We start from the raw sequence: 56,937 nt of genomic DNA, 5'->3' as shown, positions 1-56,937 counted from the left end.
TGAAGTCGGTGCATACCGGCAGCATCTGGATCTGCGGGAACTGCTGCGCCAGCCGCGCGGTGCTCTCAAGCAAGGCAGTGCGCGAGATTTCCAGCGGCGTGTAGGCCACCACATCGCGCAGGCCCTGCAGCAGCAATTCGGTCTTGCGCCCGCTGCCGCTGCCGTATTCGACCACGTGCACGCCAGCGCCGATCGCCTGCGCGATCGAGGCCATGCTGGCCTCTAGCAAGGCCAGTTCGGTGCCGGTGAGGTAGTACTCCGGCTGCCGGGTGATCGCCTCGAACAGCTGCGAGCCGTGCGCATCGTAGAAATACTTCGACGGCAGCGTCTTGGGCGTTTGCTGCAGCCCGGCCAGCGCGTCGGCGGTGATGTCGTCCGGTTGCGGGCGCAGGTCGGTCAGCGCGGCGTGCGCGCGTTGCATGGCATGGGCGGCGGCGTTCAAGGCAGATCCTTGGCAAGGCGCACGCCGGCAAACTGCCAACGCGCATCGGAGGGAAAAAAGTTGCGGTAACTGGCGCGGACGTGGCTGGCCGGCGTGGCACAGCTGCCACCGCGCAGCACCCATTGCGCATTCATGAATTTGCCGTTGTATTCGCCTAGCGACCCGGGCCACGGCGCAAAGCCGGGATACGGCAGGTAGGCGCTGCCGGTCCATTCCCAGACATCGCCGAACAACTGCTGCAGGCCGGTATCCACCGCGTCGGCGCCGCGCGGATGCAAGGCGTCGCTATCGACGAAATTGCCCTGCACCGGCACACCGGTGGCGGCCTGTTCCCACTCGGCTTCGGTGGGCAGGCGCGCGCCGGCCCAGCGCGCGAACGCATCGGCTTCGAACAGGCTCAGGTGGCATACCGGCGCGTGCGCGTCGCGTGGGCGCCAGCCATCCAGGGTGAATTCGCGTCCGTCCGCGTCCCAATACAGCGGGTGCTGCCAGCCTTGCGCCTGCACCATCGCCCAGCCATCGCTGAGCCAGGCACCGGCGCTGCGGTAGCCACCGGCGTCGATGAACTGCTGGAACTCGGCGTTGCTGACCACCCGATGCGCCAACGCATGCGCACCGACCAGCACGCGATGACGCGGCGACTCGTTGTCGTAGGCGAAGGCATCGGCCTGCGGCCATGCCGCTGCGCCGATCTCCACGATCTGTTCGTCGCGTGCCTGCCAGCGCAGCGTGCTGGCGGCTGCGGCAGGCGATGCCGGGGAATCGCGATAGGCCGGCTGCAGCGGATTGCTCCACAGCGCGTGCTTGATGTCGGTCAACAGCAATTCCTGGTGCTGCTGCTCGTGCTGGATGCCGAGCTGCACGATGGTGCAAGCCTGCGCATCCAACACCCCATCACGCAGGCGCTGCTGCATCTGCGTATCGACCGCGGCCCGGTAGTCGCGCACCTGCTGCAACGACGGTCGCGACAACACCCCGCGACGCGCGCGCGCGTGCATCGGGCCCACGCTCTGGTAGTAGCTGTTGAACAGGAAATCCCAGGCCGGGTCGAACACACGGTAGGCCGGATCGGCCTGCAGCACGAAGCGTTCGAAAAACCAGGTGGTGTGCGCCAGATGCCATTTGCTGGGGCTGGCGTCGGGCATGCTCTGCACCATTGCGTCTTCAGCGCTCAGGGGTGCGGCGAGGCGATCGCTCAGCGCGCGGGTCTGCGCGTAGCGTTCCAGCAGCGTCAGCTGCTGTTGCTGGTGGTGGCCCAGCAGAGATGAGAGTGCAGACATCGCCATATGCTTGAGGAGCGCCTGTGAACGCGCCGTGTCGGCAGCGTGGCAGCCAGCGGTAAGCTGTCGCCATGCCTTCTTTTTCTCTGTCCAGCCTGCTCCCCGCGCCCGTCGAATGGGAACACCGCCAGCAGGCATTTGCGTTACCTGCCGACATCACTTATCTGGATGCCGCCTCGCGCGGCCCGCTGCTGCGCGCGGTGCAAGCGGTCGCGCATCAGGCGGTGGATGCGCTCGCCACCCCGTGGCAGCTGCCGTTCGATGCCTGGCTGCAGGACATCGAGCGTTTGCGCATGCTCGCTGCAGGCCTGTTCGACGCCGATGCCGACGGCGTGGCGATGCTGCCCTCGGCCGCGCACGGCCTGGCGACTGCCGCACGCAACCTGCCGCTGCAACGCGGCGAGGCGGTGCTGCTGCTGGAAGGCCAGTTCCCCTCGAACCTGCTGATCTGGCAACGCCGCTGTGCCGAGGTGGGTGCGCACATCGTGGCGGTGTCCACGGCCGGTGGCGATGCCTTGACCGCAGCGGTGCTGCAGGCCATTGCCCAGACATCGGCATTGCGCATCGTCACCTTGCCGCATGCGTACTGGCTGGATGGACGACAGCTCGATCTGGACCGCATCAGCGCCGCGGTGCACGCACGCGGTGCGGCGCTGGTGCTGGATCTGAGCCAGAGCCTGGGCGTGCTGCCGACCGACCTGCCGCGCTGGCGGCCGGACTTCGTGGTCAGCGTCGGCCACAAATGGCTGCTGGGCCCGATGGGGCTGGCCTGGCTGTGGGTGGCCCCGCAATGGCGGGTGCACGGCGTGCCGATCGAAGAACACTGGATCGGCCGCGATGCCGGCAGCAGCTGGGAATTTCCGGTCGCCCAGGCGCCGTCCTATCGCAGCGGTGCGCGCCGGTTCGATGCCGGCGGCGTTGCCGATCCATTGCGGATTGCGATGGCGACGGTGGCCTTGCAGCAGGTCGCTGCCTGGCAACCGGCGCGCATCGCGCAGGCGCTGGGCGCGCTCACCGCGCGTTGGGATGCGGCGCTGCAGGCACGCGGTCTGGGCAACTGGTGCATGCCCGCCCACGCGGCGCATCTGACCGCGTTGCAGCCGCCAGCAAACCGGCTGGATGCGGTGGCGACGGCGTTCGTCGCGCGCGGGGCGATCTGCACACGCCGACACGGACGTTTGCGTATCGCACCGCACCTCAATGTCACCGAAGATGCGCTCTCAGCCCTGATCGCAGCGCTGCCAACCGCCTAACCGTAGGAGCGGACCAGGCCGCGATTGGGCTTACCCGATAGCGCCCCGTCGCGGCCGGGTCCGCTCCTACGGGCTCAGCCGCGCTGGCGGATGCGCAGCCCACGCGGCGTGACCCAGCGCTCCAGGCCTTCGAACACCGCCTGCACAATCAGCGCAAGCACCGCCGCAGGAATCGCGCCTTCCAGGATCAGGCCGATGTCGTCCAGGCGGATGCCGGTGAGGATCGGTTGGCCGTAGCCGCCTGCGCCGATCAAGGCGCCCAGCGTGGCGGTGCCCACGTTGATCACGGCCGCGGTCTGGATGCCGGCCACGATGGTGCGACGCGCCAGCGGCAGTTCCACCCGCCACAGGCGCGTCCATGCCGGCAGCCCGATCGCCTCGGCGGTCTGGCGCAACTCGCGCGGGATCGAGGTCAGCCCGGCATGCGTGTTGCGCACGATTGGCAGCAGGCTGTAGAGAAACAACGCGGCAATCGCCGGTTTGGCGCCGATGCCGAACAACGGAATCATGAAGACGAACACTGCCAGCGACGGCAAGGTCTGCAGCACGCCGGTCAACGACAGCACCACCTGCCCGAGCCGCGGCCGCCGGGCCGCCAGCACGCCCAGCGGCAACGCGATCAGCAAGGCAAAGCCCAGCGAGATGCCGACCAGGGCCAGATGCTCGCGCGTATGCCGCAGCAGACGCGCCACACGCGAGTCGGCTGCCGATGCCGGCGCAACGCCCAGCCACTGCGCAGCCACCGCCGCCTCGGACTGACGCTCCAGCTTCACCTGTGCGTTGAGCCGCTGCATGGTCGCCTCGTCGATGCGCCCCTGCAGCCCCTGCAATGCCTTGAGCATCGCCGGTGAGCGCTGCGCCAGGTCCTTGCGATACAGGAATACCGCCTGGTAATCGGGAAAGTAATGGCGGTCGTCGCGCAGCACCTGCAGCCGGTAATACGGAATTTCCGCATCGGTGCTGTACAGATCGGTGACCTCGATCGCTCCGCTCTGCAGCGCGCGGTAGGCCAGATCGTGATCCAGTCCGGTCGCGGTCTGCGGCAGTGCATAGGCGGCGCGCACGCCCGGCCAGCCATCGGCGCGCTGCATGAATTCGTTGCTCAGCCCGATCTTGAGCGATGGATGCCGTGCCAGATCCGACATCGATGCGATGCCAAGCGCCTGCGCGCGCTCGACGCGCATGCCGAAGGCATAGGTGTTCTGGAAGCCGAGCGAGTCGGTCATCGCCAGCCCACGCGCGTCCAGTGCGGCGCGCAGTTCGGCCTGGCTGGCCTTGGGCAGCTGCAGCAGTTCCTGCGCCAGCGTGCCGGTGTATTCGGCGTACGCATCGATCTGCCCGGTCTCCAGCGCGCGCCACAGGATGCGCGTGCCACCGAGCTGCGCGCGGTGTTGCACGTCCACGCCGTCGCGCTGCCCGGCGGCGGTGGCGATCTCGCCCAGCAGCACGGCCTCGGTGAAGTTCTTCGAGCCGACCGTCACCTGCGCGGCCTGCGCACCGACGCTTGCGATCAGCAGGGCAACGGCGAGCAGCACGCGCGCGATCATGCGGCGTCGCCGATGCTGCGCTGCGCAGTGAGAAAGCGCTGCACGAACGGATCGGCCGGCTGTTCCAGCAAACTGCGCGCACTGCCCTGCTGCACCACCTGGCCGGCCCGCATCAGCACCAGGGTGTCGGCCAGATAGGCGGCTTCGGCAACGTCGTGGGTCACCAGCACCACGGTCTTGCCGAGCTGGGCGAACAGCGCGCGCATCTGCGCCTGCAGGTCGTAACGCACGATCGGGTCGAGCGCGCCCAGCGGCTCGTCCAGCAGCAGGGCCGGTGGATCCAGCATCAGCGCACGGATCAAGCCCACGCGCTGGCGTTGACCGCCAGACAGCTCGGCCGGATAACGCGCCAGCAGCTCCGGCGGCAGCTGGCAGAGCGCGCACAGGGTCTGCAGGCGTTGATCGATGCGCTGGCGCGTCCAGCCCAGCGTCTGCGCCAGCAACACCACGTTGCTGCGTGCATCCAGATGCGGAAACAGCCCCCCCTCTTGAATCACATAGCCGATGCGCTGGCGCTGCGCCTGCAAGCCGGCGCGTTGCAGCGGCGCACCATCGAAGGCGACCGTGCCGCTGTCCGGCCACTCCAGCCCCACCAGCATCCGCAGCACGGTGGACTTGCCGGCGCCGCTGGGGCCGATCAAGGCGGTGGTGATGCCGCTGGCGAACTGCAGGGAGACGGTGTCGAGGGCAATGGCCTGGCCGTAGCGCCGGCTGACCTGGTCGAGAGTGAACATGCGCTCGAGCTTGCCGAACGCAGCGTCAGACGCGCGCGAAGGTACGCATCAGCGCGGCGGCGCCAGCAACTCGCGCGCGCTCAGGTAGCCGTCGCCGTTGGCATCCTGCCGCGCGAAGCGCTCGATCAGCGTGGCACGATGCGCGGCACGGGTGATCGGCTTGCCGCGTCGGCCAGGCAGCTCATCGCCCTGCAGCACGCCGTCATGGTCCAGGTCGCGCTGCTCGAAGGCATAGCTCATCCAGGCCAGATATTCATCGCGGCTGACCCGGCCATCGCCATCGGTATCCATGCGTTGCAGATACTGCTGGCTGTCCTGCACCTGGGCGTGCGCCTGCGCAAGAAAAGCCGGAGCGCATACGGCACCCGCCAGCAGCAGGCCGCGCGCGATCAAGCCATGCGATCCGCGCACACACACAGCAGCACGCGTGCCCCGACGATTACGACCCACTCAGCGCATAACCCTTCAGCCGCGCCGCATAGGCCTGCAGGGCGGCATTGCCGCTGGCTTCGGCCTCGTGACACCACTGCTGCAGGTGCTTGAGCCGTTCGGACGCATCGTGGCTGCGCGCCTCCAGCACCGCAGTCAGGCGTGCGCGGTACTCGACCAGCGTGCGCATGCGCGGGCGCTCGGCCACCCAGTGCTGCAGTTGCGCGCGCGCATCGGGCTTAAGCCAACGCCCGTCATCGACCAGGCCCTTGCGCAGCCGCCGCGGCAACAGCTGCCGCAACTTGGCGCCGGTGGCTGCAGCCTCTTCGCGCAGCGCCGGGGTGAACACATTGCGCTGGTAATCGGTCATCGCCTGGAAGCGATGCGAGAGCAGGGCCTTGAGCGTGTCGGCATCGGGCACGGCGATGTTGGGGCGGATGTCCAGCGACGGCGCCACCCGCAGCACCTTGGCCAGGCCGATCGCCTGCAGCCCGCGGATGGCGACCCAGCCGATATCCAGCTCCCAGCGCCGCATCGAAAACCGCGCCGAGCTCGGGAACGCATGATGGTTGTTGTGCAGTTCTTCGCCACCGATCCACAGCGCCCACGGCGTCAGGTTGGTGGAGGTGTCGGCCGACTCGAAATTGCGATAGCCCCACCAGTGGCCCAGGCCGTTGACCACGCCGGCGGCCCAGAACGGAATCCACGCCATCTGGATCGCCCACAGCGCGATGCCGGGCAAACCGAACAGCACCGCGTTGATCACCAGCAACGCGATCGGGCCGGCATTGGCATGCGGGGTGTACAGATGCCGCTCGATCCAGTCGGTGGGCGCGCCCTTGCCGTATTGCTCGATGTCGGCACGCTGCGCGCGTGCTTCGCGGTACAGCTCCACGCCACGCCAGAACACCTGGCTGATGCCCTTGGTCTGCGGGCTGTGCGGGTCTTCCTCGGTCTCGACCTTGGCGTGATGCTTGCGATGGATCGCCACCCATTCGCGGGTGATCATCGAGGTGGTCAGCCAGGTCCAGAAGCGGAAGAAGTGCGCCACCACCGGATGGAAGTCCACACCGCGATGGGCCTGGCTGCGATGCAGGTACAAGGTCACCGCGAAGATGGTGAGCTGGGTGAACACAAGCAGCACCGCCAGCATGCCCCACACGCCCAGCCCGGCCACGCCGGAAGTCAGAAGGTCGATGATCGGGTCGGACAACATCGGCATCTCCACAGCGGCGCCATCGGGTTGGGTCGATGGAGACATGATGGGGGCGATGGCGGCAAACTTCACCCTTCGGATGCGTAGGGTGCGCCCTACATTTCTAAAGCGGTTCACACGCTTCCCCTCCCCACTGCGCCTGATGTCACCCGTATGACGGTTACTGCCGAAATGTCCACCGATCCTGCTGCTGTTGCCAACGCCATCCCGTTGATCGAGCTCGACCAGGCCAGCGTGATGCGCGGCCAGGTGCGCGTGCTGCATGCGCTCAGCCTGCGCATCGCGCTGGGGCAGCACACCGCCATCCTCGGCCCCAATGGCTGCGGCAAATCCTCCTTCATCAAACTGATCACCCGCGAGCTGTATCCGCTGGTGCGCGCCGACGGCCAGGCGGCGGTGAAAGTGCTCGGGCAGGTGCGTTGGCAGGTGGACCGCCTGCGCTCGCAGCTGGGCATCGTCACCGGCGACCTCAGCGTCAACCTGGCCGACATGCCGGGGCTGGATGTGGAAAGCGCGGTGCTGTCCGGTTTCTTCGCCAGCTATGTGGTGCCACCGCATCGCGAGATCAGCGACGACATGCGCGCGCGGGCACGGGAGGCCTTGGCCCTGGCGCGCGCGCTGCCGTTGCTGGACCGGCAATTTGCCGAACTGTCGGCCGGCGAAACCCGCCGCGTGCTGATCGCGCGCGCACTGGTCAACCGCCCGCAGGCGCTGCTGCTGGACGAGCCGTCCACCGGCCTGGACCTGGTGGCGCGACAGCACCTGCTCGACACCATGCGTCACCTGGCCCGGCAAGGCATCACGCTGATCCTGGTGACCCATCACATCGAGGAAATCGTGCCGGAGATCGCGCGGGTGATCCTGCTGCGTGCCGGCACCGTCGTGGCCGATGGTCCGCGCGATGCGCTGCTCACCGACGCCAGCCTGTCGGACGTGTTCGGCGGCCCGGTGCGGGTGCAGCGCGACGGCGAGCGCTATTGGGCAACGGTGGGCGAGTAAGCGCCACCCGCCCGGCCGCGCGCGCAGCCCGGGGACCTTGCGCAAGCTGCGCGACGACAGCCGGCAGCGACGCGTTCCGGACAGGCCACAACCGCGCCCAACCGCACCTTCCGGGCATGACCTTGGACACGGGACGCCGTCACCGCGGCTGCGCTTAGACTCGGCGCACGCACAGACAGGAGTCGTCCCGATGGCCCAGTGGTATTTCCATGTTCCCGGACAGGCCGATCGCATCGGCCCGCTCGACGATGCCAGCGCCCGCGCGCATGCCCAGCGCCAGCCCGACGCGCTGGCCTGGCGCGACGGACTCGATGGCTGGACGCCGGCCCGCCAGCTGGCCGAGCTGCAGGGCGGCAGCGGCCTGCCGCCGCCGCTGACCGGCGCGGCCGGGCGCGCCGACGAGATCGACTACCGCATCGTCGGCAACGACATGCAGTTCGTCGAGGTCGAGCTGGACCCGGGCGAAAGCGCCATCGCCGAGGCCGGCGCGCTGATGTACAAGGACGCCGCGGTGCAGATGGACACCGTGTTCGGCGACGGCTCGCATGCCGGCCAGAGCGGCGGCGGCGGGCTGATGGGCAAGCTGCTGTCGGCCGGCAAACGCGTGGTCACCGGCGAGAGCATGTTCACCACCGTGTTCACCCATGCCGGCAGCGGCAAGGCCAGGGTCGCATTCGCCGCGCCCTATCCGGGCACGGTGCTGGCGCTGCGCCTGTCCGAGCATGGCGGGCAACTGATCTGCCAGAAGGACAGCTTCCTGGCCGGCGCGCGCGGCGTGTCGCTGGGGATCGCGTTTCAACGCAAGATCCTCACCGGCCTGTTCGGCGGCGAGGGCTTCATCATGCAGAAGCTCGAAGGCGACGGCTGGGTCTTCGTGCATGCCGGCGGCACCGTGGTGGAACGCGAGCTCGGCCCTGGCGAACGCATCGATGTGGACACCGGCTGCGTGGTCGCCTACCACGCCGGCGTGGACATGGACGTGCGCCGCGTCGCCGGGCTGAAGAGCATGTTCTTCGGCGGCGAAGGCGTCTTCCTGGCAACCCTCACCGGCCCCGGCAAGGTGTGGCTGCAATCGCTGCCGTTCTCGCGCATGGCCGGCCGCATGCTGCAGGCCGCCCCGCAGGCCGGTGGACAGCAACGCGGCGAAGGCTCGGTGCTGGGCGGCCTGGGAAGATTGCTGGATGGCGACAACCGGTTTTGATGGGGTGACGCGGCAGGCGGGTGTGCCGGCACCCTTCTCCTGCCGGGAGAAGGTGGCGCGTCGCGCCGGATGAGGGGACCGGCGAAGCCTGCTGCGATCACATGTGGCTTCGCTCCTTACCCTCACCCCCGCTCCGCGCCCCCGGCCCGTGCAGGTGGCTGCGGTCATCGCCCGAATGAACGGCTCGCCCTTCTTGCCGGGACAAGGCAGTGCAACACCTGCAAACGATGCCGTTCTGAACAATCTCCACGCACGCCTACCATCAGCGCCACCGTGACGGCACGCGTGTATTCTCCCTCGCCTTTCCCATCGACGTTTTCGCCATGACTGCGCTCCGCCGCCCACGCTCGCTTGCCCTGTTGTCCATGCTCGGTCTGCTCTCGGCCTGCGGTGGCGAGCCGCGCCCGGCAGCACCGGCGCCGGTGGTGCAGGCACCGTCTGCCGGCGCGGTCAAACCGGTGAAGATCGGCGTGGCGCTCGGTGGCGGCGCGGCCAAGGGCTTTGCGCATATCGGCGTGATCAAGATGCTCGAAGCCAACGGCTTTGCGCCGGTGGTGGTGTCGGGCACCAGCGCCGGCAGCGTGGTCGGGGCGCTGTATGCCAGCGGCATGGATGCGTTCCAGATGCAGGAAAAGGCCGTCGCGCTCGACCAGACCAGCATCCGCGATGTGCGGATCTTCTCCGGCGGCCTGGTGCAGGGCCAGAAGCTGCAGGACTACGTCAACGAACAGCTCGGCGGCAAGCCGATCGACAAGTTGCGCAAGCCGTTCGCGGCGGTCGCCACGCGGCTGGAAGACGGCGAACGCACCGTGTTCGTGCGCGGCAATGCCGGCCAGGCGGTGCGCGCATCCAGCAGCATTCCCGGCGTGTTCGAGCCGGTGACCATCGGCCAATACCACTATGTGGACGGCGGCGTGGTCAGCCCGGTGCCGGTGGATGCCGCGCGCCAGCTCGGTGCGGAATTCGTGGTGGCGGTGGATATTTCCAGCAAGGCCAGCGGCAAGAATCCCGGCGATCTGCTTGGCACCGTCAACCAGTCGATCTCGATCATGGGCCAGCGCCTGGGCGAGGCCGAACTCAAGCGTGCCGATGTGGTGATCCGCCCAAAAGTCAACGACATCGGCTCGGCCGATTTCAACCAACGTGGCGCGGCCATCCTGGAAGGCGAGCGTGCCGCGATGGCGGCGATGCCGCAGATCCGCGCCAAGATCGCGCAGTTGCAGGCGCAGCGCAGCAGTGCCACCCGCACCGCCGCCGAGCAGGCTGCTGCCGCCAAGGCGGAGGCGTATCGGCGCTGCCTGCAAGAGCGCTCGCGCTGGCAGAAACTGCGCGGCAAGGACGAGGCCTGCGTGGCGCCGTGAGGCAAAGGCGGTGCGAGGCGATGCGCAGCTGATGCGGGTGCCGCGGGAGGTTCCTGCGGAGCTGAGCGGGCGTGGGCGCCTGTTTCGAGACGCGCGCATTTTTAAAGCCGATGCGTAGGACGACTGCGTTGTTGGATGCATTGTGTTGATGCACCGAGGGTGTGCCGGACAAGGTCGCGGCCTGGGCCGCTCCTACGACGGTGTGGCATTTTTTCAGGTGCGCTGAGGCGGGATCGGGTCGCGGCCGGGGCCGCTCCTACGATGGCGGGGCGGTCTTTGGGTGTATTGGGTAACGTCGGCGCGGCCAGCACCGCTCCTGTAGGAGCGGCCCTGGCCGCGATGCCTTACCGGTAACGCATCCGCTTCATCGGCAACGCCTCAATAGCGCCAACGCAACGACAGGCTGACAAACCGCGGCTCGCCGTAGTTCTGGTAATCCAGGTTGGCCCAGTAGGTCTTGTCGAAGGCGTTGCGTACCGCCAGCGTGGCGGTCCATTGCTCGCTGATGCGGTAGTTGGCGTTGAAGTGCACCAGTGCATACGGGTTCTGCACCACGGTCACCGGCGTGGTGGCGCCGGTACCATCGCCGGTGGGGCGCTGGATATTGAAGCCGCGCACCGCGCTCTGCCAGCTGACGCCGCCGCCGATGCTCAGGCGCTCCCAGGCGCCGGGCAGGCGCAGCTGGGTGGACAGCTGCAGGTAATCCTCGGGCAGGTTGGCGTAGATCGCATCGGTGGGCGGGCGCGTCACATTGACGTGGGTAAAGCCGGCATTGACGGTCCAGCCGGGCAGAATTTCGCCGTTGAAATCCATTTCCCAGCCCCGGCTCTTGGTGCCGTTGATGCCGATGTAGGCCGAATTGCCGTCCGGCAGCGAGGATTCCGGCTGGGTCATGTCGCGCACGGCGAAGTTGTCCTGCTTGGCCTCGAACACGGCGGCGGCGGCCATCGCACGGCCGTCGAACAACTGCGCCTTGATGCCGGCTTCCAGGTTGGAACCTTCCACTGGGGCGAGCAGGTTGTTGTCCTTGTCGCGGTAATTCTGCGGGTTGAAGATCTCGGTATAGCTGGCGTAGAGCGACACATCCGGCACGATGTCGTAAACCAGTCCCACATACGGGGTGACTTCGTCGCTCACCTCGTACCGGCCGCTGGTACCGGTGTAGGCGCCGCTGGCGTCGAAGGCCTGGGTGCGGGTTTCCCAGGAGCTCAGGCGTGCACCGGCGATCAGCGACAGCGGGTCGGCCAGACGCAACCGGGTGGAGGCATACACGCCGCGCTGCGTGGTGCGCGCTTCGCTGCGGCGGCCGGTGCGCGCATAGGTCACTTCGGAAATATCGCCATCCCAGTTGCGGATATTGGGGATGAAATAACAGCGCTCGGGCGGGCCAAAGTCGTTAGGACAGCTCGCCCAGTCATCGGGATAGGTCTGCGCGACGCCGTAGGAGGTCGACTGCAGATCCTGCCAGCTGCCGCCGACCACCACATCGTGCTGGCGGCCGAACAACGAGAAACCGCCGGACAGGTACACGTCCACGCCATCGCGCGCGTCGCTGGTTTCGCCGGCGCCGGTGCGCAGAAAGATGCCGCTGCCATCGGTGGCCGGATAGCCGGTGCCGTAGACGCGCAGGCTCTGCACATCGCCCTTGGTGTGCGCGTAGTTGACGCGCAGCAACCAGTCCTCGCCGAAGCGTTGTTCCAGGTTGACGAAGGCGGTGCTGGTCTCGCGTTGCCAGCGGCTCCACTTGGGCGCCATATTGGTCGAGCGCGGCAGGTTGGCCGGCGAACCATCGGCGGCGAAGAACGGCACCGTGCCCCAGGTCGAGCCGACGGGGGTGTTGTCCTGGCGCTGATAGCCGACGGTGAGCGTGGTGCTGTCGGTCAGGTCGCCTTCCAGCACCGCCATGCCCGACATCTTGTTGTCGTGGTACCGGTCGTAGTAGTAATCGCGGTCCTGCCAGGCCGCGACCACGCGGCTGCGCCAGCGCCCGTCTTCGGTCAGCGGCGCATTGACGTCGGCCTGCATGCGGCGGAAATCCCAGGTGCCGGCACTGACTGCGAACGAGGCATCGAACTCCTTGCCCGGGCGCTTGCGCAGCAGGTTGACCGTGGCCGAGGGAATGCCGGCACCGGTGAGCAGGCCGTTGGCGCCGCGGATCACCTCGATGCGGTCGTAGAAGACCGTGTCGTATTCCTGGTTGGTCGCACCGCTGTAGGTGGGCAGGCCATCGACCTGGAAGTCGGTGATCTGGAAGCCGCGCGCGAAATACAGCGGGCGCTGGGTGTCGTAGAACGACACGTTGACACCGGTGACGTTGCGCATCACATCGTCGATGCTGAACAGCGATTGCTCTTCCAGCCGCTGCAGCCCGATCACGCTCACCGATTGCGGCGTTTCCTGCAGGGTCAGCGGCAGGCGCGTGGTGGTGGCCGGCTGCGCGCGGCTCACCGCGCCGTTGACGTTGACCTGGTCCAGCGTCTTGGCGTTGCTTGCATCGGCGGCGGCATCGTCAGCACGGGCAGCGCAGGGCGTCAGCGCCAACGCGCACAGCAAGGCAGCGGACAACGTGGCCAGGGGAGCGGAAATCGCGGGCATTGGAGGGTTCTCGTCGATCGGTGCGGGACGCGCGGCGTCACCGGGCAAAAAAACGCAGGCATGCGCGGCGCGTCCCACTCGGGCGACGAGCTGGCTGGCCCTGCCGGGCTGGCGGATCGACGAGAAGACATGCCGGGCGCAGCCGGATGTTACGCAAATGTAAATCGTTATCGTTTGAGAGGCAAGTCACAGTGCACGTGTGCCTGCCTCACACAGCTCGCCGGATCAGCCCAGATGCGAGAGTGGCAGGCCTTCCGGCGCCTTCACCGTGCGCAGCACGAAGCTGGAATTGACGTCGGACACGCCGGTCGCATTGAGCAGGCGGTCGAGCAGGAAGCGCGAGAAATGCTCCAGGTCGCGCACCTGCACCTGCAGCAGGTAATCCATGTCGCCGGTGAGCGCCCAGCAGGCCACCACCTCGTCCCAGCCGCGCACGCCGTCGGCAAAATGTTCGATATCGGCCTGCCCGTGCTGCTCCAGCTGCACCCGCACGAAGGCCTGCAGCCCCAGCCCCAGCGCCTTGGCATCCAGGCGCGCGCCGTAGCCGGCGATGATGCCGGCCGCCTCCAGCCGCTGGGTGCGGCGCAGGCAGGCCGAGGCCGACAGATTGACCTGCACCGCCAGCTCCGCATTGCTGCTGCGGCCCTGCGTCTGCAGTAGGGCGAGCAGGCGCAGATCGGTGCGGTCCAGGGCGATTGGCTGGTCCATATGTTGCGCAGCAGCAGCGGGTGACGCACGAATCTTGCGCCCGGGGTTGCTGCACGCGCAAGTTTCGCAATCCCGTTGCGTGGCCGTCGGGCTAAGGTGGGCGCTGATCATCGGGAACCGCCGCCGCATGAACATCGCACCGCAACGCGTCGAAAACCAGCTCACCGACAAGGGCTATGTGCCGGTCTACACCACCGCCGTGGTCGAGCAGCCGTGGGATGGCTACAGCGCCGACGACCACGCCACCTGGGGCACCCTGTACCGCCGCCAGCGCGCGTTGCTGGTGGGGCGCGCCTGCGACGAGTTCCTGCAGGCGCAGGATGCGATGGGCATGGGCGACACCCACATTCCGCGTTTCGATGCGCTCAATGCGGTACTGCAGGCGGCCACCGGCTGGACCCTGGTCGGCGTGCAGGGCCTGCTGCCGGAGCTGGATTTCTTCGAGCATCTGGCGAACAAACGCTTCCCGGTGACATGGTGGATCCGCCGCCCCGAGCAGATCGACTACATCGCCGAGCCGGACCTGTTCCATGACCTGTTCGGGCACGTGCCGCTGCTGATGAATCCGCTGTTCGCCGACTTCATGCAGGCCTATGGCCATGGCGGGGTCAAGGCACACGGCATCGGCGCGGACGCACTGCAGAACCTCACGCGGCTGTATTGGTACACGGTGGAGTTCGGCCTGATCGCCACGCCGCAGGGGTTGCGCATCTTTGGTGCCGGCATCGTGTCGTCCAAGGGCGAATCGTTGCATTCGCTGGAATCGTCGGCCCCCAACCGGATCGGCTTCGACCTGCGACGCATCATGCGTACGCGTTACCGCATCGACAGCTTTCAGAAGACCTACTTCGTCATCGACAGCTTTGCGCAATTGATGCGCGCCACGGCACCGGATTTCACTCCGCTCTATGCCGATCTGGCGCAACAGGCGCAGGTGCCGGCCGGCGCGGTGCTGGAGACCGATCGGGTCCTGCAGCGCGGTAGCGGCGACGGCTGGAGTACGGACGGCGACGTGTGAGGCCGCACCGACTCGACACCATCGCCGGCGCAGACTATGGTCAAACCTCCCCATACCGCCTTCGCTCAATGGACCTGACGCAGCTTCGCATCCGGCGCTTGGAGCTGGACGACACCCGCCTGCTGTTCACCCTGGCCAACGGCATCCGTATCGAAGAGCCGATCAAGGCGCAGCGGCTGTTGTTGAAGGCAACACCGCCGCAGCGCGCGCAATGGCAGCTCACCGACGACGGCTTCGGAGTGAACTGGCCGGCGGTGGCGCCGCCCACGGATGAGGGGCTGCTCAACATGCCCGAGTTGCTGTGGCGCCGCCGCAGCGCACGCGCGCAAACCAAACTGACCGCGCTGCGCGGACGCATGGATGCCCTGTCGCCGGGCGAGCGCGAGCTGGTGGCCTTGGCGCGGCTGGATGCGGACATGAGCGAGAGCGGCTATGCACGCTACTTCGACCGCTGGGACGCCGCCACCCGGCGTGATGCGTTGCAAGGGCTGGGCGCGATGGGCGCGGCGCAGGCGCGCCAGGCGATCGAAGGCCTGGGCACGGTATTCGAACGTCTGGAAGAAGACCCCAATCTGCTCAGCATCGAAGACATTCTCGACGCGATGAGCGAGACCGACCGCCAGCGCGTGGATGGCTGGGAAGAGGTCTACTACCGCCGCTCCGGCGAACTGGCGCGGCTGGGACTGACCCACTACGGGGTCGACAAGGCGTAAGCGCGCCTGCAATGACGCGCATGGCTCACAGCCGGCATTGCGCATCATCCGCACCCGCAACGCGCTCCCGATGCACCGGGCCTATCTCAGCCTGCCGGCTTGGCGAGATAGGCCAATAGCAGCACCAGTGGCTCTTCGCCGGTCTGCTGCAAGGCGTGGGTGCTGCCCGGGCGCGTCAACAATGCATCACCGGCATTGACCTGGTACTGCTTGCCGTCCAGCGCGTACAGCCCGCGCCCGCTGACGATGTAATAGATCTCGTCCTTGTCGTGCAGATGCAGGCCGATGCCGGCGCCCTTGTGCAGCACGCGCTTGCGCAGCACGAGCGGCAGCTGCGCTACGTCGGCAAAGAACGGATACGCCGTGGTCGGCCCGGCACCGCCATGCGGGCCGGGTTGCGCGCGTGCGAGATCGCGTTCGTGCGCCACCAGCGAGGGATGCGCCTGCGCCGCGCGTTGGATGGCGGTGTCGGGAGCGGCGCCGCAATCGGCATCGCGGAGAAGCTGTGGCTTGAGAGCGGGTTGCAACTGCACCCAGCCATGTACGACCAGGCATGCCACGGCGGTGGCGCCGGCGCGGCTGAAGTGGGTGCCGTCGGCTTTGCCTTGTTCGGGAACGAACAGGAAGTACGGTCTGGCCGCCTGTTCGCCGAGGGCACGGATCCAGTCGCTGGAACTGGCGTTGAGATCGATCAGGCCCACGTGTTCCTGCGCAGCGAGTTGCTGCATGGCCAGGGTGTAGCGGCCGTGGGTGTCGAGCAGCGCGCCGAAGTCGTAGAGCAGACGGGCAGCGGGCGTGATCAGGATCGGCGTGGCACCCCTGTCGCGCGCGGCGGCGATATAGTGGCGCAGGAACTGCTGATAGTCGCCCTGCGGGTCGGTGTAGCGGGTTGGATCTTCGTGTTTGGCGTCGTTGTGGCCGAACTGGATCAGCAGCACGTCGCCGGCCTGGATGTCCTTGGCGATGGCATCCAGGCGCCCTTCGGCGATGAAACTGCGGGTGCTGCGGCCGCCCTTGGCGTGGTTGCGCACCTGCCATTGCGCCGGGTCGAACCACTCCTGCAGCATCTGGCCCCAGCCGGCCTGCGGCGCACGCTCGGCACCGTATTCGGCAGCGGTGGAATCGCCGGCGATGAAGATGCGGTGTGGGTCGGCGCGGGCGATATTTACGGAGAGCAGCAGCAATGCGAACAGCAGCAGACGCATGGTGGGCTCCGGGAACAATGCTAAGGACGCGACGCTGTTTCCTTCTCCCATCGGGAGAAGGTGCCCGAAGGGCGAATGAGGGTGCGGCGGCACAGGAAATGTTGGACGGCCGTACTGTCGTCTCAAGCCTTTCAAGCCTCCCCGTTCAGGGCAGCTGTCTTCCGCCTTACCCTCACCCCAACCCCTCTCCCGGCGGGAGAGGGGCTAAAACGCAGTGGCTAATTACGCAGCTGCTGCAGTGGCTTCGGGCTTGCCCAGCACGCCGGCGACGAAGTTGCGGATCTCGGCGTCCTGCGCGTTATCGAAGAAGCACTGCTGGAAACGCTCGCCGCCCACGGCCTGCTTGATCAGCTCCGGGTCGATGGCGCGCAGGCCGTCCAGGTAGGACTTGGCGGTGGCCTGCTTGACCTGAGTCAGGATGCCGGCATTGGCGGCCTGCGATTCGCGACGCTCGGCCGGGTAACCCATGCCGCGCTCGCCGCTGAAGGCCTTTTCGAAGATGTAGCGCACGTTGATTTCCGCGCCCCAGCCGTAGCCCTTGGCGAACGCCAGCGACAGCGCGTTGCCGTTGTTGACCTGGGCGAACAGGTAGGCGTCGGTCGGCTCGATGCAGTAGCCGCAGAACACGCCCGGATGCGCGTTGAGCGACATCATCGCGCCCTGGCCGGTGCCGCAGCCGGCGACGACGAAGTCCACGGCCTTGGAGTTCAGCAGCAGGCTGGCGACGATGCCCAGGTGGATGTAGGTCAGGCGGTGGTCGTTGTCGCCGTCCATGCCGACGTTGAAGACGTTGTGGCCCTGCTCGCCGGCGACGTCGTTGAGCTGCTGCAGGATCACCGGGTTCTTGCCGGCCTGACTGAACTCATTCATGAGTGCGATTTTCATGGGGATGCTCCGATTGGTGTGGGGAAGTTGTGTCGACTGTGGAGTTGGTTGGTGTGCGCGCCTGGATGCGGTCTTGCTTCGCTTTTCAGGTGCCTTGTCGGTAAGCGATCAGGTGCTGAAGAACTTGTCGGAGCTGCGGTACGCGTCTGGTCGTGTACGTGCACCCCGACCCTCATCCGCCCTTCGGGCCCCTCCTCCCGGAGGGAGAAGGGACCGGGTGGGTTTGACTCAGCGTGCCAGCCAGCCGCCGTCGACCGGAATGATGGCGCCGTTGACGTAGTCCGAGGCGCTGCTGGCCAGGAACACCGCGGTGCCGCCGAGGTCGGCCGGCACGCCCCAGCGCGCGGCCGGGATGCGGTCCAGGATGGCCTTGTTGCGGTCCTGGTCGGCACGCAGCTGGGCAGTGTTGTCGGTGGCCATGTAGCCGGGCGCGATGGCATTGGTGGTCACGCCCTTGCTCGCCCATTCGTTGGCCAGCAGGCGCGTGATACCGGCGATGCCGGACTTGCTGGCGGTGTAGGACGGCACGCGGATGCCGCCCTGGAACGACAGCATCGAGGCGATGTTGATGATCTTGCCGCTGCCCTGGGCGATGAAATGGCGGCCGGCGGCCTGCGCCATGAAGAAGGCCGATTTCAGATTGACGTTCATCACGTCGTCCCAATCCTGCTCGCTGAAATCCACCGCGTCGGTGCGGCGGATCAGGCCGGCGTTATTGACCAGGATGTCCAGGCGACCCAGGCCGTCCAGCGTTTCCTTGAGGATGCGCTCGACCGGTTCGACGCTGATCAGGTTGGCCTGGATGGCGACGAAGCGGCGGCCCAGGCCCTTGACCAGTTCCTCGGTCTCGGTCGGCGCCTGGATGCCGGCGGCGGCGATGTCGGCGCCGGCCTGCGCCAGTGCCAGCGCGATGCCCTGGCCCAAGCCCGTGTTGGCACCGGTGACCAGTGCGACCTTGCCTTCGAGACTGAACGGATTGCTCATTACCTTATCGCTCCTGCTGGGTGTGCCACGTTGGATGAGTGCGTGCGTCCGCGCGATGCGCGGCCGCTGGCATGGGGTGGAACTGGCGCGTTGATGGCGCTAGCGCATCGACGCGGTGAGTGCGGTGCTGCCCGGCACGCATGGCCTTACTTGAGCTGGCAGATGTCCAGCACGTGCATGTCGGTGTAATCCAGGTTTTCGCCGCCCATCGCCCAGATGAAGGCGTAATTGCTGGTGCCGGCGCCCATGTGGATGGACCACGGCGGCGACACCACCGCTTCGTTGTTCTGGATCACGATGTGGCGCTGCGCGTCCGGCTCGCCCATGAAGTGATAGACGCGGTCGTTGGCGCCGAGATCGAAGTAGAAATACACCTCGCTGCGGCGGTCGTGCAGATGCGGCGGCATGGTGTTCCAGACGCTGCCCGGCTTGAGCACGGTCAGGCCCAGCAACAGCTGCGAAGACTGGCAGGTGGTCGGCACGATGTACTGGTAGATGGTGCGCTCGTTGCTGGTTTCCAGCGCGCCGCGCTCCAGCGCCACGGCATCCTTGATCGACAGTTGCTTGGTCTCGAAACGCGCATGCGCCGGCGTCGAGGCCAGATAGAACCTGGCCGGGTTGGCGGCATCGTCCGAGGCGAAGCTGACATCGGTGCTGCCCATCGCCACGTACAGGCCGTCCTTCGGCCCGAGCGTGTAGACGGTGCCGTCCACGGTCACGCTGCCGGTGCCGGCGCCGACATTGAGGATGCCCAGCTCGCGGCGCTCCAGGAACGGATGGCCGGCGGCAGACGCCGGTTCGGTCTGCCTGGGCAGTTCCAGCGTGGTGCCGAGCGGCGCTGCGCCACCGAGCACGAAGCGCTCGTAGTGGGTGTATTTGAGCGTGACCGCATCGTCGACGAACAGGCCATCGAGCAGATAGAGCTCGCGCAGGTCGTCGTTGCTGGCGCCCTTGATGGCGTCGGGATGGGTGGCGTAGTGGGTCTTGCAGTACAGGGACATGCGCGATCTCCGGTGCCAAGCGCGGGGGGATTGGCTTGCACCAGGCCATTCTACCGACTCTGGTTAACCGGTGTCATTGCGCAGTGCACGATAGCCGCATGGCGGCGTGGGAATTCCTTTTCCCATCGGGAGAAGGTGGCGCGTAGCGCCGGATGAGGGGACGAGGCTGCGCGTGGTGTTGGGTGCGGGGCTTGATTGGTCGGGTGGAGGCTTATGTGCCCTCAGCTCATGGCTGAGCTTTCTCAGATGGCCGTCTGCCGCCGTACCCTCACCCCAACCCCCGCTCCGCGCCCGGGCCCGGGCCCGCGGCGCTCCAAGGCACGCGCGGACATGGCGCGCAAGCCGTGCCTACTCGCCCCAACGGGAGAGGGGCTTTGTCCCTCGCCTGGCATCCCCTTGCCTGGGCTTTGACTTCGCTCAATCCTCCGGCGGTTGGCAGGAGTCGCGCACGATCAGGTGCGGGCGCACGCTGGCGGTGGGCAGTTGCGGGGCGTTGTCGGGCTGGATCAGCATGGCTGCGGCGGTGCGGCCGGTGTCGCGGGTGTGGCGGCGCACCGAGGTCAGCGGCGGCCACAGGCGGGAGGCCAGCGAGCTGTCGTCGTAGCCGATCACCGACAGCTGGCGCGGGATGCTGATGCCGGCGCGCAGCGCGACCTTGTAGATACCGGCGGCCATTTCGTCGTTACCGGTGAAGATGGCGGTGGGGCGCTTCTTGCCTAGCAGCAGTTTTTCGGCGGCGGCCACGCCCGATTCGAAGGTGTAGCCGGCTTCGACGATGCGCTCGGGCGGCAGTTCGATGCCGCGCCGGGTCAGCGCGTCGGCAAAGCCGGAGGTGCGCTCGATCGAGGAACGGTAGGCGCTGGGGCCGGTGACCAAGGCGATGTCGCGGTGGCCGAGCGAGAGCAGGTAGTCGGCAGCCTCGGCGGCGCCGTCGCGGTCGTGGGTGATCACCGTCTGCGAGGTGGTGTCCAGCGCCACCGAGGCGATGCGGGTGTAGCGGCAGCCGATCTCGGCCAGCATGTCGGCCAGCGCCTGGTCCTCGGAGGCGCGCGGCACCAGGATCACGCCGTGCAGCTTCTGCGCCTGCGCGAAGCGGCGCACGCCTTCGATGTAGCCGGGGCTGCGGCTGTCGCAGGGGTGCACCACCAGCTCGAAGCTGGAGCCGCGCAGCGCGTCCAGCGCGCCGTACTGCATGTCCACGATGTACTGCGCGGTGGGGTTGTCGTAGACCATGCCGATCAGGAACGAGCGCCGGAACGCCAGCCCGCGCGCGAGCGGGTCGGGCGCGTAGCCGACCTCGCGCATCAGCGCCTCGACCTTCTCGCGGGTGTCCTGCCGCACCAGCGGCGAGTTGTTGATGATTCGCGACACGGTCTTCTTGGACACGCCCGACATCCGCGCGATGTCGTTGATCGTGGCTACCTTGCCCTTCGGCAGGCCGGGCATTCCCTCTTCAGGCATCTTGCGGGCGGGCATAGCGGTCAACCAGTGAAGTTGATTGGATTCTACCGGCCAGACGGCCGGCAGACCTGAGCGAAGCCTGCCGCCACCCCGGACCCGCCGTGCAGGACACGCCGCAGCCGGCAGCGCGGCGGCATGCCCGGCGATGCAGAACGGTCAGTCCAGGGCGCGGTAGCGGAAGTTGCGGAACTCCACCTGGCCCTGCCCGGCGGCATACAGCGCCGGTTTCAGTGCCAGGAACTTGCCGGCCACGTTGTGGTGGTAGCCGGATACTTCCATCTGCACCGGGTACTTGGTCCAGGTGGTGCCGTCGGTGCTGCTGTGGATGGTGACGATGTGGCGGTTGTTGGTGACCCGCAGCCACAGGGTGCCACCGGTCGCACTGGGGGCCAGCGTGCCGGGGCGTTCCTCGCCGTAGCGGTGCATGACGAAGTTCTCGCCATTGCTGCCCACGCCGGCATAGAGCTTGTCGCTGTAGAACAGCAGCGCCCCGCCCTGCCCGCCCGGCGCCACGGTCATCTGCACCTCGAACTGGTAGGCCTGGTCGGTGGCGATCACCGTCAGCGGCGAGGCGTTGCGCGGGGCGCTGCCCTTGCCCTGCAGGCGCAACACGCCATCGCCGACCTGCAGCCGCTTGGCCTCGTCGGCGGCCGGGTTGAAGAACGCCCACTGCGGGCCCAGCGTGCTGGCGCGGAAGTCGTCCGACAGCGCCAGCCCATGCGGCAAGGCCTGCCCGCTGGGCTTTTTCAGCGGCGTGCCCAGGTCGCCGCCCTTGGCGACGAACCAGCCGTCAGGGGTCCATTCGATCGGATCCAGCAAGGCCTGCCGGCCCAGCGTCCAGTAGCCGTGCTCGTAGCCGTGGTAGAGCATCCACCAGCGCTGGTCGGTGCCTTCCACCAGGGTGGCATGGCCGCGCGACCACCACGGCTCGTCGGCGCTCCTGGTGCGGGTGATCGGGTTGTTGGGCGCGTTCTGCCAGGGGCCATGGATCGAGCGCGAACGCGCGGTGATCACCATGTGCCCGGTCGGCGGGCCGGCGGTGCCGCCGACGGCGGTGGTCATGTAGTACCAGCCGTTGTGGCGGGTGATCTTGGGGCCTTCCTGCGCGTAGCCTTCCACGTCCCAGCTTTCCGGGTATTTCCAGCCGTCGTAGACGTGCTTGGGCGTGCCGACCACCTTGAGCCCGTCGTCGGAGAGCTGCACGTAATCGCCGCCGCTCAGGAACAGGTAGCGCTTGCCGTCCTCGCCCACTGCGTGGCCGGGGTCGATGTACTTGCCCAGGCCGATGTCGATCGGCGCGCTCCACGGGCCCTTGATGTTATCGGCCCAGACCACGAAGTTGCTGCGCTCGCCCTGATCGCCACGGCGCGCCGGGAAGTAGATGTAGTAGCGCTTGCCGTGCTTGATCAGGTCCGGCGCCCAGATCGCGCCGACGTTCTGGGTGATGGCGTGGCCCAGCGGCTGCCAGTTGACCAGATCGCGCGAGTGCCAGATCGGCAGGCCCGGGTAGGCATCGAACGAGGACAGCGTGAGGTAGTAGTCCTGCCCGTCCTTGAGCACCGACGGGTCGGGGTGATCGCCGGCCAGCACCGGGTTGAGGAAGGTGCCGTCACCCTGGTCGGCGATGCGCTGGTGTTCGAGGCCGCGCTTCCAGTCGGCCGCGGCAGCGAGCCCGGCACACAGCAGCAGGCCGCCGGCCAGCAGCCAACGCAAACGGTTTGAAGCGATACGCACACGCATGCTTGCTCCTAGTCCCCGCACGGCGGGGCGATACGGCGGCCAGCGCCTGGAGCGTCGGCCGCCTGGATGAAGGCGGAACTACCTGCCAGCGGCGACGCCGGGCAGCGCGCCGGTAACGTCGCCAGGCGTTTGTCGAGCGAGCCGCGGCATGCGCACATCGCATCGCACGCGCCGTGCAGGCCGCTGCCACGCACCGACCACGCCCACCTGGCGGACGCAGTCGGGATCGCGGGCACTTACGCGCGCAGCGCGCGTGGCAGCCACAGCGACAGTTCGGGGAAGAACGCCACGATCAGCAGCACACCCAGGGCCGCCAGCCAGAACGGCCAGATGGTGCGCATGCTCTGGGCGATGGTGATCTGCCCGATCGAGGTGCCGATGAACAGCACCGAGCCGATCGGCGGGGTGATCAGGCCGATGCCGCCGGCCAGCACCATCACCAGACCGAAGTGGATCGGGTCGATGCCGTAGGCCTTGACTACCGGCAGGAAGATCGGCGTACAGATCAGGATCTTCGGCGCCAGGTCCATGAACATGCCCAGCAGCAGCAGCATCACCACGATCATCAACAGCACCGTGTTCTTGCTGTCGGCGATGGCCTGCAGGAACTTCACCGCCGCCGCCGGCACCTGCAGGTAGGCCAGCAACCAGCCGAACACCGCCGCGGTGGCGATCACGAAGAGGATCACGCCGGTGGTGCGCGCCGCATGCGTGACCGCGGCGAAGAACTCGGCCCAGCGCAGCTGCCGATACAGCAGCGCGGTGACGATCAAGGCGTATACCACCGCGATCGCCGCGCTCTCCACCGCGGTGAAGATGCCGGCACGGATACCGATGAAGATCAACGCCACCAGGCCCAGGCCCGGCAACGCGCCGATCAGGCGCAGCGCCACTGCGCGCCAGCCGGGGAACGGCTCGGTGCCGTAGCCGCGATGGCGCGCCACCGCATAACCGGTGACCATCATCGCCGCGGTCATCAGCAGCGCCGGGAAGATACCGGCAGCGAACAGATCGGCGATCGACAGCCCGCCACCGGCCGCGGCCGAGAACAGGATCAGGTTATGCGAGGGCGGCACCAGCAACGCCACCAGCGCGGCGGTCATGCTCACGTTGACCGCGTAGTCGCGGTCGTAACCGCGCTTGATCATCTGCGGGATCATGGTGCCGCCGACCGCCGAGACGTCGGCGATCGCCGAACCGGACACGCCGCCGAAGAACAGCGACGACAGCACGCTGACCTGGCCCAGGCCGCCACGCACGCGCCCCACCAGCGAGGAGGCCAGCGCGATCAGGCGTTCGGAGATACCGCCGCGCAGCATCAGCTCGCCGGCGAAGATAAACAACGGGATGGCGATCAACGAGGCCGAGCCGCTGCCGGCGGAAATCTGCTGCACCAGCACCACCGTGGGCAGGTCCAGATACAGCAGCGTGGCCAGTGCGGCCGCGCCCAGCGCATACGCCACCGGCACGCCGATCAGCAGCAGCACCACGAAGGTTCCCAACAACATCGCAATGCCCATCAGCGCACTCCTCCGGCCTGGATCGGGCGCAGCACACGCCACAGCTTGTACAAGGCAAAGATCACCATCAGCGCACCGCCGATCGACAGCGGCAGGTAGTTGATGCTCTGCGGCATCTGCGCGCCGGCCATCTTGATATCCAGGCCATCGAGCAGCAGCGCCGCGCTCCACCACGCCAGCACCGCACCGATGGACATGATCATCAACGGGCGGATCAGGTCGAACACCCTGCGCACCAGCGGCGGCACGTGTTCGCCCAGCAAATAGAAGCCGAAGTGGCGGTTGGTATGCACGCCGGCGGCCGCGCCCAGGCTCAGCGCGGTGCTGAGCAGCAGCAGCGTCACCGGCTCGGTCCAGCTGGGCGAGTCGTTGAGCACGTAGCGGGTGAACACCTGCCAGCCCTGCACGACCACCAGGCCCAGCAGCGCGATGGATGCCACGCCAACGGCGGTATCGGAAACGCGGTCCAGCGCGCGCTGCAACGGCGCGACCGGGACGGCGACGGTCTCGGGTTCGGTCATCGGGTCACCTCTATGCAAAATCGCGGATGCGGCGGTACAGCGCTTCGATCTCCGGCTGCTTGCGGTATTCGGCCAGCAGCGGCGCGGCGGCGGCGCGGAACGCCGGCATGTCGACCTGATTGAGCTTGACGCCGTAATCGATCACCTGTTTGCGCGCGACGGTCTCCGAGGCATCCCACAGAGTGCGCATCACCGGTACCGAGGCGCGTGCCAGTTCCACCACCAGGGCGCGATCGTCCGGGCGCAGCGATTCGAAACTCTGCCGCGACATCACCAGGATGTCCGGCGCATAGGAATGCTCGCTCTGCGACCAGTAATGCGCGGCTTCGAAATGCCGGCTGGACTGGAAGCTGCGCATGTTGTTTTCCGCACCGTCGATCATGTGCGTTTCCATCGCCGAGAACGTCTCGCCCAGCGACATCGGAGTGGGATTGGCACCCAGCATGCGCATCAGTTTGAGGAAGATGTCCGACGAGGCCACACGCAGTTTCAGGCCCTTGAGATCTTCCGGGCGGTGCAGCGGGTGCTTGGTGTTGTAGAAGCAACGCGCACCGGAATCGTAGATCGCCAGTCCCACCAGGTCGCGCTGCTCGAAGCTGCGCAGCACGCTGTCGCCGACATGGCCGTCGATGGCGCGGCGCAGATGCGGCACCGAGTCGAACACGTACGGCAGGCACAGCGCCTGGGTCAGCGGAAAGGTGTTGTTCAACGCGCCCGAATACACCCGGGTGATGTCGATGGCGCCAAAGCGCGCCATGTCGATCGCCTCCGACTCGCGGCCCAGCTGGCCGGAGTGGTACTGGCGCAGCTTGAGCCGGCCGTTGCTGCGTTGCTCCAGCTGCTTGCCGAACCACCGCACCGCCTCCACGGTGGGGTAGTCGCCGACATGCACGTCGGTGGCGGTCAGCAGCTGCCCGCCGGGGATCGGCGTGGTGGCACCCGCGCCCAGCCAGGGGCCGGCCGCGGCGGCACCGAGCCCGGCACCGAGGAAATGTCTGCGTGTGATCATTGGCGCCCTCCCAAGCGTCTGGTCACTGGGTCCGGCGTTACTTGGCGGACACAGCCGTACAGGAAATGTCGCCGATGCCGGCGAAGCGAATCAGGGCATGCTGTCCCACTTCGATGTCATGGATACCGGTGGCATTGCCCGTGGCAATGAGATCACCGCGCTTGAGCGGACGCCCGCGCCGGGCCGAACGGCCGAGCGCAAACGCGTAGGCGGCACGCAGCCCGCCCGGCAACGTGGTGGCCCCGCCGGTGCCGACCAGCTGATCGTCGATCAGGGTTTCGGCGGTCAGCGCGGACTCGTCGCGCGCCAGCCAGTCGGTCACTTCCGGGCCCAGAATCAGGCCATTGTTGTTGCCGAAGTCGGAGATCACCACGCGCGGGCCGAGCTTGTTGATGGTCGCCAGCGGGCTGCTGGCGATCTCCACGCCGATGAACAAGGTGGCCGGCAGGTGTGCCGCCTCGTCCGGGGTGAAGTGGGTCTGCCCGGACGGCGCGTCCGCGTCCAGGCGTAGCACGTACTCGGCCTCGACCGCGCCGAAGCCGCCTTCGTAGATCGGGAACTCGGTTGTTCCACCGGTAGCATTCCAGAGCTTGTGCGAGAAGATCGGGCCAAGCAGGCGCTCGTCGCCGGAATGGTCGCGGCGCTCGGCGGCGATATAGCCCACTTTCCAGCCGATCACCTGGTCGTCCCACTGGCTGATGGCGATATCCTGCACCTGGTAGGCAGTGACCAGATCGTCGGGGATCTGCCCGGGAAAGTCCGGCAGCGATGCCCCTGCACGGCGTGCCTCCACAAAGCGCTGCGCGATCTGCGACAGCGAGGATGTGGATGTTGGTGGGGTGGCGGCGTCGTTGCTCAAGGGTGTCTCCCTGATAGGTGTTTTTGTTGCACTGCCAATCGACAGTGGCACGGTGTGCTGTATATGGTAAACCGGTGTCATTGGCAATGTGCAGTGCGGCAAAACTGGCCGCAGCAACGAAGCAACCCTGGGAGGGGTGGATGGAACAGACAAGCCCGACGCGTGTGTTTGCCGCGTTTTCGAGCGTCATGCGCCGATGCATGACGGTGGTGGTGATGGTGGGAGCGCTGCTGGCCGGGCCAGTGCTGGCGGCCGAGGTGCCCGGCGCCGATACCGCAGCCGAGCAGGCCAGCCGGATCCTGTTGTGGCCCAAGGGGATGGCACCGGGGGACAAGCCGCTGCCGCAGCCACAGCGCATCGTCCAACGCAGCAGCGACCCGGCCCTGCCCGATCGCTACATCCAGCAGATCAGCACGCCGTACCTGGTGGTCTACCGGCCCAAGCGGCCGAACGGCACCGCGCTGCTGGTCACCCCCGGCGGCGGCTACCAGCGCATCGTGCTCGACAACGAAGGCAGCGCGCTGGTGCCGAGCTTCGTCGACCAAGCCGGCATCACCCTGTTCGTGCTGCGCTACCGGCTGCCCGGCGAAGGCCACCCGAACGGTGCCGACGTGCCACTGGCCGATGCACAGCGCGCGCTGCGGCTGATCCGCGCCAATGCCGCCCGCTACGGCATCGACACCCAGCGGGTCGGGGTGATGGGCTTTTCGGCCGGCGGCCATGTCGCCGCCAGCCTGGGCACCCGCTACGCCGCGCAGGTCTACTCCAAGGTGGATGCGGCCGATGCGCTGAGCGCGCGGCCGGATTTTGCGCTGCTGATCTACCCGGTCATCGACATGGACAGCGCCAACACGCACCCCGGCTCGCGCGAGCGCCTGCTCGGCAGCAGTCCAGGCGCTGCGCAGGTGCGCGCGTATTCGCCGCAACTGCAGGTGGATGCACGCACCCCGCCCAGCTTTCTGCTGCATGCGCAGGACGACACCGTGGTGCCGGTGCGCAACAGCCTGCTGATGCACGACGCGCTGCTGCGCGCCGGCGTGGCGAGCGAGCTGCATGTCTTCCCGCAGGGCGGCCATGGCTTCGGCACCGCCAGCGGCACCGGCCTGACCGTGGCCGTATGGCCGCAGCTGGCGCAGGCCTGGATCGCGCATGTCACCAGGGCGCAGGCGCCTGCATCTGCATCTGCATCTGCACCGGCACCGGCACCAGCGCAGGACCTGGCGCGATGACAGCGCGGTCCACGCACGACGCGCGCAGACGCACGCTGCTGCGTGGCGGCCTGCTTGCCACTGCCGCGGCAGCGCTGCCCGGCTTCGCCGGCGCGGCCGCATTGCCGCCGCCACGCGAGGACAGCGCGCCGCTGGCACGCGTGCGTGGCGGTGCGCTACACGGCTATCGCGACCAGGGCATCTGCGTGTTCAAGGGCATCCCGTACGGCGGCGACACCGCCGCGCGGCGCTTCCAGGCAGCGCTTCCGGAAACCCCGTGGCAGGACGTGCGCGATGCCAGCACGTTCGGTGCGGCCGCGCCGCAACTCAAGGCCAGCGAACCCACCAGCGAGGACTGCCTGTTTCTCAACGTGTGGACGCCGGGCCTGCGCGATGGCGGCAAGCGGCCAATCCTGTTCTATATCCACGGCGGCGGCTACACCACCGGCTCCGGCAGCGACCCGCTGTACGACGGCGTGCGCCTGTGCAAGCGCGGCGATGTGGTGGTGATCACCGTCAATCACCGGCTCAACCTGTTCGGCTACCTGTCGCTAGCGCAGCTGGGCGATGCCGGCTTTGCCGACTCTGGCAATGCCGGGCAGCTGGACCTGATCCAGGCACTGCACTGGGTGCGCCAGCACGCGGGCGAATTCGGCGGCGATGCCGGCAACGTCACCGTGTTCGGCCAGTCCGGTGGCGGCGCCAAGATCGCGACCCTGATGGCGATGCCGGCCGCGCGCGGCCTGTTCCACCGCGCCTGGACCATGAGCGGGCAACAGGTCACCGTGGCAGGCCCGCGCGCGGCCACCCAGCGTGCGCAGTTGCTGCTGGATGCGTTGAAACTTGCGCCGGGCGCGCTTGCGCGCATCCGCACGCTGCCGGTTGCGCAACTGCTGGCTGCCGCGCAGCTGCGCGATCCCTCGCGGGTGGAAAACAGCGCGCTGTACTTCGGCCCGGTGCTGGATGCACGCAATGTGCCGGTGCATCCGTTCTGGCCGACCGCGCCGCTGCAATCGGCCAGGATTCCGCTGGTGATCGGCAATACCCGCGACGAGACGCGCGCGTTTCTCGGCAACGACGCGAAGAACTTCGCATTGAGCTGGGACGAGCTGCCGGCCAGGCTGGAAAGCCAGCAATACGCCGACCTGTTGCCGCAGGTGGTGATTGCCGAATATCGCCGGCTGTATCCGCAGTACTCGCCCTCGGATGTGTTCTTTGCGGCGACCACTGCCGGCCGCTCGTGGCGCGGCGCGGTCGAGGAGGCCGAGGCGCGTGCACGCCAGGGCGCACCGACTTGGGTGTACCAACTGGACTGGGGCTCGCCGCTGGACGGCGGCAAGTTCGGCGCCTTCCACACGCTGGACATCCCGCTGGTCTTCGACACCATTGCGCAGCCCGGCTCGCGCACCGGCGACGGCGCCGCTGCGCAGCGCATGGCCGAGCAGATGAGCGAGGCGCTGCTCGCCTTCGCGCGCAGTGGCGACCCGAATCATCGCGGCCTGCCGCGCTGGCGCCAGTACTCGTTGCAGCACCGCGACACGTTGCTGTTCGATGTGCCGAGCCGGATGGACAACGACCCGCGTGGTGGCGAACGGCGGCTCTACCAGCAGGCGCCCTTCATCCAGCGCGGTACGTTCTGAGTGCTTTCGTTCCAGCGGGGCGATCAGCACGTGGGGTGCGGTCGCCACACGGGTACGAATGTTCCAGACCGGCAGGTCTGCGCAGGACACGCCGATTCCGCAGCGCTGGCCGCCCCCTATTCCGGCGAGTGCGCAGCCGTGGTTCAGTCGTTTTCGAGGTGATGCATGCGTAAGGACTCTTTTGTTGCACCGATGCTGCTGACAGCGCTGGCCGCTGCCTGCCTGATGTTTGCCGATGCGGCCGCTGCCGCGCAGGTCGGTACGCCGCGCGCATCCAATGCATCGACCTCCACCACCGCTGCGCCTGTGCTTGCGGCCAGCAAGATCGTGCTGGTCGGCGACTCCACCACCGCCGTGCAGGGCGGCTGGGGACCGAGCTTTTGCGCGCAGCATGTGAGCTCGTTTCTGAGCTGCGTCAATCTGGCGCGCGGCGGCCGCAGCACGTCCAACTACCGCGCCGAAGGTTCGTGGGACATCGCGCTGCACGAGCTACGCAGCGGCGGGTATCGCCAGGTGTATGTGCTGATCCAGTTCGGTCACAACGATCAACCGGGCAAGCCGGGGCGTTCCACCGACCTGGCGACCGAGTTCCCCGCCAACCTGCGCCGCTATGTGGCCGAAGCGCGTGCTGCCGGTGCGATTCCGGTGCTGGTCACGCCGTTGACGCGGCGGCAGTTCGAGCGCGGTCAGTTGCTGGACGATCTGGCGCCCTGGGCAGAGGCCACGCGCACGCTCGCGCAGGAATTGCAGGTGCCGTTGATCGACCTGCACGCGCGCAGCCGTGCCCTGGTGCAAGGCATGGGCCCGGTGCTGGCAATGCGCCTGGCGCAGCGGCCGGCCGATCCGGAGCAGGTGCTAGCCGCGCAATCAGGCACCACCATCGGCAAGACCCCGGCGCAAACCATATCGACGCCAGCCACGCCTGCTGTCGCCGCTGCGCGTGCACAGGACAACGCCAATGCCGAGCCGATGGGCCAGGCCAAGCTGGCATTCGATTACACCCATCTGGGTGCCGACGGCGCCGACCTGTTCGCGGCGATTGTCGCCGACGAACTGGCCAGGCAAGTGCCTGCGTTGCGGCCGCTGTTGATTCCGTGATGGGTGAGGTAATGCCTGCTGCGTGACGTGGTGCATCGCAAGCGCAGGCGTTTGCGATGCATCCTCTCCACGTGTGAGCCTCAGCCCAGCACAGGCACCGGTGCATCCGCTTCGATCACCTGCTCGCGCTTGAGCTCTTCCCATACCGATGCCGGAATCGCCACGCGCATCGAGGCCGCATTCGCATGCGCCTGCTCGGCCGTGCGCGCACCCGGAATCACCGCGGACACCACCTTCGGTGCGGCGGCAAACTGCAGCGAGACCGTACGCAGATCCACGCCGTGGCGCTCGCAGATGGCGAGTGCTTTCTGGCGCTTGGCCGGCGCCCATTCCGGCACGGTGCCGTCGTAAAGATAACGCTCGCGCCCGGCCAGATAGCCCGCCAGCAGCGGCGCACCGACCACTACCGACGCGCCGTGCTTTGCGATCTTCGGAAAGGTGTCGTGCAGCGCCTGCGCGTGGTCCAGCAACGAGTACTGGCAGGCCAGCAGGAAGATATCCGGGTCGGCCTCCTCGATCGCACGCAGGGCCGGCTCGGGGCGATTGACGCCAAAGCCCCAGGCCTTGATCAGGCCCTCCTTGCGCATCTTGGTCAGCTCGGGCATCGCGCCTTTCACCGCTTCGGCAAAGCGCTGTTCCCACGGCATGCCCAGGTCTTTCTCGTTCTCCGGTGACAGGTCGTGGATGTAGGCGATATCGATCTGCGACACGCCCAGCCGCTGCAGGCTGTCTTCAATCGAGCGACGCACGCCGGAGGCGCTGTAGTCGTAGCGATAGTCGAAGGGCGACGGCTGCTGCCACATCGTCTTCGGCGGTTTGTCGGTAGCGGTCAGCAGGCGCCCGACCTTGGTCGACAACACATAGTCGTCTGCAGCGTGATTGTGCAGGTGGTGCCCGGTACGGCGCTCGGACAGGCCCAGGCCGTACCACGGTGAGGTATCGAAATACCGCACGCCCGATTCCCACGCCGCAGCCAGGGTCGCTTCGCTTTGCGCATCGCTGGTCGGCGCAAACCCATTGCCGATCGCCACGCCACCAAAGCCCAGTCGACTCGAGGGCCGATAGCGTGCGCCCTTGCTTGCGGGATTGGTCGGCAACGCGGATGCGGCGGCCTTGCCGCGCGTGGGCATCACGCTGCCCGGTGCGGAAGTCTGTGCCAACAACGGGGCGGCAGCCAATGCGGCGGTGCCAGCAGCGGCGGCGGAAAGAAACTGGCGACGGGTATTCATGGGGGAAATCCTTGCGGCGACTCGATACACAAGGATGGTCCCGCCTGCGTGCAGACAAGGTCAGCGCAGGGGTCGCGAGCGTACACATGCAGGCAACGAACAACTCACGTGCGGGTTTGGACAAGCAGGCACGTCACCACTGGTTGTCAGCGGTTGCTGCTGGCGGTCATCGCATGCACCGCATGCTCACGACATGCGGAAATGGCAGGTGCACCGGGCCGATGTACTTCATCGCGTGGCATTGCCTAAGAGCGGCCAACACAGCGTCGCGAGCGGTGGTCAGTTGTGTGCGGACGACGCGCTAAGAACCGGAGAGTACGCGTGGTACACGCCGATTCCGAGCAGCGACCGCGTCCGCATGATGGCTGTGCAGTTTTTCTCGCTGCCGATCCAGATCCCTACGCAAGTCTCTGTTGCACGGATCCAACTTCAGTCAGCGTATTTCCAGCAGCTGCAGCTGCGCACGCGACGGGCCATCGCCCAGCCACAGCGTGCCCACACTGATCGGCAAGCTGAAGCGACGCGGGCCGGCGCTGCCCGGATTGATGTACAGCACACCGTCGCGCGTCTGTATCGACGGCTTGTGCGAATGCCCGCTGATGATCACATCGGCAGCAACATCCGCTGCCAGCGTTTTCAGATCGTGCAACACATGGATGCGCACGCCTGCGATCAGCAGATCCAGCGTTTGTGGAAGCTGCGCTGCCCAGAGCTTGTTGTCGATATTGCCGGCGATCACATGCAGCGGTGCCAGCGCCTGCAGCGCAGTGAGGATCTCCGGCTTGCCCACATCGCCGGCATGGATGATTGCCGCGCAGCCCTGCAATGCAGCCACCGCCTCTGGCCGCAGCACGCCGTGCGTGTCGGAGATCAGGCCAATGCGTAAGACGGCAGCCGTCATCGGGTGTGGGTGAAGGTGGCGGGCGATCAGGATGCACTGCCCGGTGATGCCGTCGCGTCAACGGGCCAGGTTGTCGGGCCAGCCGCATGGTCAGCGACCAAGCGCTCCGCTGCGGATGATGCCTGGCACACCGTAGCGTGCCGGGCATCAATCACGTCAGTGCGTCGACTCAGCGTGTTGCGTACGCTTCCACGCCCAGACGCTGTTGGGATCGCCCTGCAACCCGCGCCGCTTGCTAGCACGCGCCAGTTGCCAGTACGCCCATGCCAACACCAAGGCGATCAGGTCCACGACCAGCACCGTTGCGTCCTGCCACGGCAGCACCACGCCACGCGCGGAAACACAGCTGGCCAGCGGAATCAGCGCCGTGAGGACAGCGCAGGCCAGCAACGCCTCGTACGCACCACGTGCGGTGGGGCGGACCAGCGCCCACACCAGCACGGCCGCAAAGACCGCGTAATAGACATAACGCTCCTGTCCTTGCGCAAGCAAACGTGCGGCGATGAACAAGGCCGAGATGCCGGCGACGCTGCCCAGGCAGACGCCGATGGTCAGGCGTGCCATCGCGTGGGTGCGGCGCGGTTGATCCACCAGCCGACGCTTGCGCCGAGTTTCGATCCACAACAGGTTGCCACTGTAGAACAGGAACGCACCGCCCAACCCGAGCAGGAAATACAACCACTGCACCGGCGCGTGCCCGAAGTTGCCGAAGTGCAGCCCTTGCAGCCCGCGCAAGGCGGAGGTGCCTGGTGACATTGTCCTTGGTTCGAGCACGCGCAGGACCTGGCCGGTTGCCGCGTCCAATGCCACGCCACCGAGTGTGTTGAGGCGGCGCTGATCGTTGTGGCCATACACTTCCGCGCGTGCATGGGCATCGCCTGCATCGTGAAACCCGATGCTCTCCGGTACAAAGCCCGGGCTGGCCGCGCGCGCCTTGTCCAGCAGCACCGCAACCGGCAACACCGGCGCCGTACGCCTGGCCGGTTGCACATGCGGGGTGAGTTCGAACTCCGGTGCCAGGATCTGCATCAGCTTGCCGTCGAACACCAGGAACTGGAACGGCGCCAGCAGCAGCACGCCCAGGCACAACACCGCGCCGGACCAGGCAAAAATCACATGGAACGGCAGCGACAACATGCCAACCACGTTGTGCGCGTCCTGCCACAGCCGCTTGAGGTTATGCCCCGGCCGCAGCGCGAACAGGTCCTTGAAGAACACCGGCGCGTACAACACCACCCCGCTGAGCAATGCCAGCCCGTACAGCACGCTCACCACACCGAACAGATAGGTGCCGAACACGCGTGGCAGGCCGGCGGTGAAGTGCAGGTCGTAGAGGAAGTCGGCAAAGCCCACGCGCTGCGGCAGTTCCAGCAGGCTGCCATCGGCGGCCTGTTGATACTGCCGCATGCCGCCACTGGCCTCGGCCTGCGGCCCATACCAGTACAGCCGCGGGGTCGGCCCGTGCTCGCCGGGCAGCAGCACCAGGAAGGAGTCGGCCACCTGCGGATGCTGGGCGATCACCGCATCCAGCAAGGTCTGCGCGGCGGCGACAGGATCTGCCGGCGCACGCTGTGTGACAGGCGGCGTGGCCTGCCAGCCGCTCAATTCATGCGTGAACACGGTGATGGCGCCGGCGTAGAAGGCGATGAACAAGGCCATGCCCGCCAACAGACCCATCCAGCTGTGGACCGACAGAAACGCGCGCAAGGTCGATGCCTTCATGCGCCCAGCTCCGTCCAGCCCAATGCCTTGATGCCTGCAAGCGCGAGGTAGCACAGCAGCGTCAGCCCGCCGAGCACGACCCAGGCGCGCGATGCGCGACGGAACACGAACGGCAGCGCCATCGCGCCCACCCAGGCCGGAAACATCAGCAGCAACCACGCCAGCGTGTAACTCTGCTGCGGCCCCGGCAGCAACAGGGCGCACAGGCCCACCACGCCGACCGCCAGCGGCAGACCCAGCACCACTGCGGCCAGCCACCTAGCCCACATGGCGCACCTGCCTGCGTTGCGTACGCGCCTGCTGCCAGGCATCCAGATACGGCAGCGCCACCGCCACCAGCATCAGCGCCGTCACTGCGGCGAAGATGCCGGCCCAGGTGCCCAAGGCCTGCATGGCGCAACCCAGCGACAGCAGCAGCAATGCGCTGGCGCCGATGCGTAGCGCGCGCGCGGGCAGCCGGCGCTGCGGCCACAGGCGTTGATGCCGTGTTGCCAGGTAGAACGCCAGCGCCGACGCCGCAGCGCCGAGCAGGTAGCACCAGGTCATCAAACCGCTCATACCTGCGCCCGCGTCGAAGCGGAGAAACGCAACACACCGAGCTGCGCTGGCCGCGCGCCGGCACACAGCGAATATGTAACCCACACCAGTGCATGCGCGCATCCAGCGATGCGCACAACATGGACAAACGGATCAACCATCGAAGAAACCACCGCCATCAAAACGCCCACGCACAACACTCCCGTACACACGGTCGACGGAAGGCATGGCGGCGGCTGTGCCCGGCAGCCCTCTCCGGGCCGCCTAATGAGCGGGTGACACCCCTGCTGTACCGCCCGGTGGGCGCGCGCAGCGAGGTGTTGGCCGCTCTACGGCGCGCAATCTAACAGGTGCCACAGCGCCGGACCAGCGGTCCGGCGCTATGTGTGCTGCATCAGCCCTGCGGCGTCAGCACGATGACGCCCAGCGGCGGCAATAGCAGCGGCAGGGATTGCGCATGGCCATGCATGGACTGCTGCTCGGCGCTCACCACACCGCCATTGCCCAGGTTCGCGCCGCCGTAGATGCCGGCATCGCTATTGAACACCTCGCGCCACTGGCCGCCTTGCGGCACGCCGATGCGGTAGCCGTGCTGCACGATCGGGGTGAAGTTGATCACCACCAGCACCGGCGCATCGCCGCGCTTTGCCTTGCGCAGGAACGCGACCACGCTGTTGGCCGCGTCATCGCCAACCACCCAGGCAAACCCGGCCGGGTCGTCGTCCTGCGCGTGCAGCGCGGGATATTCGACATACAGCCGATTTAGATCGCGCACCAGGGTCTGCACGCCGCGATGGTGCGGGTCATCCAGCAGATGCCAGGGGATGCCGCCGTCGTGGTTCCACTCGGTGGGCTGGCCGAATTCGCAGCCCATGAACAGCAACTTGCGCCCCGGGTGGGTGAACATGTAACCCAGGTAGGCGCGCAGGTTGGCGAACCGCTGCCAGTCGTCGCCCGGCATGCGGCCGAGCAACGAGCCCTTGCCGTGCACCACTTCATCGTGCGAGATCGGCAGCACGAAGCGCTCCGAATACGCATAGACCATGCTGAAAGTCAGCTCGCCATGGTGGTAACGGCGGTAGATCGGATCCAGCGCCGCGTAATGCAGGGTGTCGTGCATCCAGCCCATGTTCCACTTGTAGTGGAAGCCCAGGCCGCCGTGCGCCACATCGGCAGTGACGCCGGGGAACGCGGTGGACTCCTCGGCAATCATCACCGCACCCGGGGTGTGTTCGCGCACCACCTCGTTGAGCCGGCGCAGGAAGGCGATGGTCTCGTAGTTCTCGCGCCCGCCGTGGATGTTGGGCACCCACTCGCCGGCATTGCGGCTGTAGTCGCGGTACAGCATCGAGGCCACCGCATCCACGCGCAGGCCGTCGACGTGGAAGCGCTGCAGGAACTCCAGCGCACTGGCGATCAGGAACCCGGACACCTCGCGCCGCCCGTGGTTGTAGATCAGCGTATTCCAGTCGCGGTGGAAGCCTTCGCGCGGGTCAGCATGTTCGTACAGCGCGGTGCCGTCGAAATGCGCCAGGCCGTGGGCGTCGGTGGGGAAATGCGCCGGTACCCAGTCGACGATCACGCCGATGCCTTCGCGGTGGCAGCGATCGACGAAGCGGGCAAAGCCATCCGGCGAGCCGAAGCGCGCGGTCGGCGCGAACAGGCCCAGCGGCTGATAGCCCCACGAGCCGCCGAACGGATGCTCGGTCACCGGCATCAGCTCGACATGGGTGAAGCCCATATCGGCCACGTACGGAATCAAGCGGTCGGCCAGGCCATCCCAGTCCAGGTCCACGCCTTCCTCGCGCAACCAGGAGCCTGCATGGATCTCGTAGATGCTCATCGGTGCGTCGTGCGCCTGCCGACGCGCGCGCGTGGCCATCCAGCCGTCATCGCTCCACTGGTGCGGGGTGGGGTCGGCCACGATCGAGGCGGTGCCCGGCGCCAGCTCGGCACGCCGCGCCACCGGGTCGGCCTTGGCCGGCAACTCGTTCCCATGCGGGCCGCGTAGCTGGTACTTGTAATGCGCACCCGGGCCGACGTCGGGCACGAACAGCTCCCACACGCCGGACTGGTGCCGCAGCCGCATCGGATGCCGGCGCGCGTCCCAACTGTTGAAGTCGCCCACCACCGCCACGCGCGTGGCATTGGGCGCCCACACCGCAAAGCGCGTGCCGCGTACGCCATCGACTTCGACCGCGTTGGCGCCGAGCGCATCGGCCAACTGCAGATGATGGCCTTCGCTGATCAGGTGCAGGTCGAAATCGCTGAGCTGCGGGCCGAACGCATACGGGTCGGCGGTGTCCTGCTCGCCGCCGGGCCAGCCGATGCGCAGGCGGTAGCCGCCCTGCGCCGGCAACGCGCCGGCGAACAGGCCCGGCTCCGGGCCTGCCTCCAGCGCGATGACCTGGCCATCGTCGAGCACGGCATTGACGTAGTTGGCACCCGGTTGATAGGTGCGCAGCAGCCGACCGCTGTCGGTCGGGTGCGCGCCCAGGATGGCGAATGCGTCGCCATGGCGTGCCTCGGCCAGGGCGCGGGTTGCGCCGGGATCCCATCGATTGGTCACTGCTGTCATCACTCCACTCATCATGTGTCTCCCGCACCAGCGCGCGCGCGGTGCAGGATGCGTCGCAAGCCCTCGATCGGCACCATCAGCCAGCCGGGGCGGTTGGCAGCTTCGTAACGCACCTCGTAACAGGCCTTCTCCACCAGGAACAGCAAGGTGGCCGCGTTGAACGCTGCCGGTGCGATCCACGGGTGCGTACTGGCGTCGAGCACGGCATGGTACGCGTCCAGAAACGCCTGTGTGGAGCGGCGGCGGAACTGCACCAGGAACTCGTCCAGATGCGTGTCCACGCCCACGCCCGCACGGGCGGCGGTGCCTTCCTCGCCACGCGCCGACACTTCGCTGGCGTAATCGAGCGAGCGCAGGAAGCCGGCCACATCGCGCAGCGGGCTGGCCTTGGCGCGCCGCTCGGACAGCGGCTTGGCCGGCTCGCCTTCGAAGTCGATCAGCACCACATCGTCGAAGGCCACCAGGATCTGGCCCAGGTGGAAGTCGCCGTGCACGCGGGTCAGCAAGGAATCGGCCAGCACGCTCGGTGCCTGGGCGAGCAAGGCATCCAGCTGCGGGCGCTCGGCCAGCACTGCCTGCAGCGCTTCGCGTTCAGTCGCATCGTCGCTGCCGGCCAGGCGGGCATTGACCGTGTCCCACATCTCCTCGACCTGGCGTGCGACGCCGGCCACCACATCGTTGGCGGTGGGCAGGTCGATGCGCTGCGGGGCGAAGTCGGCGTCGTCGGTGTCGCGCGACAAGGCCTCGTGCAACTCGGCCAGGCGCTTGCCGACCACCGCGGCGAAGGCGTCGTAGCCGGCAATGGCCTCGGCACGCGATTCGTCGGTCTGCGCGGTGGCGTACTCGTCGAAGCTGCGTGCCAGATGGTCCAGCGTCCAGCGCCAGGCATCGCCCTGGTTGCGGATGAAGCCCTGCAGCAGTGCGATCGTGGTGATGGTGCCCTGCGCATCGATGCGGCTGACGCTGCCCAGCAAGGGCGCAGCGTTGGCGTAGCCCATCTCGGTCAGGCGACGGCCGATCTCGATTTCCGGGTTGGCACCGTTGGCCACATGCCGCAGCAGCTTGAACACCGCCTTGTCGGCGACCACCAGCGAACTGTTGCTCTGCTCGGCCGACAGCCAGCGGATCTCCGGATCCTGCGGTATTTCCAGCGTGACCAGCGCCGGTGTCGCCTCGAAGCGCACCTGTCCCTGCTGCGAGGCATCGTCGCCATCGCAGAACTCCAGCGCGGCGTTGTCGCGCAAGGCGTCGATCACCCCGCGCACCATCGGCTTGAGCGCGAAGGCATCGGTGAGGTAACCCACCTCGCGGCCCTGGCGCACCCGCGCCAGCGCAAGCTGCTCGGCCAGGGTGCTGGGCTGGTCGCGCTCCCACACGATGCCGACCGGCAGCATGTAGCTCTCGTGGTGGCCGTCTTCCAGCTCCACTTCCAGCTCCAGCAGGCTCATCGGCTCGGCGCCCGGCAGCGGCGTGCGGCGCGAGATGCGCACGTGCTTGAGTGCCTGGTCCTTGGCCGAGAACCAGCGCCGTGCCGACAACCAGGCCGGCAGGATCTCCGCTTCCAGTGTGGGCAGATGCGGCAGCAGCGCATTGCTCTCGTCGGTGTCGCTGCGCAACACCAGCGTGCGGTAGTCCGGCAACGGCACCGGGCTGGGCACATGCCAGTCCGGCAAGGTGCCTTCGCTGACCAGCTGGAACGCGTAGAAGCCGAACGGCGGCACGGTGAGCAGATAGGTCAACCGCCCGACCGGCGGGAAGCTGCCGCCGCCGATGATGTCCACCGGCACGCGGCCCTCGAACTCGGACAGGTCCAGCTCCACCGCCTGCAGCGTGTGCGAGAGGTTGGCCACGCACAGCACCGTCTCGTCCTGGTAGCACCGCAGGTAGGCCAGCATGCGGCGGTTGCCCGGATACAGAAAGCGCAGGCTGCCGCGGCCGAAGGCCTGGTAGCGCTTGCGCACACTGAGCACGCGGCGGGTCCAGGTCAGCAGCGAATGCTGGTCGCGGATCTGCGCTTCCACATTCACTGCCTGGAAGCCGTACAGCGGGTCCATCACCGGCGGCAGCACCAGCTGCGCCGGATCGGCGCGCGAGAAGCCGCCATTGCGGTCGATCGACCACTGCATCGGCGTGCGCACGCCATCGCGGTCGCCCAGATGGATGTTGTCGCCCATGCCGATCTCGTCGCCGTAATACAGCACCGGCGTGCCGGGCATGGTCAGCAACAGGGAGGTCATCAACTCGATGCGGCGGCGGTCGCGCTCCAGCAGCGGCGCCAGCCGGCGCCGGATGCCCAGGTTGATGCGTGCGCGGCGGTCGGCGGCATAGGTCTGCCACAGATAATCGCGCTCCGAATCGGTGACCATTTCCAGCGTCAACTCATCATGGTTGCGCAGGAAGATCGCCCACTGGCAGCTCTCCGGAATCTCCGGGGTCTGGCGCATGATGTCGGTGATCGGGAAGCGGTCTTCGCGCGCGATCGCCATGTACATGCGCGGCATCAGCGGGAAGTGGAACGCCATATGGCATTCGTCGGCGTTCTGGCCGAAGTACTGCTGGGTGTCTTCCGGCCACATGTTGGCCTCGGCCAGCAGCATGCGGTCCGGGTATTCGGCATCCAGGGTGGCGCGGATCTTGCGCAGGATCGCATGGGTTTCCGGCAGGTTCTCGTTGGAGGTGCCGGAGCGCTCGATCAGGTACGGCACCGCATCCAGACGCAGCCCGTCCACACCGCGGTCCAGCCAGAAGCGCATCACTTCCAGCACCGCTTCCAGCACCGCGGGGTTGTCGAAGTTCAGGTCCGGCTGGTGCGAGTAGAAGCGGTGCCAGAAGTACTGCCCGGCCACCGGGTCCCAGGTCCAGTTGGATTTTTCGGTATCGCAGAAAATGATCCGCGTGCCTTCGTATTCCTGGTCGGTGTCCGACCACACATAGAAGTCGCGCTCCGGCGAGCCGGCCGGCGCAGTGCGTGCGCGCTGGAACCAGGGGTGCTGATCGGAGGTGTGGTTGATCACCAGCTCGGTGACGATGCGGATACCGCGTGCATGCGCCTGCGCCACCAGCTGCTCGAAGTCTTCGATGCTGCCGTAGTCCGGATGCACCGCCATGTATTCGGCGATGTCGTAGCCGTCGTCGCGGCGCGGGCTGGGGTAGAACGGCAGCAGCCAGATGGTGTCCACGCCGAGTTCGGCGATGTAGTCCAGCTTGGAAATCAGCCCCGGAAAATCGCCGATGCCATCGTCGTTGGAGTCGAAGAACGACTTGACGTGCACCTGGTAGATGATCGCGTCCTTGTACCAAAGCTGATCTGCAACCACCGCGGACTGTTCCGCGTCGGCTTGTAACGATGGGACTGCATTCATGCGACCTCTCCTGCGCGGATGCGCCATAACGCGAACGGCCGCGTCGCCTCTAAACGGATGTGTTGCTGTTTTCCCTGCCATGTGAAGCGATGGCCGTCCCACAGGTCGTCCACCGCCACGCTGGCGTGATCGGGCAGGCCCAACTCCCACAATGGCACTTCGATTGCGACGTCCTGCGCAGCGTTGGGGTCCAGGTTGATCGCCACCAACACCATGCTGCGGCTGCGCGACAGGTAGCCGGCATCCAGGAACTTGCCGAAGTACAGCACCTGGTCGTTGTGCGCCTGGTAGAAGCGCGTGCCCAGGTGCGACTGCAGCTCCGGGTGCATGCGGCGCAGCTGATTGAAGCGGGTGATCTCATCGACGATGTCGCCGGGCGCACGCTCGGGCCAGGCGCGCAGCTGGAACTTCTCCGAGTCCAGATACTCTTCCTTGCCCGGCGCCAGCGGCGTGGCCTCGCACAGCTCAAAGCCCTGATACATGCCCCACAGCCCCGACAGCGTGGTCGCCAGCGCGGCGCGGATCAGATGCCCGTTGCGCCCGCTGGTCTGCAGGAACAGCGGATTGATGTCCGGCGTGTTGACGAAGAAGTGCGGGCGGAAGCATTCGCGCGGCACGCCCTGGTTCAACTCTTCCACATACTCCTGCAACTCGTGCTTGTGGTTGCGCCAGGTGAAGTAGGTATAGGACTGCGAGAAACCGCACTTGGCCAGGCGGTACATCATCTTCGGCCGGGTGAAGGCCTCCGACAGGAACACCACATCCGGCCGGCGCCCGCGGATATCGGCAATCAACCACTCCCAGAACGGGAACGGCTTGGTATGCGGGTTGTCGACGCGGAACAGCGTCACGCCCTCGTTGACCCAGAACAGCACCGCATCGCGTAGCGTGTTCCACAGGTCCGGCACCGCGCCGCTGGCATAGAAGTCGACGTTGACGATGTCCTGGTATTTCTTCGGCGGGTTCTCCGCATACGGAATCGAGCCATCCGCGCGCCAGGTGAACCAGTCCTTGTGGTCCTTCAACCACGGGTGATCCGGCGCGCACTGGATGGCGAAGTCCAGCGCCACTTCCAGCCCATGCGCACGTGCGGCCTGGATCAACCTGCGGAAGCCCTCGAGCCCGCCGAGCTCGGCATGCACCTCGGTATGCCCGCCATCGGCCGCGCCGATCGCATACGGGCTGCCCGGCTCGCCATCGACCGCGGTGACCGAGTTGTTGCGGCCCTTGCGATTCTTCGCGCCGATCGGGTGGATCGGCGGCATGTACAGCACGTCGAAGTTCATCGCGCGGATATGCGCCAGCCGCTTGATCACATCGTCGAAGCTGCCGTGCCGTTGCGGATCGCCGCTTTGCGAGCGCGGGAACAATTCGTACCAGCTGGCGAAATGCGCCGCGCGCCGCTCGGACTCCACCCGGAAGGTCACCGGCGTCTCGGAGCGGAACGGCTTGTCGTCGGCTGCTGCCATCGCCTGCGCGGTGTCCGGCTCCAGCACGATCGCCAGCTGCTGCAGCGGCTCGCTCTGCGCACCGATGCGGGTGAGGACGGCCTGCAGGCGCTCGGCCAAGGCACCGCTGCTGCGTGCATGCGCGGCCTGCACCACGGCCACCGCTTCCTGCACGTCCACCGGCAGCACCGTGTTGGCGGCGCGCTTCTTTTCCAGGTCCGCATGCAAGGTGGCGAACACATCGCGCCAGCCTTCCACCCGGAACTCATAAGTGCCGATACGCTCCAGCGGGAACTCTGCACGCCAGCGATCGTTGCCCAACGCACGCATCGGCGCGCTGACCCAGGTCTTGGCATCGGCCGGGCGCCACAGCACCGCCACCGCGATGCGGTCGTGCCCATCGCAGAACGCATCGGCTTCCACGCAAATGCGGTCGCCCACGGTGCGCTTGACCGGGAAGCGGCCGTTATCGACCGACGGGGTCACCGACTCGATGCACACGCGCGGCCAGGCGGCCGCGGTCTGCGGGCGCGGACGCATGCGCGGCACCGCCAGCACGTGCCGTGCCGGCACGCTGCGATAGACCCGCACCTCGCCCGGCTCCAATGCTTCCAGCGTCGCGCCGGAGAGCGTGCTGCCATCCTCGCCCACCAGTGCTTCGGCATCGCCGAGCAGGCGCAGCAGATCCGGCGCCGGGACCGGCACCACATGATCGGCATCGCCATTGATCAACAGCAGCGACGGCAAGCCACCCAGCGGCTCGATCGCCACCGCCGTCAGGCCAGTGCCCTCGCGCAGCAGCGGACGCAACCGCAGGCCGGCATTGCTGGGCGGCACGCCATCGCGGGCCCTGATCGACAAGGGCACTGTCTCCAGCTGCGTCTCGTCCAGCAGCCACGCCCCGCCCAGTGCCTGGGCCAGTTGCCAGTGCTGCCCGGCAGTGGCCGCACGTTTGCCATCGGGCGCGCCCACCACTGCGACAACCTGCGACGCCAACGCGCGCAGTGCCGTGTCTTCGTCGAAGAACCAGCTGCCGCGGCCGTCCCACCATGCGAGCGAGGAGAACGCCACATCGAACCCGGCACCGGCCAGTTGCTGCAAGGCCTCGATGCCCAGGCCCGGCGTCCACGCCGCAAACACCACCTCCGGTGCCTGCGCATGCACGCGGGCGATCAACTCGCGCCAGCGCTGCGCCGGCACCTGCTGCGGCTGCAACAGGCGGAAGCCGGCCACGCCCTGCGATGCCCAGTCCAGCAAGCGCGCGCTCCACCACTCCACCAGCGCCGCACCTTCCTGCGCATAGGTAAAGCGTGCCTCGGCCACTTCGGGCGTGGCGCGCGGCTGGCGCGGGTCCGGCACCGCCGTGCTGCGTGCGCGGAACCACTGCGGGTTGTCGCGCACCACGGCGCTGGCGCCGCCCACTTCATCCAGGCGCACATCGAGCAGCAGCTTCACGCCGGCCCGGTGCGCGGCCTGCACCACCTCGCGCAGACGCTGCGCGTCTTCCTCGCCGGTGGTGGCGACCTCGCTTAGCCGGCCTTCGGCGTCGCGTGCAAATGGCGGCGCGAGCACCACATGGTCAAAGCCCGCCTCACGCGCCGACTTGCAGCGCTGCTCCAGCCCGGCCTGCTCGCCGGTTGCCTCATTGAGAACACAGATCCGCATGGCGCCCCCTCAGCAGACCACGGCGCGCGCACGCACCGTGACAAAGGAGACGACGCGGGCCGACCTACCCCGCAGATCCACCGGCGCTCGGTCACGACGCACCAGTCCAACTCCCGTCCGGATCGACCCCTGCCTACTCAAGGCCTGGTCGACCCTTTCTACCGTGACTGCACTCATGCGCAACTCCGCAACGATTCTTGACCGATGCAGTCAAGCACCCCCACTGCGAATTTCATGTGTCGGTGGAATTGACGAAAATCAAACAAGCGCGGCAGTGGTGAGGGCTCAGGCAGCGCTGGCCAACTCCCAAGGGTTGTAGGCTATGGCCTCAACCTGCAGGGAGAGCAAGGATGCGCAGCTACGTCATGGCGGCACTGTTGGCCATCGCCACAATTGCAACGGCAAAGGATCAGAGGCTGAGCCCGAGCCGTGCCGGAGAGATCGTAGGGCTTTGGCAAGACGTCAGCGTCAACGACGACATCGTCAAGGAGGACTACGCCGGCTTCGTCCAGATCGTCGACCTGGACAAGGATGGAGTCGATGAGATCGTCTATCTGAGTTCTTCGTACTGCTCGGGTTCCACTTCCGACTGCCCCAACAGCATCGATGTATTGCGCAAGCACCCACCCAGGAAGGCACCCAACGTTAGCGCTCCGATCGACCAATGGGAAACCAGGGCACGCAAGACCGGTTACACGCCAGACGCCAGCGAGCAGATTCCTGGCGAAGTGATGACTCTTGCAGTCCAGGGCAATCGCATCGAGGTTGTGTTCGTCGTGCAGGAGAACTCGCCAATCTGCAAACGGGAACAACCCAATCCGGACGGCTCGCAGCGCTGTCCCGCCCCCGGCCGCTACAGCTGGACGTATACCTGGAAGCCAGGCGCGTTGACGCGCCTTACCGGCGCTGGCAGCTATGAACCACACGTCCCCAAGGCCCATTTTCCCGAGCAACTGCGAGGCGCCTGGGTCACCGCAGGGATCGCCTGCCGCGACTCCGAGACAGCGGACCCCAAGCACCTCATCCAGTTCGGCTGGGATCACATGACCGGCAAGGGCGAAGACCTCTGGCCTAACGCGGTCATGCTGCTGGCACGCACACCATGGACATGGCGCATCATCACCGCGTCTGCCAACGCGCCGAACAAGAACGTGCCTGCGGTCTTCATTCTGAGCCAGATGGAAGACCGCCTGATCATTGCAGAGCAAACCCGCGTCAGAACCTTCGATCGGTGCCGCTGAGCAGAAGTTGGTTGCCATCGCGTTTACGGCAACGCGACGTGGGCTCGAAGGCATCGCCAGAGCACGTCTGATCGACGTCCGCGCAGGTCCCTAGAGCTCAAGATGGCGACGTCACGCTCACTCGCCGCTTGCAGACCAGGCGTGGCAGACCGGCGATCTGCCACGCGCACGCTCACATCGCCTTCTTGATGGCTTCCGCCTTCGCCAGGTGCTGCTCGACGTGCGTCTTGGTCTCGGTCAGGTGCTGCTTGACCGGCTCGGTCGATGCCACCGTCATCATCTGCGTCTCGATCAGCTGCAGCGCATCCTTGTGCCCGGCGATCATTGCATCGATGTAGGCCGCCGCGTAGTCCTTGCCGGACTTCTGCCCCAGCGCAGACAGGTCTTGCTCGCCCTTGCTCTCCAGCTTCTTGACGTCCGGGGTTTCGGCCAGCGTTCCCAGCGCCTTGGTCTTGTCCAGGTTCTCGGTGTGCTCTTTCTCCATCATCTTCGCGTACTCCAGCACCGCGCCGGTGACCTTCTTGTCCTGCGCCTGCTTCGCTGCGGCGATTTCGTGGTTGTCCACCGCCCCGAGCAAGCCAAGGGCGATGTCGTCTCCGGAACTCGCGCGTGCCGCGCCTTCAGGCGCCGGGCTGGCTTCGCCGACAGGCGGCGTGGTCGGGGTCGCCGCGCCACCGGTCGGCGTCGGCTCGGTGGACGCGGCAGGCGCTGCGGCCTCCTTGTCGGCATTCGGCTTGCAGCCAGCGAGCGCCAGCGCCGCGACGATGGACAGGACCAACAGTGACTGTTTCATGCTCCACTCCCTCTCGATTGGAGACAGCAGCATCTGCCTGCCCAGGTGAAGAAGGCTCATACACGTCCACTGAGTGATTCAGACGTACGCATCTCCCGCAGGCGAATGCACAACGCAGCACCATGCGCGGTACCACGCCGCAATCGGCAGCCCGCGCTTGCGCGCGGGTGTGGAGCTGGACGTGGTCAGCGCAGCTGTGGCATGCGTGGCGTGTGGTGGCACTTTCCTGCTGAAAGACGGGCCGGTTTGCCGCACACTACCGCGCCACATTTGGAGTGATTGCCATGCACAAGGCCTGGATGCTTGCCCTGTTGGGCGTTTCGCCACTGGTCCACGCCGCGCCTGCCGACGACGATGCCACCTGCCGCAATGGGTTGTTCACCAGCGCGCCGGTGGCGTTCTCACTCGGCAAGGTCATCCCGCCGCGCCTGTACCTGCTCAAGGACACCGATGGTTGCCCGGACACGGGCGGGGCCGCATGCCAGGGGCGCGCCTACGTGGTCAAGAACGATATCGTCCTGACGGCGCAGCGCCGCAATGCCTACGTCTGCGTGCTCTATCCCAACAAGGGAGGCGGCAATGCTGGTTGGGTCGCACAGTCCAGCCTGCAGATGCAGCCAAGCGCGGCCACGCCCACACCGCAGGCCTGGAACGGCCACTGGCACGACGGCGACAACACGCTGCAGTTGACCACCAACCCAGACGGCAGCATCACCGTCAACGGCGATGCGTACTGGCCCAGCGCCTTTCCCGACCCGGAACAGACGCCGGGCGGTCCGCACACGGGCTCGGTCACCGCACGCGGCTATCCAGAAGGCAACCGCGTCGAAGTCAACGAGCACACCTGCAAGGTGCGCCTGCAATTGCTGGGCGACATGCTGCTGGCCGACGACAACCTGGAATGCGGCGGAATGAACGTCTCCTTCGGCGGGGTGTACCGAAAGAAGTAATCGCAAGCCTAGCCCCCCGGTGCGCCGCACGCCTGCAGTGGCAGGCACAACGGAGGCAGGCACGCCATCGACCACCGCGCGACATAAAAGCCGATGCCAAGCGGTGCAGTGCGGTTTACGGTGGCCCGCAACGACCACAACGAATTCGGCTCGCTCGATCCCGCAGCGGTACGGTCGATGCTGATAGCAGCAGGACGCGCCACGTAGACCGGCGTCATCTATCATTGCCGATTGCTGTTTTGAAGGAATTGCGTTGAGACGTTCCGCCACGCGTTTGATGCGCGCACCGCTGCTTGCTGCCATGGCGTTGCTTGCCGCTTGCAGCACGACCAACACCACCAACAAATCGTTGCTGCCGTCGGCGGACAATCCCGTCAACACCAGTTACTGCATCGGGCGTCTTGCCGTGACGACCAATGTGCCCCTGCACTTTCTGGGGAGTTCCGCGCAGTTTTATTGGGGCGACATCGATACCTACCGCGAAGACGCCGCCGGCTACGAGCAGCGCCTGCTGAGCGCACAATCATCGGCCAGCGATGGCAAGGTGCGCCAACTGATCAAGCCGGTGGAAAGGCTGGCACAGGACGATGGCAGGGTCATCGTCGCACACGCGGAAGACACGTTGCCGCTCGACCCGAATGTCGTACAGGTCACCGGCTTCGCCCATCGCGACGGCACCACCTTTCGTTTCCAGAAGACGGCGATCAGCCGCCTGCAGGACATCACCGAACGCCGCACGAAGGAAATCCTGGCCTCGATCACCAGCAGCGCATCGCCCTTTCCGCCAGCGGCACAGTCCCAGCAGGGGTTTTGCATCATGCACGGCACCGTCAATCTGGCACCCGGACACGACTGGCACGAAGCCTCCAGGGTCGAGGGAGAATTCACCCTGCAGGAAGCGCGCTACCGTTTCAGTCTGCGTTCGCGCTACCTGCGCTCGCTGTCGTTGAACGAGCAGGAAGTGACAAACCAGCGCGATCTGCTACTGGCACTGGCGGGCGCCGTACCGGGCTCCGGCCTGGCGCCGATCAGTGAACTGTCGGGTGCCGCCGGCAATCCATCGCAAGGCAGTGCTCGCCTGCTCGAGATGACGACAGCCGACGGCAAGCAACAGGTCTACGAGTGGCACATGCCGGCCGTCAATACAGCACCCAATACCCCGGCAACGTTTCTCTACATCTGGCCAGCGTCCGGGCAAACGTCAGCGCAGGACCAGGCCAACTTCAGGCACTGGGTCGTGGCCCATCCGCAGCAGGCGACACCGCTGCTACAGATAAAGCCGATGGCCAGCAACGGTGAACATCAACAAGCGACGCCAGCAGTAGAAGAGAGCAGGCTGGTGTACCGGATGCAGCTGCATTACCACGGCGACCAGGCTGCCGGCGGGCGCCATTACGTGATCTACAAGGATGGCCAGAAAGTCGACGATGGGCGCAGCGATGCCAACGGATTCACCAAGGCACACAATGCCGATTACGACCAGGTGTGGACAACCAAAGTGCTCAACAAATGAGTCCTTGCTTCAGTGCACCAGCCAAATCTCAAGACCCGCAATACGTGCAGGCGCTCAGCGTATCCAACCAATGGTCTGACCGATGTAGCACCTTCCCCGCATAACCAGGTGCCCACCCGTCACTTCCGTCTCGAACTCATGAACCGTGTCACCGGGCTGCATGGCGCTTCGTAATTCGGCTTCCTCCTGACTGTGCGGACCTAGCGCCGTAGCTGCCGCTGGAGGAGCAAGCGCTCGCCCCATCTTCTTGATGCCTGCAGGTAGCGGCTTACAGATGCCAGGTGTAACCAGGGGCGGCCGATGGGTCGCAAGCACTACACAACCGGCCACTACGCCTGCGAGTGCAAGTAGCCAGAGCAGGAAACCAGTAGGGCTTGGTCTGTATGCCATAACTATCTAGTGTCTCCAATCAACGCAGAAGGCCATGAAATCCTCGTCCCTTTTGCTTACCAGGAAACCTGCAATCTGCTGTATCGAGACGACAAAGCTCTCTCCTCACCGCAAGCACAGCAAATCTCGATTCACTCCTACTTACGATGCGCCGATGACGTAGGAAGACGGGGTGACAGGCGAGCATGGTGTGATAGCCGGGACGTAAGTGCTGCAGCGAGGCAATTCCTACCTGAGCGAGTTGTCAGGCGCTCCGTTGATGCTTCCCAGCAAGAAATGCAATTGCCTCTGGATCCTGGCTAGTGATGTGATCCGTGATATGAAACACCTCCTTGCACCACGGGTGATTCAGTGCCTGGGCCCGGTCGAGCACGGCCCCAAGAAACGTTGCTTTGGACCATGGCGACTCTGCGGCATCGGTGAGCCCCACGTTATACGTCCCCTCGGTGGCCCAGAGGCGGAACGGAAATGCAATGCGATCTGCTGGCGAGGCCGATTCACCCCACTCGCCGAGGCTGACCAAACCGCTTATATGCTCCGGTTCGTGCCCGGGCGTGTACTGAAGGTAGTAAACAGCGTGCGCGTTACCGTCATCTGTAACGAAACGCGTGAGGCGAACGGTCTCTTTCCCGCAGCACTCGCAGGAGGAAACGCTTGGTGGTTCAAACTCGATTGCGATCATATATTTTTGGCGCCTGACACCAGAGGTACGTCGCGCCGCACAGTGGCGACGGTATGAATGCGTGGTCAGAGAGATCCCAGTGAATCCTGACTTCTCATTCCCAAGTCATGCAATGCGCGTTCGACGTGTTAGGCCTCATAAAGTTTCGCCAGATACGTCATGAGGGATGAGCTCCTGAATTGAACCGCGTCGCGAGGCGGGTTCGGCTTGAATCAATTGTCAGGCTTTCCAGGAAAGGAGGCCAGCAGCGATAAGCTTGAGACGCACCATGGCCTCATCGGTGTCGAGCCTGCCGGCCTTGCCATAGCTGGCACGACTCTCGGGGGTCTCAGGATGGATGTGAGCCAGGACGGTCTCGGCCAGTGCGCGATGTGGAGCTACGCGGGCTGCCAGCCGGCCTAGCAGCGCCTGGCCTGCAGCGTCGGACTCATGCCCGTCCAGCGCGTATGCCCAGTAAAAGTTATCGTACGCTGCACAGAAAGCTCCGAACGACAACGCACCGGCAGCACACTGCCGCACCAACTCATCGTGGTGATCGAGGGCGAGAACAAGTTCCGGCTCTGATGGGTAAGTGACCATATGCTCCAAAGGACCTAATGCCCGCGTCACCTCGCCGTCGCCGTGGAGGCAGTGCCGCTCACGTTACCTGCCATGCGACCGCCTGGATAGCGCCTCCAGCGCCTGTAGGTCACACGTGGTCTCCAGTGGTGCGATCCTTGAGCAACTGCCCAGCATAAGAGGCTGGGAACCGCTCGCGTATACCAACAGATCGGAGCCCAAGAGTGGAACGAACCCATCACTGACAAAATTGATTGAATCTTCCGCTGTTGCCTGGACATGGTCTCCTGGCTTCAGCTGACCTTTCCAGACCTTCAGCACGCGAAGCTCGACGAACTGCACAGCATCACGACCAAAACCGGGTGCCGCATAGCTCCTCTCAACATGCGCAGAGACCACGTGCTGAGCAGAGGAGTAGGCCTGCGCCGTGGATTGCTGCCTACCGCATGAGATGGCCACGGCAGGCGCAGCGACGGCGAGGCAAGCAATGAGAACGGCGACTTTCAGCATGCTGCCCACCCGTTGAATAGATCTATGCCACGCCTGGATAGTTTAGCGCTCAACAAGCGTGAACTCATCGCCGACCGTGGCGAATGGCTGGCCCAGCTGGAGCGCCCCACGCGCATCACGCGAGTGCGGTACGAAGACCTCGACTGTCTCGCCCGATACGTGCGCCAATCGCGTACAGATTGCATCCGTTTTGTCCTCCTGTCCGGGTGGCACCACAGACATCTCCATGCAGATGCAGGCGGCCCGGATGGCGCCAAGACGGGCAGATTGCGAGAAGGACGCTTGAAGTAGCTCAACCATCTCCGCCGATACGGAACGTTCAACCCCAAGGTCACCAGCCGCCTGAGCAATCGTCCCATCTGGACGCATCAAGACACCGAATGGGATGAACTCGCCATGTGCCAGCAGCATGTACTCGGCGAAGCCACGCGCCTCGTTACAGAGGGCATTCAGATCTTCGGAAGCCACACTACAGTCCTGATCCTGCCTGCTACGGGAGTGCGGCAACGCGAATGCCTGGCGATACGTTGGTCGCCGGCAACTGCTATCGGTGATCGAATCCATCGCCTGACAGTCTTCATCCGCCACGTCGACGACCACCCAGCGGCCCTGGATGAAGGATTGTCAGTTGCCATTCGCGGCCTGGCCGAGTACCGGCTGGGCTGCGCGGAACTCCGCACTGGACCGGGGGTGCCAGGGAAACAGGCCGGACTTGGACGGCCACACAATCTGGTAAAGCGGAAAGTCGTCTCCCTGATAGTACCAGCGTGCAAAACCTACATGCTCGTAGTACTCCGACAATGGCACTTCGGCAAAACAGCAGGAATAGTGGTCAATTAGAGCATCTGTTGGTTGTGATAGATCGAGCGGTGTTCCGGCTTGCGCCGCATCCGCAAAGATCGAGAGGATCTGGTGCGATACCCTTGAGGACAAGCCGAAGATGATCAATTCCGGGTGTCCAAACGTCTGGTACATGCCAACGGTGAAGGAGTACCCAACCTGCTCGCCCTCCTCCATGATGTGGATGCAATGCCATCCATATTCGGCAACGTCATCAAGTAGCTGCCGCTCACTTTCGTCTACACCAATGCTGCGGACCATGCTTTGCGCCTGACTGCGACCCGACCGCCCAAGTGCGGTACGGTAATATCCTCGCCGAGCGGTTAAGTAAGGTCAATCTGGATTCGCCTGCACAGCCCGCCGGATACACAGGGGAACGACGCACGCTCGCTGGTGCAGCGTGGCGTGGTACCGCGACTGGCACCAGGCCTGGTCTCTTAAGCAGGTTCTGGTTACCCGCCTTTCGGAATCCGCTACGCTCAAACCCCAACACGTGGACACGAGACAGGCAATGAAGCTGACAGCTGCGCAGATCCTTTCAACGCCTGGCCAAGTCGAAGAGAACATCGGTAAGCACCTCGATGTCATTCGCCTGGCGGCGAGCAGGGGTGCGGATGTGCTGGTCTTTCCCGAGCTTTCCCTCACTGGTTACGAACCCGGATTGGCGCAGGCGCTGGCGGTGCAGCCGGCTGATCAGCGCTTTGATCAATTTCAGCTGGCAAGTGACCGGTACGGCATGCTTATCGCCGTTGGAGTACCCACGAAGGGGGCAAAAGGCACCGAAATCAGCATGCTCTGCTTCCAACCGGGGCTGGAGCGCACAAGCTACTCCAAACAGCAGTTACACCCCGACGAGTTCCCGTTCTTCACCGCCGGTACCGAGCAGCTTGTGCTCAGACACGCAGATCAGCTGCTGGCGCCTGCCATTTGCTACGAGTCACTGCAGGCAAGCCATGCGGAACAAGCTGCAGCGTCAGGTGCTGGCGTGTACCTGGCAAGCGTGGCCAAGTCGGAGAGAGGCGTGACATCGGCCTACAGTCATTATCCGACGACTGCAAAGACGCATTCCATGACTGTCTTGATGGCGAACTGTGTAGGCCCCGCCGATACCTTCATAGGAGCGGGGCGGTCTGCCATCTGGAGCAGCAACGGTGACCTCGTTTGCAGCGCTGATGCATTCCAGGAGGCATTGGTGGCGTACGACACGGGGACCGGAAAAGCGAGCGTCTTCAGCTTAGCTTGAGATCAGGCCAAGGCCAGTAACAGGCAGCCCTGTCTGTGCGGTGACACTCGGCAATCCCGCTTGCCCGCTGCGTCAGCAGCTGCGCGAGGACATCCGCGGCGGCGGGTTTGGCTTGAATGCATTGTCAGGAGGCAACGACCTGGGGATACAAGCCCTTTGCGCTGTTGAGCTCAACGGCCAACTTCCCTACCTTGGACAGTAGATTGCCGATATCCTGCTTGGGATCAGCGTAAAAATAATCGATGCAAAAGCGAAGTGACGTGCCAAACTGCTCGCCGATGGGTGGAAGCGCAACGCACCTGATCTGCATCGGCTCGCCCGCTCACGCCGAATCGCGTACCCACCAGGAAAGGAACTCGAGTCCCTTGAGGCCTTTCTGTCGACTCCCCGCAATTCAATGCCAGCTAAAACTAGAGGTCATCTCTTGACTCCGTCTCACGTGGTTGAGCTCGCTGCGCTCGTGACAACACGGAGTGAGGATGATGTGTACGAGCCCAGGACCAGAAGCACGACGATCAATTCGACGACCAAGAGGCCGTGGTGGGAGATGGCCGCGAGATATAATCTCGAAAGGGTCTATCCTGGACGGACTGATATCTGGGGTGTGACAGCAAGCCCTAATGATCCTATGCGTGAGTATAATAAGGATATTAATTCACGACCGCGCTATGCCAACGAGGTCGGGGCGGATGCTTTGATCAGCTTGCATACTAACGGCAGCAAAACCAACCCAAACGCGCGTGGAACGTGGGTACTGGTTAAAACTGATCGCCCCACTGACTACGCATTGGGTCAAAGCATTCTTTGTGCGATGAAAGAGCAAATTCATGCGGTCCCGGCTTATGCTGATTACCATGTTGACGAGGCACCGCGCGAAAGTGAAGCTTACGGTGAAAATAGTGGTTTCCCTGATATCAAAAAAGTTGTTGTGGAGACCGGATTCCACACGAACGTAGATGATGCTGCCGCGCTTCAGGATCCTGCATTTATTACTGCCGCAATGAAGGGGGTCGAAAAAGGCTATCGGCTAGATAGGGATGGCGTTACTTGTGCGCCGTTCAAAATTACGTCAATCCCGAATGTTACGTTTACCTACGGAAGTGGGTTGCAGAAGACTCCTATAGTAATTCAAGGGTCTCCTCGCTATCCAATTGTCTATAAATCAGAAATAACTTCTTGCAGTGGAAGTTGCAGCGGTGCGACGAAGACAATCGCTGATGCCAGCGGGCTGACGATGGATTTCACTTGCCGGCCCGGCGGTTCAACGACGCTCTCTGCAAAACTAAAAGCTACAATGACCGACGCTGATCAAGTGGTGTCGACCTATGAGCACAGCGTTACCTGCGAAAAATAAAACGCTGATTATTGTGGATTTTAAAAGCCTCTTCGCGAAACCGTGGAGAGGCTTTTTTAGAAATTTATTACTGGTAATTCGTTTAAAGATGTCGTGAATCGGCAGGCAACATGTCTTGCCGTGATGCCGCTATAGTGAGAAACAGGGTCAGGTTCTTAGGTATCCCCACGTTTTAAAGCACCAGAGTCATTTGCTCGCGCACTGTGTCATGCAGTGTGCGTAAGCGATCTAGCCAGCGTGAGACCGGTTCCATGGGCCAGTGCCTGACCAGCGCCTCGTGGCCGACACGCAGTGTCGAGTAGAGCTTGCGTGTGCTGCTGCGAGGCGCTAGCCACCGGGCGATACCGGTGGCTTCGCATCCCAGTCCCGCCAGCCAACTGGCGAAGGTGGCCAGTGTATTGAGCAACAATAGGATCTGCAGTCGCTCACCGCGACGGGTCAGGCTGTCTTCCATCGCCTGGCCGTAGCGATGTGACTTCAGATCCCGAAATGCCAGCTCGATCTGCATCCGTCGTGCGTACAAGTTGACCAACTGCTTTGCGCTGGGCGCTTGCAGTTGTGGAGAGGCAACGATCAGCCATGGCTCGCGCTCACGCGCTGCTGCTTTCAGACTTGATGATGCACGCGAGACCTTGGCGGGTGAGCGCCGGTTGCGTTGCTGACGTCCTTGACGTGTCTTGGCATAGAGCACCAGACGGCAATCGAGTGGATCACTGCGATTGGCCTGCATCGGTGGCAATTCGTGTACACGGTTGGACGCCAATGCATGCAGGCGTCGGCTATCGATCCATTGCGCTGCATCATCGGGCGCGCCTCGCGGCTTGACCTGCGTGCGACCGCGCAGACGCCCAACCCAATCCCAGCCCATCGCCGACACCGCGCGAAACCATGGCGTGCGGAATCCGGCGTCCGTGACCAGGATCGGACGCACATCGTCTGGAATCAGTGCCCTGAGCTGCTGCAAAAAGCGTTTCTCCGCGCCTGGCGATCCCTGCTGTTTCCCGGAAACCACCATATCCAGCAAGGTGAGCGTGCGTCCACCGACCGGCACGGCTGCGCGCAGCAGGCACCATGACTTGTCCGGCTTCAAATCGCTCCAGTCGATGACGATCACCGGCTGTTCGCCGCGCAAAAGCCAATGCGCCATATCCCGCTCGACCACGGATCGCTCGGCGTACAACCTGCGATTGCACAGTAAGCGGTCGCATGCCTTGAGGGGTGCACGTACCCGCGTCGCGCCGGGCCAGGCGCGTGCAAGGTCGATCAGGGTCAGTCGCCCCCCGTGTAACAGCGCTTCAACCGCACGAAGCAAGCTGCGTTGGCGTAATGCATGCATTCCGGAGAGTGAGTTAGACAGACACTTCTGCAATACTTCGCTTGCGCGCATGGTCGGCACTCTTCTCTGGCTTAGTCACCTTGAAGCGTGCCCCATGCGCGCACCTTCTTCCACATCCTCACCCATCAAGTGCTTGATCTTGCAGGAAGAAATGTGGGGAAACCTCAGGGTCAGGTTGACTTCTTAAGTGAAACTGACCCCGTTCTCTAGAGGTAAGGCCGCGGCTTGATCAAGGGATCGAGCGAGTGCCAGCCGATCTCGGTGGGCGGCGGCACTGTGGCGCGCTTGCGCGCTGGCTTGGACGGGAAGTGACCGACGCATGGCAGACTTCTCCTTGGCGAACAAGCCATGCCGCCTTGGAGGGATTCGCACAACGTCCAGCGGTCAGATACCCTCACCAGAATTCCAGCGGTCGTGCGGAAGCAGATGCACGTAACAGACCATTCTGGCGACCTGCATCGCCAACAGCCAAAAGCGCAGAAGGAACGATAGGTATGGGTGCTAATCACCGAAAGGCCTATGTAGCATTCGCTGGATTGCTTTGCGCCGCAGTAGCGGGGTGTACCTCACCTGCACCCGCCACCGCGTCACAGCGCGAGCATGCAAGTCAACACGCTGCAAAGGCTCCGGTTGTGTCTTGCCCCTCCAAGGATTTCGGCACGTTTCTGCAACGCTATGCGGATTCTGCCGACGAGAGCGTGCGTCGCAGCTTCACCGACGATCCGCTGGATTATGAGGTGCCAACTCACACGGTCGAAAAAGAAACGGATACGTCACCCGCCACGCATCTCTCCAAGCGAACAGGTCTCTCCCGCCTGGAGCTATTCCCGTATCGTTATTTCAAGGACGCGAAGGTCTTTGATCGAGTCGTTCCAGGGGAGATGAAGCCAGAGCGCCAAAGTGAGGTGGGATACCCGGTCTCTATCCTGACGATGGCCGGTGACGGCCGCAGTGTGGACTTCGGCATGGAGTACGAAGTAGATACCTACGTTTTCAGACGGAGCCAGGGCTGTTGGTACCTGGCTCGCGCGATCAACCTGAGGGACTAACCAGGGAGTGGGCACATGGCCGCACAGGATGCAACACAGCAGGTCCCTTATCGCGTCGTTCAACTTGAGTGGGATGCGGAGAAGGGTTATCACAACGCGGCTGTCGAGAACTTCGATGGCCTGGTCACGCACCATCCCAACAGCAACAGCGGTGCGCATCTGGTCAATGGCACAGTGGTTGGCGGGCAACCTGGACGCACGCTGGCGCTGGTTGGCGGTGAGATCCAAGAAATCGAGGTCGCCAAAGTCGGGAACGACTATGGCCTTCGCCCAGGCCAGGTATTGCTGAAGAAAGACTTCATCCTTGAAGACTCCGCGATGCCCTCTGGACCTGCGTCAAGGGCACAGGATGTTCCATCGCCTGTTGCTGGTGTCGTGGGCACGGTCAACGCGAAAACCGGCCTGGTCG

Annotated in this window: 48 protein-coding genes and 1 other RNA gene (2 of these 49 cut by a window edge); 16 read left to right on the top strand and 33 right to left on the bottom strand. The window is 65.6% G+C overall.

All coding sequences use genetic code 11. The annotated features are described in order from the left end of the window. Nucleotides 1-442 carry the start of an L-histidine N(alpha)-methyltransferase gene (egtD, locus tag XARJCFBP2528_RS06860; protein ID WP_016901212.1) on the bottom strand. Its footprint begins 545 nt before the window's first position, so 442 of the gene's 987 nt are visible here — the first part of the coding sequence; it begins with the start codon at nt 440-442; the stop codon falls past the left edge of the window. Then, the gene (egtB, locus tag XARJCFBP2528_RS06855; RefSeq protein ID WP_016901213.1) at nt 439-1,728 is read right to left on the bottom strand and encodes an ergothioneine biosynthesis protein EgtB; all 1,290 of its coding nucleotides are present in this window, start codon (nt 1,726-1,728) and stop codon (nt 439-441) included. The genes egtD and egtB overlap by 4 nt, the downstream gene beginning before the upstream one ends. Nucleotides 1,729-1,793: 65 nt before the next feature. On the opposite strand from egtB, the gene XARJCFBP2528_RS06850 reads away from it, so the two are divergent. Next, nucleotides 1,794-2,975 carry an aminotransferase class V-fold PLP-dependent enzyme gene (locus XARJCFBP2528_RS06850; RefSeq protein WP_016901214.1) on the top strand — a complete coding sequence of 394 codons (1,182 nt, stop codon included), beginning with the start codon at nt 1,794-1,796 and terminating at the stop codon, nt 2,973-2,975. 74 nt (nt 2,976-3,049) lie between these two features. Here XARJCFBP2528_RS06850 and XARJCFBP2528_RS06845 read toward each other — a convergent pair whose 3' ends face one another. From XARJCFBP2528_RS06845 to XARJCFBP2528_RS06830, 4 genes are read right to left on the bottom strand one after another with little or no spacing between them, the layout of a single operon-like run. Continuing rightward, nucleotides 3,050-4,522: an ABC transporter permease/substrate-binding protein gene (locus XARJCFBP2528_RS06845; RefSeq protein WP_016901215.1), complete on the bottom strand. Its 1,473-nt coding sequence runs from the start codon at nt 4,520-4,522 to the stop codon at nt 3,050-3,052. Then, complete coding sequence (locus XARJCFBP2528_RS06840; protein WP_016901216.1) at nt 4,519-5,256, bottom strand: ATP-binding cassette domain-containing protein; 738 nt, start codon at nt 5,254-5,256, stop codon at nt 4,519-4,521. Before XARJCFBP2528_RS06840 ends, XARJCFBP2528_RS06845 begins: the two co-directional genes overlap by 4 nt. A 48-nt stretch (nt 5,257-5,304) precedes the next feature. After that, entirely contained in the window at nt 5,305-5,649 is a 345-nt protein-coding gene (locus XARJCFBP2528_RS06835; RefSeq protein ID WP_087962239.1) for an EF-hand domain-containing protein, read from the bottom strand. A gap of 46 nt (nt 5,650-5,695) precedes the next feature. Continuing rightward, entirely contained in the window at nt 5,696-6,901 is a 1,206-nt protein-coding gene (locus XARJCFBP2528_RS06830; RefSeq protein ID WP_016901218.1) for a DesA family fatty acid desaturase, read from the bottom strand. Between the two features lie 153 nt (nt 6,902-7,054). Here XARJCFBP2528_RS06830 and XARJCFBP2528_RS06825 point away from each other — a divergent pair, with 153 nt between their 5' ends. The 3 genes from XARJCFBP2528_RS06825 to XARJCFBP2528_RS06815 all read left to right on the top strand — a co-directional run bounded on the left by XARJCFBP2528_RS06825 (nt 7,055) and on the right by XARJCFBP2528_RS06815 (nt 10,462). Then, nucleotides 7,055-7,900 carry an ABC transporter ATP-binding protein gene (locus XARJCFBP2528_RS06825; protein ID WP_016901219.1) on the top strand — a complete coding sequence of 282 codons (846 nt, stop codon included), beginning with the start codon at nt 7,055-7,057 and terminating at the stop codon, nt 7,898-7,900. A 190-nt stretch (nt 7,901-8,090) separates the two neighbouring features. Next, the gene (locus XARJCFBP2528_RS06820; protein WP_016901220.1) at nt 8,091-9,101 is read left to right on the top strand and encodes a TIGR00266 family protein; all 1,011 of its coding nucleotides are present in this window, start codon (nt 8,091-8,093) and stop codon (nt 9,099-9,101) included. Between the two features lie 323 nt (nt 9,102-9,424). Next, entirely contained in the window at nt 9,425-10,462 is a 1,038-nt protein-coding gene (locus XARJCFBP2528_RS06815) for a patatin-like phospholipase family protein (protein ID WP_016901221.1), read from the top strand. Between the two features lie 378 nt (nt 10,463-10,840). Here XARJCFBP2528_RS06815 and XARJCFBP2528_RS06810 read toward each other — a convergent pair whose 3' ends face one another. Beyond that, nucleotides 10,841-13,057, bottom strand: coding sequence for a TonB-dependent siderophore receptor (locus XARJCFBP2528_RS06810; protein ID WP_026064058.1), 2,217 nt, complete (start codon nt 13,055-13,057; stop codon nt 10,841-10,843). Nucleotides 13,058-13,282: 225 nt separating this feature from the next. Further along, nucleotides 13,283-13,765 carry an Lrp/AsnC family transcriptional regulator gene (locus XARJCFBP2528_RS06805; protein ID WP_016901223.1) on the bottom strand — a complete coding sequence of 161 codons (483 nt, stop codon included), beginning with the start codon at nt 13,763-13,765 and terminating at the stop codon, nt 13,283-13,285. 127 nt (nt 13,766-13,892) lie between these two features. On the opposite strand from XARJCFBP2528_RS06805, the gene phhA reads away from it, so the two are divergent. Together phhA and XARJCFBP2528_RS06795 are read left to right on the top strand one after the other, a co-directional pair. After that, the gene (gene phhA / locus XARJCFBP2528_RS06800) at nt 13,893-14,783 is read left to right on the top strand and encodes a phenylalanine 4-monooxygenase (protein ID WP_047124528.1); all 891 of its coding nucleotides are present in this window, start codon (nt 13,893-13,895) and stop codon (nt 14,781-14,783) included. A 68-nt stretch (nt 14,784-14,851) separates the two neighbouring features. Beyond that, entirely contained in the window at nt 14,852-15,496 is a 645-nt protein-coding gene (locus XARJCFBP2528_RS06795) for a DMP19 family protein (protein WP_016901225.1), read from the top strand. An 86-nt stretch (nt 15,497-15,582) separates the two neighbouring features. Here the strand turns inward: XARJCFBP2528_RS06795 and XARJCFBP2528_RS06790 are convergent, their stop codons facing one another. The 10 genes from XARJCFBP2528_RS06790 to XARJCFBP2528_RS06745 form a co-directional block, all read right to left on the bottom strand. Next, nucleotides 15,583-16,701, bottom strand: a complete 1,119-nt coding sequence (locus tag XARJCFBP2528_RS06790) for a GDSL-type esterase/lipase family protein (RefSeq protein ID WP_016901226.1) — start codon at nt 16,699-16,701, stop codon at nt 15,583-15,585. 222 nt (nt 16,702-16,923) lie between these two features. Beyond that, nucleotides 16,924-17,586 carry an RpiB/LacA/LacB family sugar-phosphate isomerase gene (locus tag XARJCFBP2528_RS06785; protein ID WP_026064059.1) on the bottom strand — a complete coding sequence of 221 codons (663 nt, stop codon included), beginning with the start codon at nt 17,584-17,586 and terminating at the stop codon, nt 16,924-16,926. 228 nt (nt 17,587-17,814) lie between these two features. Next, the gene (gene kduD, locus XARJCFBP2528_RS06780; RefSeq protein WP_016901228.1) at nt 17,815-18,570 is read right to left on the bottom strand and encodes a 2-dehydro-3-deoxy-D-gluconate 5-dehydrogenase KduD; all 756 of its coding nucleotides are present in this window, start codon (nt 18,568-18,570) and stop codon (nt 17,815-17,817) included. Between the two features lie 146 nt (nt 18,571-18,716). Then, nucleotides 18,717-19,571 carry a 5-dehydro-4-deoxy-D-glucuronate isomerase gene (kduI, locus tag XARJCFBP2528_RS06775; protein ID WP_016901229.1) on the bottom strand — a complete coding sequence of 285 codons (855 nt, stop codon included), beginning with the start codon at nt 19,569-19,571 and terminating at the stop codon, nt 18,717-18,719. Nucleotides 19,572-19,988: 417 nt separating this feature from the next. After that, nucleotides 19,989-21,047: a LacI family DNA-binding transcriptional regulator gene (locus XARJCFBP2528_RS06770; RefSeq protein ID WP_024939515.1), complete on the bottom strand. Its 1,059-nt coding sequence runs from the start codon at nt 21,045-21,047 to the stop codon at nt 19,989-19,991. Nucleotides 21,048-21,188: 141 nt separating this feature from the next. Further along, entirely contained in the window at nt 21,189-22,772 is a 1,584-nt protein-coding gene (locus tag XARJCFBP2528_RS06765; RefSeq protein WP_047124527.1) for a family 43 glycosylhydrolase, read from the bottom strand. A 236-nt stretch (nt 22,773-23,008) separates the two neighbouring features. Continuing rightward, nucleotides 23,009-24,292 (bottom strand): TRAP transporter large permease, encoded by a 1,284-nt coding sequence (locus XARJCFBP2528_RS06760; protein ID WP_016901232.1) that lies wholly within the window; start codon nt 24,290-24,292, stop codon nt 23,009-23,011. Beyond that, the gene (locus tag XARJCFBP2528_RS06755; protein WP_016901233.1) at nt 24,292-24,813 is read right to left on the bottom strand and encodes a TRAP transporter small permease; all 522 of its coding nucleotides are present in this window, start codon (nt 24,811-24,813) and stop codon (nt 24,292-24,294) included. The genes XARJCFBP2528_RS06760 and XARJCFBP2528_RS06755 overlap by 1 nt, the downstream gene beginning before the upstream one ends. A gap of 10 nt (nt 24,814-24,823) precedes the next feature. After that, a complete protein-coding gene (locus XARJCFBP2528_RS06750; protein WP_047124526.1) occupies nt 24,824-25,822 on the bottom strand; it encodes a TRAP transporter substrate-binding protein in 999 nt (332 codons plus the stop codon). Nucleotides 25,823-25,859: 37 nt separating this feature from the next. Next, nucleotides 25,860-26,681 carry a 2-keto-4-pentenoate hydratase gene (locus tag XARJCFBP2528_RS06745; protein ID WP_047124525.1) on the bottom strand — a complete coding sequence of 274 codons (822 nt, stop codon included), beginning with the start codon at nt 26,679-26,681 and terminating at the stop codon, nt 25,860-25,862. Nucleotides 26,682-26,821: 140 nt separating this feature from the next. On the opposite strand from XARJCFBP2528_RS06745, the gene XARJCFBP2528_RS06740 reads away from it, so the two are divergent. The 3 genes from XARJCFBP2528_RS06740 to XARJCFBP2528_RS06730 all read left to right on the top strand — a co-directional run bounded on the left by XARJCFBP2528_RS06740 (nt 26,822) and on the right by XARJCFBP2528_RS06730 (nt 30,627). Further along, nucleotides 26,822-27,910, top strand: coding sequence for an alpha/beta hydrolase (locus tag XARJCFBP2528_RS06740; protein ID WP_047124524.1), 1,089 nt, complete (start codon nt 26,822-26,824; stop codon nt 27,908-27,910). Beyond that, nucleotides 27,907-29,529 (top strand): carboxylesterase/lipase family protein, encoded by a 1,623-nt coding sequence (locus XARJCFBP2528_RS06735; protein ID WP_047124523.1) that lies wholly within the window; start codon nt 27,907-27,909, stop codon nt 29,527-29,529. The genes XARJCFBP2528_RS06740 and XARJCFBP2528_RS06735 overlap by 4 nt, the downstream gene beginning before the upstream one ends. Nucleotides 29,530-29,694: 165 nt before the next feature. Then, on the top strand, nt 29,695-30,627 hold the full coding sequence (locus XARJCFBP2528_RS06730; protein WP_080959828.1) for a rhamnogalacturonan acetylesterase: 933 nt from the start codon (nt 29,695-29,697) through the stop codon (nt 30,625-30,627). A gap of 80 nt (nt 30,628-30,707) precedes the next feature. On the opposite strand, the gene XARJCFBP2528_RS06725 is transcribed toward XARJCFBP2528_RS06730, so the two are convergent. The 9 genes from XARJCFBP2528_RS06725 to XARJCFBP2528_RS06690 all read right to left on the bottom strand — a co-directional run bounded on the left by XARJCFBP2528_RS06725 (nt 30,708) and on the right by XARJCFBP2528_RS06690 (nt 44,069). Next, nucleotides 30,708-31,856, bottom strand: a complete 1,149-nt coding sequence (locus tag XARJCFBP2528_RS06725) for an aldo/keto reductase (RefSeq protein ID WP_047124522.1) — start codon at nt 31,854-31,856, stop codon at nt 30,708-30,710. Between the two features lie 253 nt (nt 31,857-32,109). Then, nucleotides 32,110-32,186: non-coding RNA, sX9 sRNA (locus tag XARJCFBP2528_RS22175), on the bottom strand. A 103-nt stretch (nt 32,187-32,289) separates the two neighbouring features. Further along, complete coding sequence (locus tag XARJCFBP2528_RS06720; RefSeq protein ID WP_047124521.1) at nt 32,290-32,757, bottom strand: metallophosphoesterase family protein; 468 nt, start codon at nt 32,755-32,757, stop codon at nt 32,290-32,292. A gap of 156 nt (nt 32,758-32,913) precedes the next feature. Then, the gene (locus XARJCFBP2528_RS06715; RefSeq protein WP_047124520.1) at nt 32,914-34,479 is read right to left on the bottom strand and encodes a PepSY-associated TM helix domain-containing protein; all 1,566 of its coding nucleotides are present in this window, start codon (nt 34,477-34,479) and stop codon (nt 32,914-32,916) included. Then, complete coding sequence (locus tag XARJCFBP2528_RS06710; protein WP_024940563.1) at nt 34,476-34,748, bottom strand: hypothetical protein; 273 nt, start codon at nt 34,746-34,748, stop codon at nt 34,476-34,478. The genes XARJCFBP2528_RS06715 and XARJCFBP2528_RS06710 overlap by 4 nt, the downstream gene beginning before the upstream one ends. Next, the gene (locus tag XARJCFBP2528_RS06705) at nt 34,738-35,037 is read right to left on the bottom strand and encodes a hypothetical protein (protein ID WP_047124519.1); all 300 of its coding nucleotides are present in this window, start codon (nt 35,035-35,037) and stop codon (nt 34,738-34,740) included. The genes XARJCFBP2528_RS06710 and XARJCFBP2528_RS06705 overlap by 11 nt, the downstream gene beginning before the upstream one ends. 373 nt (nt 35,038-35,410) lie before the next feature. After that, nucleotides 35,411-37,594, bottom strand: a complete 2,184-nt coding sequence (glgB, locus tag XARJCFBP2528_RS06700) for a 1,4-alpha-glucan branching protein GlgB (RefSeq protein WP_047124672.1) — start codon at nt 37,592-37,594, stop codon at nt 35,411-35,413. An 11-nt stretch (nt 37,595-37,605) separates the two neighbouring features. After that, nucleotides 37,606-40,956, bottom strand: coding sequence for a maltose alpha-D-glucosyltransferase (gene treS / locus XARJCFBP2528_RS06695; protein ID WP_047124518.1), 3,351 nt, complete (start codon nt 40,954-40,956; stop codon nt 37,606-37,608). After that, complete coding sequence (locus tag XARJCFBP2528_RS06690) at nt 40,953-44,069, bottom strand: maltotransferase domain-containing protein (protein ID WP_047124517.1); 3,117 nt, start codon at nt 44,067-44,069, stop codon at nt 40,953-40,955. The genes treS and XARJCFBP2528_RS06690 overlap by 4 nt, the downstream gene beginning before the upstream one ends. Before the next feature lie 350 nt (nt 44,070-44,419). Here XARJCFBP2528_RS06690 and XARJCFBP2528_RS06685 point away from each other — a divergent pair, with 350 nt between their 5' ends. After that, nucleotides 44,420-45,310, top strand: a complete 891-nt coding sequence (locus tag XARJCFBP2528_RS06685) for a hypothetical protein (RefSeq protein WP_047124516.1) — start codon at nt 44,420-44,422, stop codon at nt 45,308-45,310. Between the two features lie 172 nt (nt 45,311-45,482). Here XARJCFBP2528_RS06685 and XARJCFBP2528_RS06680 read toward each other — a convergent pair whose 3' ends face one another. Next, nucleotides 45,483-46,103 carry a DUF4142 domain-containing protein gene (locus tag XARJCFBP2528_RS06680; protein WP_047124515.1) on the bottom strand — a complete coding sequence of 207 codons (621 nt, stop codon included), beginning with the start codon at nt 46,101-46,103 and terminating at the stop codon, nt 45,483-45,485. A gap of 284 nt (nt 46,104-46,387) precedes the next feature. On the opposite strand from XARJCFBP2528_RS06680, the gene XARJCFBP2528_RS06675 reads away from it, so the two are divergent. Beyond that, nucleotides 46,388-47,053, top strand: coding sequence for a hypothetical protein (locus tag XARJCFBP2528_RS06675; RefSeq protein ID WP_047124514.1), 666 nt, complete (start codon nt 46,388-46,390; stop codon nt 47,051-47,053). Between the two features lie 253 nt (nt 47,054-47,306). Next, a complete protein-coding gene (locus XARJCFBP2528_RS24095; protein WP_230673949.1) occupies nt 47,307-48,566 on the top strand; it encodes a hypothetical protein in 1,260 nt (419 codons plus the stop codon). 634 nt (nt 48,567-49,200) lie between these two features. On the opposite strand, the gene XARJCFBP2528_RS06665 is transcribed toward XARJCFBP2528_RS24095, so the two are convergent. The 4 genes from XARJCFBP2528_RS06665 to XARJCFBP2528_RS06645 all read right to left on the bottom strand — a co-directional run bounded on the left by XARJCFBP2528_RS06665 (nt 49,201) and on the right by XARJCFBP2528_RS06645 (nt 51,807). Beyond that, the gene (locus tag XARJCFBP2528_RS06665; protein WP_016901253.1) at nt 49,201-49,638 is read right to left on the bottom strand and encodes a hypothetical protein; all 438 of its coding nucleotides are present in this window, start codon (nt 49,636-49,638) and stop codon (nt 49,201-49,203) included. Between the two features lie 219 nt (nt 49,639-49,857). Then, a complete protein-coding gene (locus tag XARJCFBP2528_RS06660; protein WP_016901254.1) occupies nt 49,858-50,217 on the bottom strand; it encodes a hypothetical protein in 360 nt (119 codons plus the stop codon). Nucleotides 50,218-50,748: 531 nt separating this feature from the next. Next, nucleotides 50,749-51,270: a hypothetical protein gene (locus tag XARJCFBP2528_RS06650; protein ID WP_198430328.1), complete on the bottom strand. Its 522-nt coding sequence runs from the start codon at nt 51,268-51,270 to the stop codon at nt 50,749-50,751. 60 nt (nt 51,271-51,330) lie between these two features. Beyond that, the gene (locus XARJCFBP2528_RS06645) at nt 51,331-51,807 is read right to left on the bottom strand and encodes a DUF4262 domain-containing protein (protein ID WP_016901257.1); all 477 of its coding nucleotides are present in this window, start codon (nt 51,805-51,807) and stop codon (nt 51,331-51,333) included. Nucleotides 51,808-52,057: 250 nt separating this feature from the next. On the opposite strand from XARJCFBP2528_RS06645, the gene XARJCFBP2528_RS06640 reads away from it, so the two are divergent. Next, on the top strand, nt 52,058-52,789 hold the full coding sequence (locus tag XARJCFBP2528_RS06640; RefSeq protein WP_039814334.1) for a carbon-nitrogen hydrolase family protein: 732 nt from the start codon (nt 52,058-52,060) through the stop codon (nt 52,787-52,789). A 628-nt stretch (nt 52,790-53,417) separates the two neighbouring features. Continuing rightward, on the top strand, nt 53,418-54,143 hold the full coding sequence (locus tag XARJCFBP2528_RS22170) for an N-acetylmuramoyl-L-alanine amidase family protein (protein WP_158506624.1): 726 nt from the start codon (nt 53,418-53,420) through the stop codon (nt 54,141-54,143). Between the two features lie 172 nt (nt 54,144-54,315). Here XARJCFBP2528_RS22170 and XARJCFBP2528_RS06630 read toward each other — a convergent pair whose 3' ends face one another. Then, a complete protein-coding gene (locus tag XARJCFBP2528_RS06630) occupies nt 54,316-55,530 on the bottom strand; it encodes an IS4 family transposase (protein ID WP_026064732.1) in 1,215 nt (404 codons plus the stop codon). A 443-nt stretch (nt 55,531-55,973) separates the two neighbouring features. Here XARJCFBP2528_RS06630 and XARJCFBP2528_RS06625 point away from each other — a divergent pair, with 443 nt between their 5' ends. Beyond that, nucleotides 55,974-56,528 (top strand): hypothetical protein, encoded by a 555-nt coding sequence (locus tag XARJCFBP2528_RS06625; protein WP_181100905.1) that lies wholly within the window; start codon nt 55,974-55,976, stop codon nt 56,526-56,528. Between the two features lie 15 nt (nt 56,529-56,543). Beyond that, nucleotides 56,544-56,937 carry the 5' portion of a hypothetical protein gene (locus XARJCFBP2528_RS23300; protein WP_016904143.1) on the top strand. 95 nt of this gene lie beyond the right edge of the window, so the window shows 394 of its 489 coding nt (coding positions 1-394); the start codon lies at nt 56,544-56,546; its stop codon lies beyond the right edge, outside the window.

It is taken from the genome of Xanthomonas arboricola pv. juglandis, from assembly GCF_001013475.1.
Taxonomy (GTDB): Bacteria; Pseudomonadota; Gammaproteobacteria; order Xanthomonadales; family Xanthomonadaceae; genus Xanthomonas; species Xanthomonas arboricola.
This window is presented reverse-complemented; position numbering and strand designations above follow the sequence as displayed.

Coding starts and splice junctions, on each gene's coding strand:
- egtB (WP_016901213.1), bottom strand. CDS start 1,728: ATGGCGATGTCTGCACTCTCATCTCTGCTGGGCCACCACCAGCAACAG.
- XARJCFBP2528_RS06850 (WP_016901214.1), top strand. CDS start 1,794: ATGCCTTCTTTTTCTCTGTCCAGCCTGCTCCCCGCGCCCGTCGAATGG.
- XARJCFBP2528_RS06845 (WP_016901215.1), bottom strand. CDS start 4,522: ATGATCGCGCGCGTGCTGCTCGCCGTTGCCCTGCTGATCGCAAGCGTC.
- XARJCFBP2528_RS06840 (WP_016901216.1), bottom strand. CDS start 5,256: ATGTTCACTCTCGACCAGGTCAGCCGGCGCTACGGCCAGGCCATTGCC.
- XARJCFBP2528_RS06830 (WP_016901218.1), bottom strand. CDS start 6,901: ATGTTGTCCGACCCGATCATCGACCTTCTGACTTCCGGCGTGGCCGGG.
- XARJCFBP2528_RS06825 (WP_016901219.1), top strand. CDS start 7,055: ATGACGGTTACTGCCGAAATGTCCACCGATCCTGCTGCTGTTGCCAAC.
- XARJCFBP2528_RS06820 (WP_016901220.1), top strand. CDS start 8,091: ATGGCCCAGTGGTATTTCCATGTTCCCGGACAGGCCGATCGCATCGGC.
- XARJCFBP2528_RS06815 (WP_016901221.1), top strand. CDS start 9,425: ATGACTGCGCTCCGCCGCCCACGCTCGCTTGCCCTGTTGTCCATGCTC.
- XARJCFBP2528_RS06810 (WP_026064058.1), bottom strand. CDS start 13,057: ATGCCCGCGATTTCCGCTCCCCTGGCCACGTTGTCCGCTGCCTTGCTG.
- XARJCFBP2528_RS06805 (WP_016901223.1), bottom strand. CDS start 13,765: ATGGACCAGCCAATCGCCCTGGACCGCACCGATCTGCGCCTGCTCGCC.
- phhA (WP_047124528.1), top strand. CDS start 13,893: ATGAACATCGCACCGCAACGCGTCGAAAACCAGCTCACCGACAAGGGC.
- XARJCFBP2528_RS06795 (WP_016901225.1), top strand. CDS start 14,852: ATGGACCTGACGCAGCTTCGCATCCGGCGCTTGGAGCTGGACGACACC.
- XARJCFBP2528_RS06790 (WP_016901226.1), bottom strand. CDS start 16,701: ATGCGTCTGCTGCTGTTCGCATTGCTGCTGCTCTCCGTAAATATCGCC.
- XARJCFBP2528_RS06785 (WP_026064059.1), bottom strand. CDS start 17,586: ATGAAAATCGCACTCATGAATGAGTTCAGTCAGGCCGGCAAGAACCCG.
- kduD (WP_016901228.1), bottom strand. CDS start 18,570: ATGAGCAATCCGTTCAGTCTCGAAGGCAAGGTCGCACTGGTCACCGGT.
- kduI (WP_016901229.1), bottom strand. CDS start 19,571: ATGTCCCTGTACTGCAAGACCCACTACGCCACCCATCCCGACGCCATC.
- XARJCFBP2528_RS06770 (WP_024939515.1), bottom strand. CDS start 21,047: ATGCCCGCCCGCAAGATGCCTGAAGAGGGAATGCCCGGCCTGCCGAAG.
- XARJCFBP2528_RS06765 (WP_047124527.1), bottom strand. CDS start 22,772: ATGCGTGTGCGTATCGCTTCAAACCGTTTGCGTTGGCTGCTGGCCGGC.
- XARJCFBP2528_RS06760 (WP_016901232.1), bottom strand. CDS start 24,292: ATGGGCATTGCGATGTTGTTGGGAACCTTCGTGGTGCTGCTGCTGATC.
- XARJCFBP2528_RS06755 (WP_016901233.1), bottom strand. CDS start 24,813: ATGACCGAACCCGAGACCGTCGCCGTCCCGGTCGCGCCGTTGCAGCGC.
- XARJCFBP2528_RS06750 (WP_047124526.1), bottom strand. CDS start 25,822: ATGATCACACGCAGACATTTCCTCGGTGCCGGGCTCGGTGCCGCCGCG.
- XARJCFBP2528_RS06740 (WP_047124524.1), top strand. CDS start 26,822: ATGGAACAGACAAGCCCGACGCGTGTGTTTGCCGCGTTTTCGAGCGTC.
- XARJCFBP2528_RS06735 (WP_047124523.1), top strand. CDS start 27,907: ATGACAGCGCGGTCCACGCACGACGCGCGCAGACGCACGCTGCTGCGT.
- XARJCFBP2528_RS06730 (WP_080959828.1), top strand. CDS start 29,695: ATGCGTAAGGACTCTTTTGTTGCACCGATGCTGCTGACAGCGCTGGCC.
- XARJCFBP2528_RS06725 (WP_047124522.1), bottom strand. CDS start 31,856: ATGAATACCCGTCGCCAGTTTCTTTCCGCCGCCGCTGCTGGCACCGCC.
- XARJCFBP2528_RS06720 (WP_047124521.1), bottom strand. CDS start 32,757: ATGACGGCTGCCGTCTTACGCATTGGCCTGATCTCCGACACGCACGGC.
- XARJCFBP2528_RS06715 (WP_047124520.1), bottom strand. CDS start 34,479: ATGAAGGCATCGACCTTGCGCGCGTTTCTGTCGGTCCACAGCTGGATG.
- XARJCFBP2528_RS06710 (WP_024940563.1), bottom strand. CDS start 34,748: ATGTGGGCTAGGTGGCTGGCCGCAGTGGTGCTGGGTCTGCCGCTGGCG.
- XARJCFBP2528_RS06705 (WP_047124519.1), bottom strand. CDS start 35,037: ATGAGCGGTTTGATGACCTGGTGCTACCTGCTCGGCGCTGCGGCGTCG.
- glgB (WP_047124672.1), bottom strand. CDS start 37,594: ATGACAGCAGTGACCAATCGATGGGATCCCGGCGCAACCCGCGCCCTG.
- treS (WP_047124518.1), bottom strand. CDS start 40,956: ATGAATGCAGTCCCATCGTTACAAGCCGACGCGGAACAGTCCGCGGTG.
- XARJCFBP2528_RS06690 (WP_047124517.1), bottom strand. CDS start 44,069: ATGCGGATCTGTGTTCTCAATGAGGCAACCGGCGAGCAGGCCGGGCTG.
- XARJCFBP2528_RS06685 (WP_047124516.1), top strand. CDS start 44,420: ATGCGCAGCTACGTCATGGCGGCACTGTTGGCCATCGCCACAATTGCA.
- XARJCFBP2528_RS06680 (WP_047124515.1), bottom strand. CDS start 46,103: ATGAAACAGTCACTGTTGGTCCTGTCCATCGTCGCGGCGCTGGCGCTC.
- XARJCFBP2528_RS06675 (WP_047124514.1), top strand. CDS start 46,388: ATGCACAAGGCCTGGATGCTTGCCCTGTTGGGCGTTTCGCCACTGGTC.
- XARJCFBP2528_RS06665 (WP_016901253.1), bottom strand. CDS start 49,638: ATGATCGCAATCGAGTTTGAACCACCAAGCGTTTCCTCCTGCGAGTGC.
- XARJCFBP2528_RS06660 (WP_016901254.1), bottom strand. CDS start 50,217: ATGGTCACTTACCCATCAGAGCCGGAACTTGTTCTCGCCCTCGATCAC.
- XARJCFBP2528_RS06650 (WP_198430328.1), bottom strand. CDS start 51,270: ATGGATTCGATCACCGATAGCAGTTGCCGGCGACCAACGTATCGCCAG.
- XARJCFBP2528_RS06645 (WP_016901257.1), bottom strand. CDS start 51,807: ATGGTCCGCAGCATTGGTGTAGACGAAAGTGAGCGGCAGCTACTTGAT.
- XARJCFBP2528_RS06640 (WP_039814334.1), top strand. CDS start 52,058: ATGAAGCTGACAGCTGCGCAGATCCTTTCAACGCCTGGCCAAGTCGAA.
- XARJCFBP2528_RS22170 (WP_158506624.1), top strand. CDS start 53,418: ATGCGTGAGTATAATAAGGATATTAATTCACGACCGCGCTATGCCAAC.
- XARJCFBP2528_RS06630 (WP_026064732.1), bottom strand. CDS start 55,530: ATGCGCGCAAGCGAAGTATTGCAGAAGTGTCTGTCTAACTCACTCTCC.
- XARJCFBP2528_RS06625 (WP_181100905.1), top strand. CDS start 55,974: ATGGGTGCTAATCACCGAAAGGCCTATGTAGCATTCGCTGGATTGCTT.